This is a genomic window from Pseudomonas sp. Sample_11, assembly GCF_004307505.1.
Taxonomy (GTDB): domain Bacteria; phylum Pseudomonadota; class Gammaproteobacteria; order Pseudomonadales; family Pseudomonadaceae; genus Aquipseudomonas; species Aquipseudomonas atacamensis.
This window is the reverse complement of the sequence record NZ_RCOD01000005.1, coordinates 1-48,903: the sequence shown is the minus strand read 5'-3', so window position 1 is coordinate 48,903 and position 48,903 is coordinate 1. Positions and strand designations below refer to the sequence as shown.

The following is a 48,903-nucleotide window of genomic DNA, read 5'->3' as shown; positions in this document are numbered from 1 at the left end:
GAACAAGTCGGGGCGTTTGCTGGAACCACCATCAGTGCGTTTTCACACAGTCTGGGATCCGGCGGGTTTTTTTATGCCTGCAGAACGGTTGCCGCACTACATATGTACCGCCACCGACCCTGCCCTGCCTTTGATACTCGGTGCTCGATGCTTATCAGCCGCCAGGGAGGCGCAGATGAACGACACACCGGTACATGAACAGACGCTGATCCACAATCTCATCGCAGAATTGACCGCCGTACCGGTGGTCACCGCCGCCACGCCGGCGCGCACGCTGGAGGTTCCTCGTCCATGCCTGCTGCGCGAATGGATGGAGCTTTACTGGACCGCCCTCGAACGCCCTGAGTTTCTCGACTGGGCCAGTCGCTTTCACATCGACCTGGATACCTTGCAAATCAAAGGCGACATTCTGCAAGCGCGCACACCAGCGAATGGCACCTCCGACGTACGCACCTTCACCCTGGAGGACGACTCTGGCTGGTGGCAGGTGGCGCCGATGCTGCAATCGATTTCCCAACGCATCGACCCTGCCGGGTTGGGCCTGCCTTATATTGGCGGCAAGTCCGCCAACCCGCTGTATCGCTTTCCACGGCAAGTGGTGCTGGCGTTCTACGGTTACCCGGAACCGCAAAACCAGATTCAGGCCCGCGTCATCCTCACCGAACTGAAGAAAAGCGGGCTGGCTGCCATCGATGAAAACGGCCACAGCACGTCGGCTGTGGTGAAGGAACGCAACGCGCAACTGGAGGATTTCAGGGCGATCGCCGATCGAATCGATGCGGTGTTGCTGGTGAGCGATCCGTTCGAGCAACGAGGCTTTCTCGATACGCCGGTAACGCTTGCTTCGGCCTCTGTTTCCGCTCCTGTCAGAGGCCCGCGCCTGAAATTGGGCGAGCTGCTGCGTCGCTATGAATTTGCGCTGCCGGAAGATGCGGGACAAGCCAAAGCGCTTGCGCAACGCCTGCGACATCACAGTTGGCCTGAGCTGCCCTACGTCAGTGACTACGTGCAGACCGGCACCCCTATCCGCAGCTATCGCGAAGACTTCGGCGATCTGGAGGACGTCCGGCATATTGTGCGACGCCTGGAAGTTTTGAGCTGGAACAAGGCACCCAAAGCCAGAATCGATTACGAGGAATTCAGCGAGCCCCATCCGGATTCCACGCTCGCGGTGCAGATGGCGCTGGGCCAGGAGCGCTTGCAGATATTCAGCTCCAATGCGGATTTTCAAGCCATCTTGCAACAGCACGGGTTACCCGCCGACAGTCAATTGCTGGTGACCGAGTCCGGTCATGTCGGCACGGCCAGCGCCAAAGGCTGGGTCAACCTGGCGACTGAGGTGGAAAAGCATTCCGATCTGAAACTTCATCGCGACCAGCTTAAAGCTCAGGCAGGCGAAGCCGGCGGCGCCCTGCGCTCGAGCGGTAAAGTCACCCTCGGGCAAATGTTGCGTTTCTACGAGCTACCGTCGCCAAAAACTGTCGAGCAAGCCCTCTCCCTGGCGAAATGGGACAAGATCAACCTGCACATGCGTCCCGGACACATGAATCAGTGGTATCTGCTGGGTCAACCCTGGACGAAGACCGAGCGGTTCACCGCGCAGCAACGTCAGAGCATCATCGACACCACCCAGGCTTTTTTGCCAGAAGACTCGCCGCCACTGATCGACTACCTCAGTGAAGGGGTCGACACCGATCTGCCGCTCAATACCCTCAAGGCAAAAGCCGACTACCTGATCAGTCGTATCCTGATCACGTCGCGCGCACGGACGCTGGGCAACCAGTTGGTGAAGAACCTCGGAGCGCCGTCTCACAAAAAACGCCTTCTGGCCACCAACCGCGAACGGCTGTTGCTCGCTGCATTGATTCTCAACCTGGAACCGAGCGCCGGTGAGGATATAAACCGAATCGTCGCCCAGCGCCTGGAGGGCAGTGATTTCTGGGGCGACAGTTATGACGAAGTGCGCCGGTTCATCGACCGGCAACCCCAACTCGCACTGGTCAAGAACAAGACATTGGCGACCCACCTGTTATTGTCCGGCATCTCGCCGGAGTTTCTCATCCGGGGCATTCCTCGATCACTGCCTTATATGAGTTGCCTGCGCTGGGTGAGGCTCAAACAGGTCGTGCTGTATATCGAAAGACGCCTGCCGGGCGCGGCGCGCTTGATGACCTACGAGCAATTGCGCGAGCTGACGAAAGGCCCGGCGCCGGCTGATTTCTACAAGTTTCTGCGCGAGGAGCCGTGTGCCTCGGTCGTAGTGGACTGGGCGGTTGCACGAGGGCTGATCCAGCGCGATGCCGACTTTCAAGTCACGGTCTATGACGCCGCCACGCTCAAGCAAGCCGATCTGCTCTTTCGCAACCACAATCGTCTGATTTACGATTTTTACCGCCGGGCCTTCCAGTCGTCACCACCCACCCCCGCCACTATTGCCCTCGCCGATCTGCGCAAGATCTTCGCTGATTCCCCTCACCTGACAGAGAAGGCGCTGTTTGTTCCAGCCTCGGACGCTGATACAACCGGGCCACATTATTCCCTGAGCCAATTACACATCGCCGGCAAGCTAACGGGTGACATGCAGGGATGGCAATCGAGCAATGCACAATTGCAACTGCCATCGATGATTGCCTCGCTGCCCAGACTGAACAACGTGGCAAGCGCTTTTCATGCAGCGCTGGCGGCGCGCCTCAAGCATATGAAGGACGCGCATGTCGCGATTCTCAAGGAGGCGTTCTGCCGGTTGCCGTTGGCGCAACGGCTCGACCTCGAAGACAACACGCTGGAATTGCTCGCCCTGCGGCCAGTATCGGCAGCCACGGACAAACTTGCCAAGGCCGGCACGGCGCCGTTTGGCATATTGGCACTGCTGCATGGGTGGCCAACCAGAGTCTTCGAGATTTTCACCAGCAGAGATGAAGTGGTGCTGCGTCGCGATATCGACATCGCATTACTCAAACCATCGGTGGCGAAAGAAGCGGCGAAAACGCTGCCCCTCGACGCCGAAGCCTATAAAAACGGCTCCCAGCCTCGCTTGAACGCCACCTGCAAGGCGTTCATTACTCGCCTCGATATTAAGGGCGCACCACTGGCGCAACAGGCACGCACCGCCGTGCCCGATACCTTCGCCTCCAACAGAGTCAACGCCATTGCCAGCACCGCCGTCCGGCATCTGTTCGATGCTTATGAAGCGAAAGCCTTGCAAGACGCGTTGCGCATGCCCGAACTCGAGGATGCCGCGGCCAGTCACGAGAAATGGCTGGCGTTTTACCAGAAGCTGAGCCCGCCCAAGCGCTGAGCACTGGCGAATCCGGCGATGAATCGGCTGACGCCTTCGCGAGCAGGCTCGCTCCCACAGAGATGGTCCTGAACTGAAAAATCCTCCGCGCCATCGAAACCTGTGGGAGCGAGCCTGCTCGCGAAGACATTCGACCAGCCAGCGTCAAATTTCCTGACCCACCGCCATCGCGGGCAAGCCCGCTCCCACGGTATTCAAGGGAGTCTGTGGGAACTGGCTCGCCAGCGATGGTGGCGGTGCTAGCAGCCTTTCAGAGCTTGCTTGTGCGCATACATTGCGCCATCCGCATCGGCGAGCAGCCGATCAACGGTTTCGTGGCGTGTGGGGTCGTATTCGATCTGGCCGACGCTGAAGCGAATCGCGTAACCGCGGTGCAGCGTGGCGTTGCGCTCTTCGAGGATTTCCTTGAGCCGGGCCATGATCCGCGTGGTTTCAACGTGGCTGGAGCCGGTCAGCAACGCGACAAACTCATCGCCGCCCAGGCGTCCGACCACGTCGCTTTCGCGAAAGGCAATGCGCAGCACATCGGCGAAGGTCTTCAGCGCGCTGTCGCCTTCGGCATGGCCGTACAGATCGTTGATCTGCTTGAAGTCGTTGAGGTCAAAAAACAGCAGCGTCGCCGGCCGGTTCAGGCGCGCGCAGGCATCCAGTGCATGCTGGGCCAGTTGCTTGAAACCACGGCGATTGGACAACAGCGTCAACTCATCCATGCTCGCCATCTGCACCGCCATCAACTCTTGCTCGGCCATCTCCGCGAGGTCACGCAGCAGCGCGCGCTCTTCGTCATCGAGATGGCGAGGTTTGGTATCAATCAGGCACAAGGTGCCCATTTTGTTACCGTCCGGCACGGTCAGTGGGTACCCGGCGTAAAAGCGAATATTCGGCGCACCGGTAACCAGCGGATTGTCATGGAAGCGCAGATCTTCCAGCGCATCGGGGACCAGCATCAGCTCGTTCTGCAAAATCGCATGGCCGCAGAAAGAGACATCGCGGGATGTCTCGCTGACATCCAGACCCACACAGGACTTGAACCACTGGCGATCCGTGTCGACCAGCGTGACCAGGGCGATCGGCACGTTGAACAGGCGCTTGGCCAGGCGCGTCAGGCGATCGAAGCGCTCTTCAGGGGCCGAGTCGAGATTGAGGCCATGCAGCGCGTCGATACGTGCAGCTTCATTGGCAGGCTTTCCGGGCACCAGCATGCGCACACTCCGTAGACAGTCATGCGTTGAGCGTAGCGCTAAATCGCCGAGGCTTCACATTTGCGCCACCGGACACGGCCCGCCGGCATCGGCCCAGAGTTTGAATTGCGCGACGAAAATATCGTGCGGCACCGGCACCGGTGCGCGCCCTGCCCCGGGATTCCAGCCCCAGAGCACCAGTTTGTCTTCGCTGACGTGTTTTAACAGTGCGGCAAAATCCCGATCGCCGTTGCTCGCGCGGTCCTTGATCATCGCGCAGAGCTTGTCCGAGGGCAGGCCGATCCAGGCCATTTTGTGCGCCGCTGGCGGCAGGCTCCAGTGTGGCGCACCCGGCGGCGCATGAGGGCCGTAACTGGCCGGCGGATTGCTTTCAGCGTGGCAGGTCGCGCAGGGCAAACCGGCGGCGCCCTTGCCGTCCATGCCGCGCACCACATTCATCGCGTGGGGGATGCCGGCGTCGAACTGCAACGGCGAATCGCCGGGAATGTGGCAGTTCTGGCAGCGCGGGCTCTGAAAGACTTTCTGCACCGTGGCAAAGGCTTTCAGAGCTTCCTGATCCTCGGCAAACAGGTCCGAGGCGTAGCCACCGAGACCGAGCAACACGACGGTGCCCAACACAAGATGTCGTTTCATCTCACACCCCCGACAGTTGCAGTGGCAGTTCGCGCAGGCGTTGCCCGGTCAAGGCGAACACGGCGTTGGCCACGGCCGGCGCGGTCGGTGGCACACCGGGCTCACCGATGCCGCCGGGTTTCTCGCTGCTGGGGACGATATGCACTTCCACCACCGGCATTTCGTTGAGCCGCAACACCTGATAATCGTGATAGTTGGACTGCACGACGCCGCCGTCCTTGACGGTGAGTTTGCTGTGCAACGCCATGCCGAGACCGAAGGTGATGCACGATTCCATCTGCGCGGCGATGCTCTGCGGATTCACTGCAATGCCGCAGTCCACCGCGCAGACTACCCGATGCACGCGGATCGCCAGATTGTCCTGCGACACCTCCGCCACTTGCGCCACGTAGCTGCCGAACGACTCGTGCACCGCCACGCCCAGAGCATGCCCGTCCGGCAACGGCGCGCCCCAGTTGGCCTTCTCCACCGCCAGATTGAGCACGCCAAGGTGGCGCGGGTGCGCCTTTAGCAACGTTCGCCGGTACTCCACCGGATCCTTGCCCGCCGCCGTCGCCAGTTCATCGATCAGCGATTCCATGACGAAACCCGTGTGGGTATGGCCCACCGAACGCAGCCACAACACATTGATGCCGGTCTGCGGCGAATGCAGGTCGACCTGATGATGAGGCAGATCCTTGATGTACGGACTGTCAGCCACGCCCTCGACCGAGGTGGCATCGATGCCGTTCTTGACCATCGTCGCCTCAAGCATCGTCCCGGCCATGATCGACTGGCCGACCAGCACATGCTGCCAGCTCATCGGCAAACCATCGGCGCCCAGCCCGACCTGCGCCTTGTGCAGATACATCGAGCGGTAGTAGCCGCCGCGAATGTCATCTTCGCGCGCCCACACGGTTTTCACCGGCAGGCCCGCCGCTTTCGCCACTTGCACGGCTTCGGCGACGAAATCCGAAGTCGGATTGGCGCGGCGACCAAAACCACCGCCGAGGAATTCGGTGTGTATCTCGACCTGTTCGGGCTTGAGCCCGGTAATCTTGCTGGCGACCATTTGGTCCAGCGTCTGAAATTGCGTACCGGTCCAGATCTCGCATTTGCCGGCGCTGATTTTCACCGCGCAATTGAGCGGTTCCATCGGCGCATGGGCCAGATACGGCACGCTGTATTCGACCTCGATTTTCTTCGCGGCTTTGCCGAAATTGGCCTTGGCGTCCCCGGCCTGCGTGGCGGAAGTGCCCGGCGTCGCCGCCAGTTTGCGGAAACTCTCCAGCAGTTTTTCACTGCTCATGTCGGCCAGCGCCCCGAGATCCCAGTCAACCTTGAGCGCATCACGGCCCAGCTTCGCCGCCCAGAAATGCTCGGCCACCACCGCCACGCCGCTGGGCACCTGCAGCACCTTGTGCACGCCGGGAATCGCCAGCGCTGCGGCTCCTTCGAAGGATTTCACCGTGGCACCGAACACCGGCGCGCGGGCGACCATCGCGGTCTTCAGGCCTTCGAACTGCACGTCCATGCCGAACTTGGCGCGGCCGGTGATTTTCTCCGGGGTGTCGAGGCGCTTGGTCGGTTTGCCGATGACTTTCCAGTCCTTGGCTTCCTTGAAAGTGATGGTTTTCGGATCCGGCACCGGCAGTTGCCCGGCGGCATCGGCCAGTTCGCCGTAGGTCGCGCGTTGGTCCCCGGCGATCACCACGCCGGACTCCGTGCGAATCGTCGATGGCGCGACGTCGAAGCGTTTCGCTGCGGCTTCCACCAGCATCTGCCGCGCCGTCGCCCCGGCCAGTCGGTAGCGGTCGAATTCCATCCAGGTCGACGTCGAGCCGCCGGTGATCTGCATGCCGCCAAACGCCGGCAAGCCGTAATCGGCCGCCGAGGCTGGCGAGTGTTGCACGCTGATTTTCGACCAGTCGGCGTCCAGTTCTTCGGCGATCAGCATGGTCAGGCCGGTCCAGATGCCCTGGCCCATTTCCGAATGGCCGAGCAGCACGGTGACGCTGTTGTCCGCCGCGATGCGCAGGAACGCGTTGGGCGCGAAGGTCTTGTTCTGATTTTCTGCCGCCCGGGCAAAGCGATTGGCCCCGGGCACCACGAACGCCACCATCAAGCCGCCGCCCAGCACGGCGCTGCCCTTGAGAAACCCGCGACGCGATACGGGACTGTTCATCGTTCCTCTCCCAGAGAATGACTCAGCCGATTTCGGCGGCGCGTTTGACCGCGGCGCGTATGCGCGGATAGGTGCCGCAGCGGCAGATATTGCCGGAGAGCGCCTGATCGATATCGCTGTCGGTGGGCTTGGGAATTTTCGCCAGCAACGCGGCGGCAGACATGATCTGCCCGGACTGACAGTAACCGCACTGCACCACGTCCAGCTCGGCCCAGGCCTGCTGCACCGGGTGGGAGCCATCGGTGGAAAGGCCCTCGATGGTGAGGATTTTCTGCCCGTGGGCGACGGCAGTGGCCGGAGTGATACAGGAACGTAATGGCGCGCCGTCGACGTGCACGGTGCAGGCACCGCACTGGGCCATGCCGCAACCGAACTTGGTCCCGGTCAGGTGCGCGACATCGCGCAGAACCCAGAGCAGCGGCATGTCGGCGGGGACATCGAGCTCCTGATCCTTGCCATTGATATTCAGGGTCAGCATCGGATGGTTTCCTCAGACTCACGTGTTGCGAAGGGGCGTCGCTGTGGTCGGAAAAACCTACGGAAGCCCGCGCTTATCCCTTTCAGCAAAGCCTAATTTGCGCTTGAAGCCAGACGTTGTGACCAGCGGTCATGCAGACCCCGGCATTGCTCCTACAGTTGATAACGGCTCGCACTGAGTCGTCGTACCTCTGCGCAAACGGTCCGCGTACATCGCGGTTGTCCATCACAGGTCAGGAGTAACGAATATGGGCTTTGTCACCACTCGAGACGGCGTCGATATCTTCTACAAGGACTGGGGCCCGCGCGACGCGCCGGTGATCCACTTCCACCACGGCTGGCCGCTCAGTTCCGACGACTGGGATGCGCAGATGCTGTTCTTTCTCGCGCAGGGCTTTCGGGTGATTGCCCATGATCGACGTGGACACGGGCGCTCCAGCCAGGTCTGGGATGGCCACGACATGGATCACTACGCCGACGATGTGCTGGCCGTGGTCAATCATCTGGGTACGAGCAACGTGGTGCACGTCGGCCATTCCACCGGCGGCGGCGAAGTGATCCATTACATCGCCCGGCATGGTCAGGACAAGGTCAGCAAAGCGGTGTTGATCAGCGCCGTGCCACCGCTGATGGTGCAGACCGAAAGCAACCCGGGCGGTTTGCCGAAATCGGTGTTCGATGGCTTTCAGGCGCAATTGGCGGCGAATCGCGCGCAGTTTTATCGCGATGTGCCGAGCGGACCTTTCTACGGCTACAACCGCCCGGGCGCCGAGCCGGCTGAAGGAATCATCGCCAACTGGTGGCGCCAGGGCATGATCGGCGGCGCCAAGGCGCACTACGACGGCATCGTCGCGTTCTCGCAGACCGACTTCACCGAGGACCTGAAAAAAGTCACCGTGCCGGTGCTGGTCATGCACGGCGAGGATGACCAGATCGTGCCCTACGCCAACTCCGCACCGTTATCGGCGAAACTGCTGCCCAACGGCACACTGAAGTCGTATCCCGGCTTCCCGCATGGCATGCCGACGACGCAGGCTGAAACCATCAATGCGGATTTGTTGGCGTTTATTCGCGAGTAACAGAACTGAGGGTGTACCCATAGCAGCGGATACCACAAAAGAAATTGTGGGAGCGAGCCTGCTCGCGAAAGCGTTCGTTCAGCCACTTGCATGTTGACTGACCCAACGCCTTCGCGAGCAGGCTCGCTCCCACAGAAATCGCAAGCGTGCTGAAGGCTGAATCAATCCCCTACCCCTCTGCCCGCCCTTTGCCTTCACGATCACCACGGTAATGCCTGGCCAGCGGAAAATCCGGCAGCCACGATTCACGCCGCACAATCCAGCTCTCATAGGTCGGCTTCAACTGATCCGGCGCATCCAGCGCGCCGAGGTTCACCTCGACCTCATCACCACTGCGATTGAACACCGACGAACCACAGCGCGGGCAAAAGTGCCGCCCTTGATACTCATGGGTTTCACCGCTGATGGTCACCGCGTCCTCAGGAAAAATCGCCGAGGCATGAAACAGCGCACCGTGGATCTTGCGACAGTCCAGGCAATGGCACAATCCAACCCGGTAAGGCTCGCCAGAGGCTTGAAAACGCACATCGCCGCACAGGCATCCGCCGGTAAATGCAGTCATGGTTCAGCTCCATCGCGCTCGTAGTGTCACGCCCCCAGAGCCTATAACAGTCGGTGCTGCAATGCAGGCGATGTTTCAGATGAAAAAGCTTGATGTGGCGACACTGCAACGGGCATTCGCCGGCCAGAGCTAATACACTCAGACGCTGACCTGCCGGGACGATCACGATGAAACACCCCAGAGCGAAAAACCCCGAGAAAGCCCCGCGCTTCTGGCGCGACGACGCCCTGCCCTTCATCGAAGCGCGGGCCATCGCGGATGGGCGTGAAGTCTGTTATGCGCGGCATTCCCATGCGCATTTTTCCATCGGCGCGATCACCGCCGGGCGCAGTACCTATGTGCATGAGCAGGCGCAATTTGAGGTGGCGGCTGGCACCGTGGTGCTGATGAATCCCGGCGATGTGCATGCCTGCAATCCGATCGATGATCAGCCTTGGTCGTATGTGATGTTGTATGTCGAAACGCCGTGGCTGACGGATTTGCAGCATCAATTGGGGTTTGCCGGGGAGCTGGAATTTCGCCGATTTTCCGACACGCATCTGACTGATGCCGAGCTGTTTGGCAAATTGATGGGGTTGTATGAGGTTCTGCTCGACGACCAGGTGGAGGCGCTGGCGAAACACAGCGCAGCGGTTGAGTTTTTCAGTGATTTGCAGGTCCGCCTGAATCCAGCGGACGAGCCCGTTGCCGAGCCGAATTTCAAGCTGGAGCGCGCCGCTGATTTCATCCGTGGACATTGCACCGAAGTGCTGAGCCTCGAGGCAATTTGCGCGGCGGCGCAACTATCGCCGTCATACCTGATTCGTGCGTTCAAACAGCGCTACGGGATGACGCCGCATGCCTTCCTGGTCAACCAGCGCATCCAGTTCGCCCGCGAGCGCTTGCGCAGCGGCCAGTTGATTGCCGATGTCGCGCTCCAGGCCGGGTTTGCCGATCAGGCGCATTTTCAGCGAGCGTTCAAACAACATCTGGCGGCGACGCCGGGGCAGTATCGCGGCTGACTTTTATCTCCCGTACATGCAAACCCCTGTAGGAGCTGACGAGTGCAACGAGGCTGCGATCTTTTGACTTTGCTTTTTACGATCAAAAGATCGCAGCCTCGTTGCACTCGTCAGCTCCTACAGCAAATCAGGTGATCAGCAGATAACCCGCACTCACCGCCAGCAACAACGCCATCAACCGATTGAACCAGCGCATCACCGCCGCATTGCTCAGATACCCGCGCAAGAACGTCCCGGCATACGCCCAGCAGCCCACCGACAGATAGCAGATCACCAGATACACCGCCGCAAACTGCCAGACCAGCCGCGCCTCGCCGTCGGCGACAAACGCGCCCATGCCGGCCACGCACGCGAGCCAGGCCTTGGGGTTGAGCCATTGCATCACCGCGCCATAGAGCATCGACGGCGCGCGGCCGGACTCGCTGGCGTGCAACTGGCCGTCATCGCTGGCCAGTTTCCAGGCCATGAACAACAGAAACGCCACCCCGGCCCATTGCACCACGCGGGTCATGAATGGCCACAGTTGCAACACCTCATGCAGGCCCAGGCCCATCAGCACCAGCAACAGCACAAACCCCAGCGTCGCCCCGGCCACATGCCGCTGGCTGGCACGGAAACCGTATTGCGCGCCTGAACTCAAGGCGACGATATTGACCGGCCCGGGGGTGATGGATGCGGCGAGGGCAAACGCCGCCATGGAAAGAATCAGACTCATTGCACACCTGTTTCAATCGAGGAACGAGGTGGCTACGGTAGCGGGCGGGGGATTTGCGGTATTGAAGAAAATGACCCTGAGGCTGCAAATCTGATCGTTCCCACGCTCTGCGTGGGAATGCAGCCCGGGACGCTCTGCGTCCCATTCAGAGCGTGGGAACGATCGAAACCTACAAGGGGCAATCAGGCCAGGCGCGGCACGGTGAAGCGGAATTCGCTGCCCTGCCCCGGCTCGCTCTCGGCGACGATCTGGCCGCCATGGGCTTCGACGATGCCTTGAGTGATGTACAAACCCAGGCCAGTGCCGGTCGGGTTGCCTTCCTTTATCGTCCAGTAGCGATCAAACACATGCGGCAAGTGCTCCTTGGGAATGCCTTCGCCACTGTCACGCACGATAAACACGATCTCGTCGCCCACCGATTTGGCGTGCACGCCCACGGTGCCCATGCGCGGGGTGAATTTGATGGCGTTGCCCACCAGGTTCGACAACACCTGAAACAGCCGCTCAGGGTCGGCGTGGATGCGCAGGTCAGGATCGGCCTGGAAGGAAATGCTGATGTCCTTGTCATGGGCCAGAGGCGACAGCAACGCTTGGGCCTCTTCAAAGATGTGCCCGACCTCCAGCGCCTGCGGGGTGATGGAGTAGCGCCCGGCGTCGATTTTCGAGGTATCGAGCAGGTCTTCCAGCAACGTGTTCATCCGCGCCGTGGCCTGCTGCATGGTGTCGATCGCCGTGGAAATGCGCCGTGAGGTGTGCGCGCCTTCCGAACTGAAGGTTTTTTGCATCATGCCGCAGAGCATGGAAATCACCGTCATCGGGTTGCGCAGGTCGTGCGAAACCACCGCTACCAGATCATCGCGCGCCTGCACAGCCGCCTGCTCGCGACGGACCTGACGGGCCAGATCGTTTTCCAGCGCCGAACGGCGCAGGTCATTGGCGGCGAACCGGTCACCGTGGCTCCACTTGGTGGAGATCCCGGCCATCTCGACCTTCCAGATCTCGAACGAGGTGCGCGGACGCAAGCGCATCCCGGCGTCGGAGTTTTCCAGATCCAGCGGCTTGCGCGGGTCGCCGCTCCAGTTGATGTTTTCCTTCACTTCCGGACGGAACCACAGCACGCCGTTGTCCACCGGTTTCGGCAGGCTCATGGCAAGCACACCACTGGCCACCGACTGATACTGCGCCGCCGGCGGGTAAACGCTGGACAGGTGATGGCTGGCGAACACCGGCTCGCCGCGCGCCTGCAACCACTTGTGCAGCGCGCGAATTTCTTCCGGTTCAGGGCAGTTGCCGTAACGGTGCAACTGCTTGTCTTCGATGATCGCAATGCCGCCGGCATTGACCAGCGCCATCAGCGTCGCTGGCTGCTGGGCGAGGCCGTCGAAAACATTTTGCGGCGAATCGACCATCGCCTGATTGAGCCGCGCCAGCGCTTCGACCTTCTCTTCGCGCTGGCGGGTCAACTCAAGGGTTTCCATGGCGCTGATCTGCAATGACAGAACCTGGCCGATGGTCTGGCAAGCCATGCGCAATTCATGCGGCACGTGCAGCGGCTGGCGGTTGCCGCAGCTGATCAGGCCCCAGAGCTTGTCGCCCTTGAGCAGGGAAATGCTCATCGACGACAGCACGCCCATGTTCTTCATGTACTGGCAGTGAATCGGCGAGACGCTGCGCAGCGTGGCGAAACTGAGGTCCAGCGGCGTCTGCGTGTCCGGGCGCAGCTTCGGCACCAGTGGCACCGGCTGATAATCGGCGTTGGGGATGATCCGCAGCCAATTGGTGCGATACAGCTCGCGCGCCTGCTCGGGAATGTCCGAAGCCGGGAAGAACAGGCCGTTGAACACTTCCATCGATGGATCGGACGCTTCGGCGATGACCTGACCGTGGCCCTCCTCCTCGAAGCGATAGATCAGCACCCGGTCGTAACCGGTCATCGCCTGGATTTCCTTGACGCTGATGTCGTACAGGGCCTGCAGCGTGGTCGCCGCTTGCAGGCGCTGGAGCATGCGGCCCAGGTGGGTATTGACCCCGGCGACGTTGCGCGGCTGGAAATTCTTCACGTGAATTTCCAGTTCGAGAATCAGCACGCCCTGATGGCGGTGCAGCAAACCTTCGAATTCAGTGCCGTTGAGCTCGAATCGCAGCGGCGCCGCCTCGGAGAACGTCGCCTGTTCCAAGGCTTGCAGCACTTGCGCGGTGTGTTCGGCGCCGATCAGGCTGTGCAGCGGCTGGCCGATCAAGGATTCGGGCGCGCGGGCCAGCAGGGTTTCGACGTTGGCGCTGACCTGGATGATCTGCAGCGCAGGCTCGGTCAGGGTCAGCAGCAGGCCATGGGGCTGGATCGCGCCGGGAAAGCGGATCGGCTCGTCGGCACAGTTGGCCAGCAGTTCTTCAAAGGCTTGTGGGTCTTGCGGGTTCATGCCAGTACCTCCTGGCGCTCGAGCCACTGCTCGAAACAGCTGAATGTGGTTTGTGCTGCGCTGACCACGGCCGCGCGTTCGCTGGCCGCCATGGGCCGGTTGCTCAGGTATTCGATGAACTCGCGCCAGCGCCGCCCGGTGGCCGCGCCGTAGACATCGAGGAAGGCAGCGCCATTGTCGGCGTCCAGATTCAGCCGCGCGGCGATCTCCCGACGCAGGATCTGCCCGCCGAGAGTCGCGCCTTCGAGCACGTACAAAACGCCGAGACTGGCGGCGCTGGAATCAATGACTGGCAGATCTTCACACAGCGGCAAATCATCAGCGGTTGCCCCCAGTGCGCGCAGGTCGGCGCGCAGGGTGTCAGCCTTCAGACGAGGCAGCAGATTGAAATCGTCCGGGACCGCGCCACTGGCGAGCAACGCCTGTTCGAGCGGCTGATAGAACCCGTAATAGGCCTGCATCAAGCGCTCGAAAGCGGGGGTATCGAGGGTGTCGGAGAAAAAAGGAAGGCGTTTTTCCAGTGCGATGTGCAGTTCGGCTGTGCCGGCCCGCAGATCTTGCAGCACCGGTGGCACATAAACCTCACGGGCCTTTGCTTGCATGTAGATCGCTCTTGGTGGGACCCGGCAGGGGCCATTCTGGGTGGGCTCGACGTGGGGGGAATTTATCACGCCACGCAGCTTTTTCTGCCTGCCGAAGCGTTTTTTCTGTCGAACTGCGACCCTATGACAGGTTCAGAGTGGCGCCGGATCAGAAAAGTTCGACCGACGCCATTATCCTGCCACCGCTGACCACCTCAATCAGCGCCGTCGTTCTGCACCGATGGATCGCCGTTGGCCGGTACGCTGCTGTCGACAACGGGTTTCGAAGGATTGTTTTTTTCGGCCCCGGGATAACCGGGCAGACCGCGGGTATCGCCCGGCGTCATGACATCCTCGTTATCACGACTAACGTCCCAGTCGGTGGTGGCGTTGGGGTCTTCATCGCGCCCGGCCGTGCCGATGGCGAAGCCGTCGTCGTTGGGATTGACGGTTTGGTTAAGCGCTTTGTCGTTGCTGGATGGGTTGCTCACGTCTGCCTCCAGAACACGTTGATCGGACTTGTTTGGCAACGCCTTGACCGCTCAAGTGCAATGGACAAGACCAACGGTGCATTCGCGGGGCACTGGTCGCCCGGCGTGAACCACCGCAACGGCGGACGGTTCTCAAGAGAAACACTTGCTCGAGCACTGTCATGAGCCACCCGCGATTCGGCATTGAGGAAGAGTACTTTCTCACTGACCTGCAGAGCCTGCGCATGATCGGCAGTCCGCCGCCACAGACCATCGAGGCTTGCCGGGCAGCGCTGGGTGTGTGGTTTGCCACAGAGATGTTCCAAGGCCAGATCGAAGTGGCTTCGCCGGTATTCAGCGATTTCGAACACGCCAGTGATTTTCTGCGTGGCAGCCGTCAGGCCTTGCGCACGGCCCTGGAGCCATTTGCTCTGGGCATGCTCAGCGCCGGCAGTCATCCGCTGGCCGACTGGCGCGAGCAGGTTCCGACCGACGAGGAACACTTCCGGTATCTGTTCGAGCGCTACGGCCATGTCGCCCGCCGCAGCGTGCTGTCGGGCCTGCATGTGCACGTCGAGGTGGCAGAGCCGCTGGATCGCATCGCCGTGATGAACGAAGTGCTGCCGTGGACGCCGCTGCTGTTGGCGCTGAGCTGTTCGTCGCCGATCTGGGATGGCGCCGCCAGCGGTTTCATGAGCTATCGGCAGACCGCGTGTGACGAGTGGCCACGCATGGGCATCCCGCCGCTGTTTGCCGATCAGCGCCATTACGACGAACACTTGGCGTTTCTCACGCGCATCGGCGCGATTAGCCAGCCTGGCGAGTGCTGGTGGGGCGTGCGTCCGGCCGCGCGTTTTCCGACCCTGGAACTGCGCATGACTGACGCTTGCCCTCGGGTCGACGATGCGCTGACCCTGGCGGCGTTTTTCCGCGTATTGGTGGCTCATGCCAGTGCGCAGCGGCGGCCCGGTTTGCTGTACGACCAGACCGAGCGTTCGATGCTGGAGGAAAATCGCTGGCGCGCCAAACATCAGGGGATTCATGCGCGCTTTCTGGTCGAAGGCATCGACGGCGACTGTTCGCTCGCGCAGTGGCTGGAGCTGGCCGAGCAGCGCTTTGCCGAGACGGCGCAGATACTGGGCGCGGCGCAGTTGTTTGAGCGTGCCCGGGCGATCATCGACAGCGGCACCAGCGCCGACCGGCAACTGGCGCTGTTCAATCAGGCTTCTGAACAAGCGCAAAACGGCCGCTCGGCCCTCGGGCAAGTGGCCGAGCAGCTGCTTCAGGAAACCGCTGGCTGATCGCTCTCGGACGGGCCTTTGAGTTCGACCTGATTGCCGTCCGGGTCAAAGCAATACAGCGACAAGCCGTAACCCTCGGCGCCAAAACGCCTGGCCGCTTGTTCAACGGTCAGCCCGAACGATTGCAGGTGAGCGATGAGCGCGGCTTCGTCGAACGGTTCGATGCGCAGGCAGAAGTGGTCGACATTGCGTCGCTGCGCCTGCGCCGCGCCACCGCCCTTGCGCCCGAGTTCGCCGTGCAAGTCGACCAGATCGATCATCGACGTGCCAGCGCGCAAATGCACCAGCCCCAGCGGCTGGTTGTGCCTGACCACTTCGGCGCCGAACACCCTGGCGTAGAAATCGATGCTGCGTTGCAGGTCGGCGACGCGCAGGACGATATGATCGATGCGCTGAATGGAAAATGGATGCATGGGCTGGCTTCCTCGAAAGCGGCGACCCGCTCATTGTGCTGCACAAGGGAAAAAATTCACTGTCGATTTTTCGGTGGAGCCATCGACAAAGCGGATTTACTCTCACGTCATGAACATACCAGCCGCTGTCCTGCCGCCCCACGCCGAAATGGTTCGCGCCATGCTCGAGCGCGACACTGCCTATGAAGGCGTGTTCTTCACCGCCGTGAAAACCACCGGGATCTTTTGCCGTCCCAGTTGCACAGCGCGCAAGCCGAAACCGGAAAACGTCGAATTCTTCGCCCACGCCGACGAGTGCCTGTGCGCCGGTTACCGCGCCTGCCTGCGCTGCAAACCGCTGGACGCAGCGGCCATCGCCCCGGACTGGGTGCAGCGCCTGCTCAATGCGGTGGACGCCGATCCCGAACGGCGCTGGAGCGATGCGCAGTTGCTCGCCGAAGGCATCGAACCGCTGAAATTGCGGCGCTGGTTCAAGCAGCACTTCGGCATGACTTTCCACGCCTGGCTGCGCACACGGCGCCTCGGCATGGCTCTGGGCGGAATCAGGCAAGGCACTTCGATCGATCACGCCGCGTTCGACTCCGGCTATGAATCGCTCAGTGGTTTTCGCGATGCGTTTCAGAAGTCCTTCCATATCACCCCGGGCCGCGCGGCCAATAGTGAACCGTTGCTGTTCACCCGCCTGACCACGCCGCTGGGGCCGATGATCGCCATGGCCGAGCGCCGTGGGCTGGTGTTGTTGGAATTTCTCGATCGCCCGGCGCTGACCCGTGAAGTTGAAGCGCTGCAAAACCGTTACGGCTACGCGATTGCACCGGGGCATAACGCCCACTTGCAGCAGATCGAGGTGCAACTGGCGGATTACTTTGCCGGCAAACTCACTCAGTTCAGCGTGCCGCTGCACCTGCCCGGCAGCGCTTTTGCCCGTGAGGTGTGGGCGGCGCTGCTGCAAATTCCCTATGGCCACACCAGCACGTACGGCGCCATCGCGGCAGGCCTGGGCAAACCCGGCGCCAGCCGTGCCGTTGGCCTGGCCAACGGGCACAATCGCCTGTCGATCGTGGTCCCGTGCCACCGAGTGATCGGCGCAGACGGCTCGCTGACCGGTTATGGTGGCGGACAACCGCGCAAGGCGTTTCTGCTCAGGCTGGAAAACGCTGCGCTGCAAATGACTCAACAATTGGCTTTTTGAGCCATGCAATCCAACACGCAAACAGGGATTTCGATGGGTATGTCCGAATCACCGCAACATGGCTGACATGTATGAGATGGCCAGCGCTTTTCTGGCCGCGATAGACACTGACTGGCAGCGCCATATCAGCGCCGTCGGCCCGTGCCTGCATCAGCCACATCCGGCGCGCGATCCCTATGAATCGCTGGTACGGGCGATTGCCTATCAGCAACTGCATGCCAAGGCCGGCGATGCGATCCTTGGGCGTTTAGTGGGGTTGTTTCCCGGTCAGGTGTTTCCACGCCCGGAGCAGATTCTCGCGACTGAGGTCGAGCAACTGCGCGCTTGCGGATTTTCAGCCAGCAAGATCGCGACGATTCAAGGGATTGCCCAGGCGACGCTGGACGGCGTGGTGCCCGATTACCCGACTGCACGGGCGATGGACGATGAAACCCTGATCGAACGCCTGACCAGCCTGCGCGGGGTCGGCCGCTGGACCGTGGAGATGCTGTTGATCTACAGCCTCGAACGCATGGATATCCTGCCGGCGGATGATTTTGGCGTGCGTGAGGGATATCGGCGCTTGAAGGGACTGGAGGTGCAGCCGACGCGCAAACAGATGATCGAGATTGGCCAGGCGTGGAAGCCTTATCGGACGGTCGCGGCCTGGTATCTGTGGCGCGTGGCCAAGGTTTAGACCGCGTTATCGTTCTTCGCGAGCAGTCTCGCTCCCACACTGAATCAGCGTTCGGCGCTCTGTTTCCGCGCTTCTGGAGTGAGGGGAAAATCGAACTGGCGCTGCAAATCTTCAGCCTTGAGAATCTCGAACAACGCCTGCGCCGCCGCCGACAGTTCATTGCCAGGCTCGGTCAACACGCCAATCGCCCGCTCCACAGAATCATTCAAGGTCAGGCAATGCGCACCGAGCTCGAGCATCTGTCCCGCGCACAATGCCGGCACCGCGCTGACCCCAAGCCCGCTGGCAACCATTCGCCCGACCGTCGCCAATTGATGACTCTCGAACTCCACCGGCAACTTCATTCCGCGCGCCTGCAAATGCTCTTCGAGCATGACCCGCACGGTCGATGGCCGCTGCAGGGTGATGAACGGTTCCTGCAGCAAAGTCTGCCAATCGATGTCGGCGCGACCGGCCAGCGCTGAATCGGCCGGCACCACGGCGACAAAACGATCGACATACAAAGGCGTGAATGTCATCGATGTGCTCTGCATCGGCGCGAACGCCACACCGAGTTCAACCTGACGATCGCGGACCATTTCCAGCACTTGCTCGTTGATCACGTCGTTGACCGTCACGTTGACGTTCGGATAACGCGCGCGGAAGCTCTTGAGAATCGGCGGCAGCAGATTGCCGGCAAATGACGGCATCGCCGCCAGCGTCACGCGTCCGCGTTGCAGGCTGAAACGCTGGCGCATCTCGTCTTCGGCGTTGTCCCAATCGGCGATCAAGCGGCGCGCCAGCGGCAGCAGGGACTCGCCTTCCGGGGTCAACGCCACGTTACGCGTGTTGCGGCTGAACAGGCGCCCGCCCAGGCCCTCTTCCAGCGCTTTGATGGTCAGGCTGAGCGCTGACTGCGACAGGTGCAGACGCTCGCAGGCCACGGCGAAGCTCAGGCTATGGGCCACGGCGAGAAAGGCACGGATCTGTTTGATGGTCATGTCGCTTTGCTCCAGTTGCAAGCTGCAAGCGTCAAGCTGCAAGCCGTGATGCGATGGCCCTGATCGTTCCCACGCTCCTGCGTGGGAATGCAGCCCGTGACGCTCCGCGTCACTGGACGCGGAGCGTCCCTGGAGGCATTCCCACGCGGAGCGTGGGAACGATCATCGCCGAACGCGTATTAGTGAGCTTTATCAATCAATCAACCGCAAAAATCAACTTAACAAATATATTCCGCAGAGAGACACTCCAGTCATTCGGCTAGCCAGCCGCCCGCAAATAATAAAAGAGGTGCCTATGGCAGGTTTCGACAAGCGTGTGTATTCCTACGAGGAAGCGATGGCCGGGCTGGAAGACGGCATGACCGTTATCGCCGGCGGTTTCGGCCTGTGTGGCATTCCGGAAAACCTGATCGCCGAGATCAAGCGCAAGGGCACCCGTGATCTCACTGTCGTTTCCAACAACTGCGGCGTTGATGGTTTCGGCCTTGGCGTGCTGCTCACCGACCGCCAGATCAGCAAAGTCATCGCTTCCTACGTCGGCGAGAACAAGTTGTTTGAAGAGCAACTGCTCAAGGGCGAGATCGAAGTCATCCTTACCCCGCAAGGCACCCTCGCCGAAAAAATGCGCGCGGGCGGCGCCGGCATTCCGGCGTTCTTCACCGCCACTGGCGTTGGCACCCCGGTTGCTGAAGGCAAGGAAGTGCGCGAATTCAAAGGTCGCAAGTACCTGATGGAAGAATCCATCACTGGCGACTTCGCCATCGTCAAAGGCTGGAAGGCCGACCATTTCGGTAACGTCGTTTACCGTCACACCGCGCAGAATTTCAACCCGCTGGCCGCGACCGCCGGCAAGATCACCGTGGTCGAAGTCGAAGAAATCGTCGAGCCCGGCGAACTCGACCCGACGCAGATCCACACCCCGGGCATCTACGTCGATCGGGTCATTTGCGGCACGTTCGAAAAACGCATCGAACAGCGCACCATCCGCAAATAATTCAGGCCTACGGAGAACAACAACATGGCACTTACCCGCGAACAAATGGCTCAGCGCGTCGCCCGCGAAATGCAGGACGGCTACTACGTCAACCTCGGCATCGGCATTCCGACCCTGGTTGCCAACTACATCCCCGAAGGCATGGAGGTCATGCTGCAGTCGGAAAACGGCCTGCTCGGCATGGGCCCGTTCCCGACCGAAGAAACCATCGATGCCGACATGATCAACGCCGGTAAACAAACGGTGACGGCACGGATCGGCGCGTCGATCTTCAATTCCGCCGAATCCTTCGCGATGATCCGTGGCGGCCACGTCGACCTGACCGTGCTTGGCGCCTTTGAAGTGGATGTTGAAGGCAACATCGCTTCGTGGATGATCCCCGGCAAACTGGTCAAGGGCATGGGCGGCGCGATGGATCTGGTGGCCGGCGCCGACAACATCATTGTCATCATGACCCACGCGTCCAAGGACGGTGAGTCCAAGCTGCTGGCCAAATGCAGCCTGCCGCTGACCGGTGCCGGCTGCATCAAGCGCGTGCTGACCGACCTCGCCTATCTGGAAATCGAAAATGGCGCTTTTGTCCTCAAGGAACGCGCACCTGGCGTCAGCGTCGAGGAAATCGTCGCCAAAACCGCTGGTAAACTGATCGTCCCGGATCACGTACCGGAAATGCAGTTCGCTGCCCAGTGAGGAATTCGCACATGCAAGACGTCGTCATTGTTGCCGCCACGCGTACCGCGATCGGCAGTTTTCAGGGCTCCCTGGCCAATGTATCCGCAGTAGACCTGGGCGCGGCGGTGATCCGCCAGTTGCTCGAGCAGACCGGCCTCGACGGTGCGCAGGTCGATGAAGTGATCATGGGCCAGGTGCTCACCGCTGGCGCCGGGCAGAACCCGGCACGTCAGGCCGCGATCAGGGCGGGGCTGCCCCATGCCGTACCGGCCATGACCCTGAACAAGGTTTGCGGTTCGGGCCTCAAGGCTCTGCACCTGGGCGCGCAAGCGATCCGTTGCGGCGACGCCGAGGTGATCATCGCCGGCGGTCAGGAAAACATGAGCCTGTCCAACTACATCATGCCGGGCGCGCGCACCGGTCTGCGCATGGGTCACGCGCAAATCGTCGACACCATGATCAGCGATGGCCTGTGGGATGCGTTCAACGATTACCACATGGGCATCACTGCCGAGAATCTGGTCGACAAATACCAGATCAGCCGCGAACAGCAGGACGCCTTTGCTGCCGCGTCCCAGCAGAAAGCCGCCGCTGCGATTGAGGCCGGGCGCTTCGTTGATGAAATCACGCCGATCCTGATCCCGCAGCGCAAAGGCGATCCTGTCGCGTTCAAGGTCGACGAGCAACCACGCGGCGATACCAGCGCAGAATCTCTGGCGAAACTGCGTCCGGCGTTCAAAAAGGACGGCAGCGTCACCGCTGGCAACGCCTCGTCGCTGAACGACGGTGCCGCCGCCGTGATTCTGATGAGTGCCGAGAAAGCCAAAGCGCTGGGCCTGCCGGTTCTGGCCAGGATTGCCGCCTACGCCAACGCTGGCGTCGACCCGGCGATCATGGGCATCGGCCCGGTATCGGCGACCCGCCGCTGCCTGGACAAGGCCGGCTGGAACATCGACCAGCTCGACCTGATCGAAGCCAACGAGGCGTTCGCTGCACAATCGCTGGCCGTGGCCAAAGATCTGCAATGGGATCTGGACAAGGTCAACGTCAACGGCGGCGCCATCGCCCTCGGCCACCCGATCGGCGCATCAGGCTGCCGGGTACTGGTGACATTGCTGCACGAAATGCTCAAGCGCGATGCCAAGAAAGGTCTCGCGACCTTGTGCATCGGCGGCGGTCAGGGCGTGGCTTTGGCGCTGGAACGCGCCTGATACGGAGTTCAAGGTTGACGGCGGATCCACGACATCCGCTGTTGGCTGGCAACAAAAAACCCGGTGCGATTTGCGTTGCACCGGGTTTCTTTTTGCCTGTCCCAAATCGGCGGTGAATGTTCTGGTCCCTTCGCGAGCAGGCTCGCTCCCACATTCTGCAACGCATTTCCCTGTGGGAGCGAGCCTTCTCGCGAAAGCGATTGTTCAGGCGCCAACCACTCAAGGCTTGCGTAACAGATAGGTATCCATAATCCAGCCATGCTCCGCTCGCGCCGCTTTGCGCACCCGTTCGATCTCATCGGCGACATCCGCCAGCCGACCGCTGAGCAGAATCTCATCCGGCGTGCCCAGGTAAGCGCCCCAGAAAATCTCGGTCTGCCGATCCGCCACCCGCTGGTACGAATCCTCGGCATCGAGCATCACCACCAGACTGTCCGCTTCACTCACCTGCCCCGCCGCCAATCGCCGGCCTGTGGTGATTTCTACCGAGCGACCAATCGAGTTCAAGGGTATTTTGTGCTGCGCAGCCAGGGCCTGAACGCTGGTGATCCCCGGTATCACTTCGTATTCAAACTGACAGCGGCCTGTTGCCTGAATCGCCTGAAGAATCCGCAATGTGCTGTCGTATAACGCCGGATCGCCCCAGATCAGAAATCCGCCGCACTGGCCGTCGGACAATTCATCATTGATCAGCCGCTCGAAGGTTTGCTGCTTGGCGCGATTGAGTGCATCGACGCTCGCCGTGTAGTCGACATCGCCGCGCTCGCGCTCCGGACTGCTGGCTTCGACAAAGCGATGAGCGTGGTCGGTGATGTAGCGCCCGCAGATCTCCCGGCGCAGATCGATCAGCGTCTGCTTGCTCTGGCCTTTATCCAGCAGAAAGAACACATCGACCCGATTCAGCGCTTTCACTGCCTGCATCGTGATGTAGTCCGGATTGCCGGCGCCAATGCCGATGACCAGCAGCTGTTTCATCAGAATTCCTCGTCAAGGGCCATGCCCGGCAAGCGTAGTCGCCAGATGCCATTGAAGCGCAAGTCGATCATCGCCAGCGGTTCGATGTCGATTGCGTGGAACGCCGCGCCTTGCAGCACCTGCATCAGCGCCGCGCGCATGACGAACGGATGGGTGACTGCCACTACATGTCCTGGGGTTTCGGCGATGGAGTCGAGCCACATTGAGACCCGCTGCGTCAGTTGCCTGACTGATTCGCCGCCATGGGGTGCCGCTTCAGGATCGGCCAGCCAGGCTTGCAAAGCCTGGTTTTCGTTGGCTTGCAGATCCTTGATCGATTGGCCGTGCCAGCGTCCCCAATCGCAATCGCGCAGGGTTTGATCAATCTGCGCATCGACGCCAAACCATGCCGCCGTTTGCTGAGTTCTCAACTCCGGGGCACACACCAGCTGCCGCGTTACCGCCAATCGCGCCCTGAACGCGTCGGACGGAACGGCCAGATTTTCAACAGGCTCGTCCGTAGGAAAACGCGCCAGTTTCTGTGCGACGGTTCGCGCATGGCAAATCAGTGTCAAACGGCTACTTGGCACAAGCAGGTTCTCGGTCGAAAGATAAACAAACAATGGCACATAGCTGATACGCGTCGCATTGTGCCGTAAAACCTCGGCGTTCAGGGTTGTCACCGGCCAGTCGCTGAGCTTGGGATAGGCAATGTCTGACACAGCAATCGGCAAAGGACTACAACAGTGCGCTACTTCGACGTAGCCCTTATTACACGGGCACCTTGCACACTTTTGGTGCTCGAAAAACCTGTACAAAAATTAGCTAGACATGTAACACCCATTACATAAATACTCGTTTAACGGATTGTGAAACGAATTCGACACCCCATCCAGCAGGAGCCCGGATGCCCCCTCTCAGAGACCTGATCACCGATCCCGGCCTGGACCTGACGCCATCGGAGCGCAAAGTCGTTCGCGCCCTGCTCGATCAGTATCCACGCAACGGTCTCGGGCCTATGGCGCGACTGGCCGAACATGCCGGTGTCAGCGATCCGACCATCGTGCGTCTGGTGAAAAAGCTCGGTTTCGGCGGTTATGCCGAATTCCAGGAAGCCCTGCTCAGCGACATGGACCATCGCCTGCGCTCACCGCGCACGCTGTTGCAGCCGCGCTCGCAGCAGAACAAGGACGATGCCTGGGCGCATTACCTGGCGGACAGCCAGCGCTTGCTGGTCGACACCCAAGCCCTGACCCAGCCTGAAGATGTGCGCATCCTCGTGGAATGGCTGCTCGACAGCCGCCATCAGGTCCACTGTTTCGGTGGCCGCTTCAGCATTCTGCTGGCCAATTACCTGCTCAACCACCTGCGTCTGCTGCGCCCCGGCTGCTTCGCCCTGGAAGACAACGCCCTGCTGCCCGACCGTTTGTACGATCTGCAACGTCAGGACGTGGTGCTGGTGTTCGACTACCGGCGCTACCAGACCCAAGCCCTGCGCGTTGCGCAGGCGGCGAAAAACAACAACGCGCGAGTGGTGTTGTTCACCGATGTCTACGCCTCGCCGCTGCGCGAATTGGCCGACCTGATCATCAGCGCGCCGGTGGAATCGGCGTCGCCGTTCGACACCATGGTGCCGGCGCTGGCGCAGGTCGAGGCGTTGATCGCCTGCCTGACCTTGCGCGTGCCGGACCCGGCCGATCGCCTGGAAGGCATCGATGCCCTGCGCAACGACTTTGCGACTCACCTGCTGGAGGACAAATAAGGATGTTCAGCCTTCCCCACCGCTCGCCTCGGGACCTGCCGTTTGCGACCGACCACACCGCTTTGCTGCTGGTGGACATGCAGCGCGCCTGGCTCGAACCGCAATTCGACCCACACCTGAGCGAGCCGGATGCCGAGTATTTTCTCCAGCGCACGCGCAAACAAGTGGTGCCCAATCAACAACGTCTGCTTGGCGCCTTTCGCCGGGTGCAGCAGAACGTGCTGCACACGATTATCGAAAGCCTGACCGCCGACGGTCGCGACCGCTCGCTCGATCACAAACTGTCGGACATGCACCTGCCCAAGGGCAGCGTGCAAGCGCAGGTCATCGCTGAACTGACCCCGACCGAAAACGAAATCGTGCTGCCGAAGACCTCCTCCGGGGTGTTCAACTCGACCAACATCGATTACGTGCTGCGCAATCTGCAAACCCGGCATCTGATCATCGCCGGCATCGTCACCGACCAATGCGTCGACATGGCCGTGCGCGACGCCGCCGACCGCGGCTATCTGGTCACGCTGGTGGAGGACGCCTGCGCCACTTACACAGCTGAACGCCATCACGCCTGCCTCAACGCGATCAAGGGTTACTGCTGGATCACCGACACCGACACCGTGCTCGGCCGTTTGCAGGAGATGCAGCCATGAGCCCGCGCCTGACGCCTTTACCGATGACCACGCTGGTGACAACCGATCTGATCGGCATCACCCGGGGCCGCTCGTTTCCCAGCGATGAGCTGGAGCACTACCAGGCAGTGGGTTGCGGTTGGGTACCGGCCAACAGCGCGTTGACGCCGCAAGACATCATCGCTTCGAGCAATCCCTGGGGCGCGTATGGCGACCTGCGGCTGATTCCCGATCTGAGCAGCCGCGTCACTGTCGGCAGCGGTCCGGATGCCAATGCGCCGGTGCTGGATTTCATCCACGCCGATATTCGCGAGACCGACGGCCAGGCATGGGGCGCCTGCCCGCGCACATTGCTGCGCGATGAAATCGAGCGCTATCACGATGAGCTGGGGTTGCAGGTCAACGCCGCCTTCGAACATGAGTTCAACCTGCACGCTGGCGTGGCCGAACACGCGGCGTTCTCTCTCGAAGCGCAGCGCCAGGGCGCCGAATTCGGCGGCTGGCTGCTCAGTGCGCTGCGCGCGGGCGGGGTCGAGCCGGAAATGTTCCTGCCGGAATACGGCAAGCACCAATACGAAATCACCTGTCGACCGACTCTTGGCGTAGCCGCAGCGGATCGCGCAATCAACGTGCGCGAAATCACCCGGGAAATCGCCCGACAAATGGGCCTGGATCTGAGTTTTGCGCCGAAGACCGCCGCCGAGGCGGTGTGCAACGGTGTCCACCTGCACGTCAGCCTGCTCGATCTGGCCGGCCAGCCGATGCTCTACGACGCTGGCACCAGCAACGGCCTGTCGAGCATCGGTCAGCACTGGGCTGCCGGAGTACTGCATTTTCTACCGGCGCTGTGCGCGTTCACCGCGCCGACGCCGCTCTCCTACCAGCGTTTGCAGCCGCACCACTGGAGCGCTTCGTATGCGTGTCTGGGGCAGCAGAACCGTGAAGCGGCGCTGCGCATCTGCCCGACTGTGACCTTGGGCGGCAAGTCTGCCGCGCAGCAGTTCAACCTGGAATTCCGCGCCATGGACGCTACCGCCTCGCCGCATCTGGCCATGGCTGCGCTGCTGATTGCCGGGCGGCTGGGCATCGAACAGCGTCTGGCGCTGAACGCGGTTACCGATGAAATTCCCGATTCACTCAACGACGAGCAACGCAAGGCCCGGGGCATCGTCGCCCTGCCCGCCTCGCTGGCCCAGGCGCTGGATTGCCTGCGTGACAGTGCAGCCTTCAACGAATGGCTGCCCAAGCCGTTGCTCGACACTTATTACGCCCTGAAAACCGAGGAACTGGCGCTGACGGAACAGCTCTCGCCCGCTGACCTGTGTGAGCACTATGCACGCCTGTACTGAATCCGCCGAGCTTGGGTTGTACACCCGCCCGGTCTACAACCTGAGCCGCGAGGACTCGACGAACCCGTTGATCCTCGTGTGCGAACACGCCAGTCGCTACATTCCCGAAGCCCTGAACAATCTGGGCCTGGACGAGGCGGCCGCGCGCGAACATATCGCTTGGGACATCGGCGCGCTGCAACTGGCTGAACAGTTGTCGGAACAACTCGGCGCCACGTTGCTCAGCGCCAATTACTCACGGCTGCTGATCGACCTCAACCGCCCGCGCCATGCGCCGGACAGCATCCCGCTGCAGAGCGAGATCTACCCGATACCTGGCAATCGCGAGCTGGATGAGGCGACCCGCGAGTACCGGCGCCAGACGTTGTTCAAACCTTTTCATGCGCGCTTGCAGATGTTGATCGACGAGCGCATTGCCAAAGGTCTGCCGGTGCGGGTGGTCGGCATTCACAGTTTTACCCCGGTGTATTACGGCCAGCCGCGACCACTGGAAGTCGGCGTGTTGTTCGGCCAGGCCCAGGACTATGCTCAGCGCCTGCTCGACGGACTGCAAGCGCAGCCGCTGAAAGTCGCGGGCAACCAGCCGTACAAAATTGACCCGCTGGGCGACATGACCGTGCCCGTGCACGGTGATGCCAGGGGCCTTGAGGCGGTGCTGATCGAGGTGCGCAATGATCTGCTGCGCAGTCCCGAAGCGGTTTCGCGCTGGGCAGGTTACCTCGCACCTTTGCTGTAAACGATGGACCGATAAAACATAAACCGACCGATGGCTGACAAGGAGTTGCGCTTCATGGAAATTGAAGAATTCGGCTACAAGCAAGAGTTGAAACGTAGCCTGACGCTGACCGATCTGGTGGTGTACGGGATGATCTTCATGATCCCCATCGCCCCGTTCGGTGTGTATGGCTACGTCAACGCCGAAGCACCGGGGATGGTGCCGCTGGCGTACATCATCGGCATGGTGGCAATGCTGTTCACCGCGCTGAGTTACGGCAGCATGGCCAAGGCCTTTCCGGTTGCCGGCTCCGTATATTCCTACGCGCAACGCGGGCTTAATCAACACGTCGGCTTCATCGCTGGCTGGCTGATGCTGCTCGATTACCTGCTGATTCCGCCGCTGCTGTACCTGTATTCGGCGATGGCGCTCAACCATTTGTACCCGGACATTCCCAAGGTCGGCTTCATCCTGGCGTTTCTGGTCAGCGCGACGTTCGTCAACCTGCGCGGCATCACCTTCACCGCGCGGATGAACATGCTGTTCCTGCTGGCACAACTGATCGTGCTGGGCATCTTCCTGTTCTACGCCTGGAACGCCCTGCACAACGGTGGCGGTAACGGTGAGCTGACGCTGGCGCCGCTGTATCACCCGGAAACCTTCAACTTCGCCCTGCTGATGCAAGCCGTGTCGATCGCCGTGCTGTCGTTCCTCGGCTTCGACGCGATCTCCACCCTCGCCGAGGAAATCAAGGAAGATCCGGGCCGCAGTGTCGGCAAGGCAGCGCTGATCACTCTGGCAGTGATGGGCACGATTTTCGTCGTACAAACGTGGATCGCCACCGATCTGGCAGCGGGCATGGGCTTCAAATCCGCCGACACCGCGTTCTATGAAATCGCTGAAATCGCCGCCGGCAGCTGGCTGGCGACCCTGACCGCCGTCGCCACGGCGCTGGCCTGGGGCGTCGCGGTGGCGATCACCTCGCAGGCCGCCGTCTCGCGTCTGCTGTTCGGCATGGCCCGCGACGGCAAGCTGCCGAAGGTGCTGGCCAAGGTCCACCCGAAACACAACACGCCGTACCTGAGCATTTATCTGGTGGCGGTGTTGTCGCTGCTGATCTGCTACCTGTTCATCGACGCGGTCGACATTCTCACCTCGCTGATCAACTTCGGCGCCCTCAGCGGTTTCATGCTGCTGCACCTGACGGTGATCAACCACTACTGGCGTCGGCAGAAGTCGGGTCAGTTTGTGCGCCATCTGCTCTGCCCGGTGATCGGCTTCATCATCGTCGCCGCCATCATGTACAACATGGGCGTCGATGCGCAGAAACTCGGCCTGATCTGGATTGCCCTGGGCCTGGTGTACCTGTTCTTCCTCAACAAGCTCGGCGCCAGCACAGCGCTGCCCGATCCGAGCAAAGGCTGACAAGAAAAAGAGCGGCGTCTGACAACAAATCAGGCGACCGCCGATTCAACGCGTGGAAACCGACAGTGATAGTCAGGTTCGGCGAATGGGCCGAACCTTTTGATACAGGAGTACATCCATGCTGGTCTTACGCCCAGTCGAGCAGAATGATCTGCCCCAGCTACAACGCCTGGCCCGCGAGAGCCTGATCGGCGTGACCTCGCTGCCGGATGACAGCGAACACCTGCGCGAGAAAATCGCCGCGTCGTGCGCGTCCTTCGATAGCGCCGCCCAGGCGCAGGGGCCGGAGAACTACTTCTTCGTGCTGGAAGATCTCGAACGCCGGCAATTGGTCGGCTGCTCGGAAATCCTTGCCACCGCCGGCTTCAAGGAGCCGTTCTACAGCCTGCGCAACCGCCATTTCACCAGTGCTTCGCGGGAATTGAACATCGAGCACGGCGTACCGGCGTTGTCGCTGTGCCATGACCTCAGCGGGCATACCTTGCTGCGCGGATTCCACATTGACGCCGCGTTGGTGCGCACGCCGTTTTCTGAACTGCTGTCGCGGGCGCGCCTGCTGTTCATTGCTGCGCATGCACAACGCTTCTCCGAGGCGGTGATCACCGAAATCGTCGGCTATAGCGACGAGCAGGGTCATTCGCCATTCTGGGATGCACTGGGCAAGCATTTCTTCGACCTGCCCTACGCCGAAGCCGAGCGGCTCTGCGGTTTGCAGAGCCGCACGTTCCTCGCCGAACTGATGCCGCAATACCCGATCTACGTACCGATGCTGCCGCCAGCGGCGCAGGACTGCATCGGCCGCGTGCACCCGGACGGCCAGGAAGCGTTCGACATCCTCGCGCGGGAAGGCTTCGAAACCAACAGCTACATCGACCTGTTCGACGCCGGCCCGACCCTGTATGCGCGCACCGCGAACATTCGCTCGATCGCCGACAGCCAGACCGCCATCGTCCGCCAACAAGCATCGACCGACGCCCGTGGCCGTTACCTGCTGAGCAACGACGCCCTGCATGACTACCGCGCGATGGTCACCGAACTCGACTATCACCCCGGTCAGCCGCTGCCCCTGACACCCGCCATCTGCGCGGCGCTGAAGGTCAGCGATGGCAGCTCGATACGGCTGGTCGCTCTGTGAGCCGCGTTAGCCATCCGCGCCTGAATCGGTCCGCCAAAGGAGTTGGAGCATGATTGTCCGTCCGGTAAAAGTCAGCGACCTGCCTGCCTTGATGACCCTCGTCGAACAGGCAGGGCCGGGCTTCACCACCCTTCCGGCGAACGAAGACCGCCTCGCGCATCGAGTGCGTTGGGCGCAGCGTGCATTCGCCGAACAGGTGGAGCGCGCCGATGCCGATTATCTGTTTGTCCTCGAGGATGATGAGCAGCGCGTGGTCGGTGTCAGCGCGATGGCCGGCGCCGTTGGCTTGCGCGAGCCCTGGTATAACTACCGGCTCGGGGTGACCGTCAGTTCGGCACCGGACCTGGGCATTCAGCGGCAGATCCCGACGTTGTTCCTGAATAACGAGCTGACCGGCCAATCAGAGCTGTGCTCGCTGTTTCTGCGCCATGACCAGCGCAACGGCAGCAATGGCCGCCTGTTGTCGCTGGGTCGCCTGTTGTTCGTCGCCGAATTTCCGCACCTGTTTGGCGAGAAGATGATCGCCGAACTGCGCGGCAGTGCCGATGAAAACGGTTGCTCGCCGTTCTGGGACAGCCTGGGCCGACACTTTTTCCAGATGGATTTCACCCACGCCGATCACTTGTCCGGCCTGGGCAACAAAGCCTTTATCGCCGAACTGATGCCGCGCCAGCCGCTGTACACTTGCCTGCTCACCGAACAGGCGCAGGCGGCGATCGGCCAGACGCATCCGAACACTCAACCAGCGTTGAAAATTCTTCAAGCTGAAGGCTTTGCGCACAAAGGCTATATCGACATTTTCGACGGTGGCCCGGTCATCGAGGCGCCGATCCGCAGCATCCGCACGGTGCGCGACAGCCTCGAACTGACCCTGAGCCTCGGCACCCCCGACGAGCAGGCGCCGCTGTGGCTGATTCACAACCGCCGGCTGGAAAACTGCCGCATCACCGCGGCCCACGGTCGACTTGTCGGCAACAGCCTGGTGGTCGACCGACTCACCGCCAAGCGCCTGCAACTTCAGCCGGGAAATTCGGTGCGCGCGGTGCTCCTGCCCCATCAACAGCAACATGCCGTGGCGGCCTGATATTTCCGGCACGGGAGATTAAACCTTTCAGCCGCCAGTCCTGCCGCGCAAATTCGTCATGATTCTTGACCCATTCGCGTGATAGCCTTTTCATTCTTCGGCGTTGACACCTTTGCTCAAGCCTTTCCATTCCTTATGTATTGGTGGAACTCGTATGACCAGGCTTTCCCATCAAGATTTGCGCCGCAATTTCCGTCAGCTGCTGGCCTCCGACACCTGCTACCACACGGCTTCGGTGTTCGACCCGATGTCGGCCCGCATCGCCGCTGACCTGGGTTTTGAAGTAGGTATCCTCGGCGGTTCCGTGGCCTCGCTGCAGGTGCTCGGCGCACCGGACTTCGCCCTGATCACCCTCAGCGAATTCGCCGAACAGGCCACGCGCATCGGTCGCGTCGCCCAATTGCCAGTGATCGCCGACGCCGATCACGGCTACGGTAACGCTCTTAACGTGATGCGCACCATCGTCGAACTGGAACGCGCCGGCGTCGCTGCACTGACCATCGAAGACACCCTGCTGCCCGCGCAATTCGGGCGCAAATCCACCGACCTGATCACCGTGGCCGAAGGCGTCGGCAAGATCCGCGCGGCGCTGGAAGCCCGGGTCGACACGGAAATGGCCATCATCGCCCGCACCAATGCCGGCATTCTGCCGAACCAGGAAATCATCAGCCGCACCCGCCAATATCAGGCGGCGGGCGCTGACGGTATCTGCATGGTCGGCGTGCAAGACTTCGATCAACTGGAACAAATCGCCGAGCACCTCACAGTGCCGCTAATGCTGGTCACCTACGGCAACCCGGCCCTGCGCGACGACAAACGCCTGGCCGAACTGGGCGTGCGCGTGACCATCGACGGCCACGGCGCCTACTTCGCCGCGATCAAGGCCACCTACGACAGCCTGCGCGAACAGCGACAGATCTTCACCCAGGCCGCCGATTTGAGCGCGACCGAGTTGACCCACACCTATACCCAGCCGGAGGAATACATTCTCTGGGCCAAGGAATACATGAGCGTCAAGGAATGACGGTGTGCCCGGGCTGACGCCATCGCTGGCAAGCCAGCTCCCACAGGGTTTTGTGTTGCACAAATAATCCATGTTTGGTCGCATAACCTGTGGGAGCCTGGCTTGCCAGCGATGAGGCCAGCCGCGACACCGCTAAACCGGCGTCTTGTAAGCCTCTTCCCGCTGCGCCGCCCGCGCCTGAATCACATTCAAAATCGCGCAGCCCTCGCGCATCAGCAGATGAACCGCGCTGGTCACCCGCGTCAGATCACAATCGGAGATGCCCTTGAGGTTGAGGCTGGCGAAAGTGTCAGCCAGATCACGCACGACCACAAACCGGTACATCGCACAGGCGGCCATGTCGCTGAGTTCAGTGTGGGTATTGATGAAGAGCACCGGGGATTCGGCGTCGTAGGTGTCGATGGGGAGATAGCGCGGCATTACTTGGTCGGTCATAGAGTTCACTCCAGAAAGGTCAGGTTCTGTATTCGACCGGCCAAGATCGTCGCAGAGTTATCTGCGAACCGAGACTATAAGAGCCGCGCCCGACGGCCGCAACGAGAGCTTCTGTCGGACTTTTCGGTATTTTTTGTGCGCCGTCCTCGACTTCCACACTTCCCACAAAAAGCCCCTCACCCTAGCCCTCTCCCAGAGGGAGAGGGGACTGATTGGGGGATGCTCGGGAGCTACTAATGATCGTTCCCACGCTCCGCGTGGGAATGCAGCCCGGGACGCTCTGCGTCCCACACAAAGCCGAACGCGGAGCGTCCGTTGAGGCATTCCCACGCAGAGCGTGGGAACGATCGCTCCTTCACCGCGGCTTCGCCAACTCCATGATCATCCGCGACAACAAGTAAATCCGCGGTGCCACGCTCGCCACTTCGGCATATTCCTCCGGCGTGTGAATATTGCCGCCGACGATCCCGAAGCCATCCAGCGTCGGCGTCCCTACGCCTGCGGACAAACTGGCATCCGCCGCGCCACCACTGCCCTCCTCGGTCAGCTGGCGGCCAATTTCGCCGTAAATTCCCTGGGCCATGGCCATCAAGCGATCCGACTCAGCGGTCTGCGGCATCGGCGGCAATCCGCGCTGCAAGGAGGTTTTCACTTCGGTATCGGCAATCAACTTGTCCTGCGATACCCGCGCCAGATCCTTCTCGATGCGATCAAATTCCTCCGGCACTGCCGCGCGCACATCCGCCTTGGCCGTGGCCTGATCAGGAATCACGTTGGTGCGATCACCGGCCTTGAGCACGGTAAAGTTGATGGTGGTCTTCTTCGCCTCATCACCGAGCTTGCCCAGTTGCAGAATCTGGTGCGCCGCTTCCATCGCCGCGTTCCGTCCCAACTCTGGCGCGACGCCAGCGTGGGCGGCCTTGCCTTTGACTTCTACCAGCGCCGTCGCACTGCCCTTGCGCCACACCACCAGGCCATCGGCCGGGCGCCCCGGTTCGAGGTTGAGGGTGACGTCGTGCTGTTTGGCGGTTTTCTTGATCAGGTCGGTGGCGACGTCCGAGCCGGTTTCTTCGCTGGCGTCGAGCAGGAAAGTGATCTGCGCGTAGTCTTTGAAGTCGAGGTTCTTCAGCACTTTCAGCGCATAGATCCCGGCGACGATGCCGCCCTTGTCGTCCATCACCCCCGGCCCGTAGGCACGCCCGTCCTTGATGTGGAATGGCCGTTCGGCAGCCGAGCCTTCCTTGAACACCGTGTCCATGTGCGCCATCAGCAGGATCTTCGCCTTGCCGGTGCCTTTGAGCGTGGCCAGCACGTGGTTGGATTTTTCCGGGGTGTTCGGCACCAGTTCGATAGTTGCGCCGAGTTTTTTCAGCTCATCAATGACGATGTCGCTGACCTGTTTCAGACCCGGTTCATAACCGGAACCGGAGTCGATATTGACCAGCCGTTCCAGTAACTTCAGGGCTTCGGGCTGATACTGCTCGGCATTGGCGAGCACTTGTTTATGTGGTTCGGCGCGAGCGTTTACCGCCGAGAACGCAAGGGACAGACCGAGGCTGGCGGCCATCAGAGAGCGGGGAAATGAGAACGTCATGAAGCAGTCCTTGTTTCGTGTCGGAGGGATTCAACCGTAACCGACATCGGCGCAAGGCTCTATAGCGGATGCGACACTTGCCCGACTGACACCGAACAAACTGTAGGAGCTGCCGAAGGCTGCGATCTTTTGATTTTGATCGTTCCCACGCGCAGCAAAGGAACGCAGTCCGGGACGCAGAGCGTCCCAAAAGATCGCAGCCTTCGGCAGCTCCTACATGGGATCTCCGATCACTCTTCAAACCGAATCCAGCAGCGCCTGCCTCGGTTTGTTGTCACTGTTGCAGATCACCCGATTGCGCCCACTGGCCTTGGCTTCGTACAACGCCTGATCGGCCTCATCCAGCCAACGCGTGGCGTCGGCATGGCTCGGGTCGTAGGCGGCCAGGCCAATGCTCAGACTGACCTTCAACGCCGGGTTCTGCTCGTAGCCCATCACCGCAAAACGCTCGCGCAAGGCTTCCATGGCCTGAGCGGCATTGAACAGCGGCAGCTCCGGCAGGATCACGCAGAATTCATCTCCGCCATAGCGCCCGGCCACGTCCGTGGCGCGCAGATTCTGTTTGAGCAGTTTGCTCAACTGGCGCAGGACGATATCGCCAGCGACATGCCCATAGGTGTCATTGATCGCTTTGAAGTGGTCGATGTCGATCAGCGCAATCGCCGCGCCCTGCTGCTGGCGTTTGCAGCGCTGGAACGCGAGGTTCAGTTGATCCTTCCACGCGCCGTGATTGAGCAGGCCGGTCAGGCTGTCGGTGCGACTCAACGCCAACAGCTCACGCTTGTGCCGACCGAGGGTCGAGGCCTGGCGAAAGCAGATCCAGCCCAGCGCCAGCGGATACAGCAACAGCAATGGCAAACAGGCGTAGAGCTGCAGCGGCGTTGTTGGCGGGATGAACGCCGGCGCAAACACCACCAGCCCGACGCCGATGCCCAATAGCTGCGCCGCCGACCCGGCGAGCAAAAAACGCCCACCGCCAATGGCGACGTTGTTCATCGCCATCATCGAAATCGTGGTCGCGCTGGGCAAGGGATTGAACTGCATGGCGGCGACCCAGAAGCCGCCCATGAATGCGTCGATCAGCAAATTGCGGTGTTCGGCGCGAAACGGCACGCTTGAGCGGCGCGCCCATTGAAACGCCAGATGCGGCCAGATCAGGCCATTGACCAGCATCAGGCCCCACACCCACAGCGGCGGATCGAGGGCATACATCGCCACGCTGACACACATCAGCCCGAGCAGCAGCCCGAACACCCGCGACCTGTAAAGCCTCCTGGCCAGTGAAAGTCCCTTTCCTCGCGTATTTCCCATAAGGGCCTCGACCGCGCGATGCATGGTTACATCCCGACAAGGATGTGTCCGGAGTCTATCAGGGCGCCGTTAAATAGCCATCACCGGCCAGCGGCCTGAATAGAGCGCTATCAGCGCCGCACACACGGCGCAGAGTTGGCTATAAATGAAAGAGGGGAAATGGAAAAACAACTATAAAAAGGGGGCACATGCATACCTACGCTGTGTTGATCATCGGCAGCGGTTTCGGCGGCCAGTGCGCGGCGGTCAACCTGCTCAAGGCCGGGATCGACGACTTTCGCATTCTCGAGCGACGCGATTTCTTCGGCGGCACCTGGTGCCAGAACACCTACCCCGGCGCAGCGGTGGACGTGCCCTCGCCGCTGTATTCGCTGTCATTCGCGCCCTACCGCTGGTCGCAGATGTTCGCCGAACAGGCGGAACTGCGTCGCTACACCGAACAGCTGATCGAGCAGTTCGGTTTACGCGAGCGCGTGGAACTGGGGGCCGATGTCGAGCGCGTCGAATGGGACGAAGCGGAAAAGCATTGGTTGGTGCACACCCGCGCCAGAGGTACTTTCCGAACCCAATTCCTGATCAATGCTTCAGGGCCGTTGAGTCAGCCGGTCATCCCCAACTTTCCCGGGATGGATCGCTTTCAAGGCAAGACTTTTCACACAAATAATTGGGATCACAGCTACGACTATCGCGGTAAACGCGTGGCGATCGTCGGCAGCGGTGCCAGCGCAGCCCAAGTGATCCCGGCGATTGCACCCCAGGTCGAACATCTGCATGTGTTCCAACGCACGCCGCATTGGGTGCTGCCGCGTGCCGATCGCAAATTCGGTCGTTTTCAGCGCTGGCTGCTCGGTCTGAAGCCGGCGTACAAGCTGCTGCGCTGGCTGATCTACTGGCAATTCGAAACCCGGGTGATCGCTTTCAAATACTCGAGACCGGCGATTCATCTGGTCCAGCGACATGCGCTGCGGTTCCTCAAGCGTCAGGTTCCAGACCCGGTACTGCGGCAGAAACTCACCCCGGACTTCACCATCGGCTGCAAACGCGTTTTGGTGTCCAGCACGTACTACCCGGCGCTGAGCCGCGCCAACGTCACGTTGCACAGTCGCGAGCACGGCATCGCTTCGATCGACGATAGCGGGATCAACACCGTGGACGGCGAGCATCTCGATGTTGATCTGATCGTTTGGTCCACCGGTTACGACGCCACCGACGGGGTGATTTCCTACCCGGTCAGCGGCAAAAACGCGGTGCAACTCAGAGATGTCTGGGCCGAATACCCGCGCGCCTACCTCGGCACCAGCCTGCCGGACTTCCCCAACCTGTTCATCGTCACCGGGCCGAACACCGGCATTGGCCACACTTCGGCGCTGTTCATCATCGAATCGCAGATGAACTACATCCTCGACTGCATCCGCACCGTACGGGCCAAAGGCCTGCGCAGCATCGAAGTGCGCCGTGACGCAGAACGTACCTACACTGCAATGATCCACCGGGAAATGCAGCGCACGGTGTGGAAGTCCGGTGGTTGCCACAGTTGGTACCAGAGCAAGAGCGGTCATGTGATCGCGATGTTTCCCGGCTTCAGTTTCAGCTATCACCTGCTGACCCGGGCGCTGAAACCGGCCGACCATATTTTGTCCTGAACACGTATAAGGAAGACGTCGATGCTTTTGCTGTTTGTCGCACTCGCGGTTTTCGTGGCCTGGAGCTGGTTGAGTTACCCGGCGGTCGGCCATTGGTTGTACAACCTGGCCATGGCCAGCGAGGCCAGGTTGTACAAATTGCACAAGATCGAAGTGCCGATCGCCGAGATGACCGTGTCGACCTGGCAAGGCGGGCCGTACGAGGCGTCCAGCGCGATCCTGATGCTGCACGGCTTCAGCGCCGATAAAAACCTCTGGCTGCGCTGCGCCCGGCACTTCATCCGTCAGTATCGGGTGATCATTCCGGATCTGGCCGGCCACGGTGAGACTGGCTTCAAGGCTGGCGGCGGTTACGACATTGCGGTTCAGGCCAAACGCATGATTCAGCTGCTCGATGTCTGCGGCGTAGAGAAAGTCCACGTCATTGGCAACTCCATGGGCGGCTACATTGCCGCGTGGCTGGCGGCGACCTATCCGGAGCGAATCGCCTCGCTGGCATTGATCGACCCGGCCGGCGTCACCGCACCGGAGCCAAGCGACATGGAGCGCCACCTGGCGCGCGGGCACAACCCGTTTCTGATCAATTCCCGCGAAGAATTTCAGCGTTTCTACGCGATGACCATGGAGTCGCCGCCGTGGGTGCCGAAGCTGGTGCTGGACGCCGTCGCCCAGCGCTACGAGCAACAACGTGACGAGCTCGAAGAAATCTTCCGCGACTTCCGCGCCAGCCCGCCGATGGAGCCGAAACTGGCCGAGATCAAATGCCCGGCGCTGTTGCTGTGGGGGCGCAAGGATCGCCTGATCGACGTCAGCAGCGTGCCGGTGTGGAGCAAAGGCATCGCCAATCTCGAAGTGGATGTGTGGGATCACGTCGGGCACATGCCGATGGTCGAACAGCCGGGAAATACCGCGCGGCTGTACGGGGAGTTTCTGGAACGACAGCGATGAACATGGATATTCGCAATGCCTCAGGTGGCGCAACTGATCGTTCCCATGCTCTGCGTGGGAATGCCTCAGGGGACGCTCTGCGTCCAGTGACGCAGAGCGTCACGGGCTACATTCCCACGCAGAGCGTGGGAACGATCAACGGAGACAGAAGGTTGGCGTTCCCATGAACATTCTTTACGACGAACGCCTCGACGGTCCGTTGCCCGAGGTGAACAAGGGCGAATTGCTCAAGGCTCTGCAACAAGCCCTGCCGGACCTGGACATCCTCTGGCGCGAAGATGAACTCAAACCCTACGAATGCGACGGCCTCTCCGCCTACCGCACCACGCCAATGCTGGTCGCCCTGCCCCGGCGTCTGGAGCAAGTGCAAACCCTGCTGAAACTCTGCCATCAGAACAACGTGCCCGTGGTCGCGCGGGGTTCTGGCACTGGATTGTCCGGCGGCGCGCTGCCACTGGAAAAGGGCCTGTTGCTAGTGATGGCGCGGTTCAACAACATCCTGCACATCGACCCCGCTGCACGTATCGCGCGGGTTCAGCCGGGGGTGCGCAATCTTGCTATCTCCCAGGCGGCGGCCCCATTTGGCTTGTATTACGCACCGGATCCGTCGTCGCAAATCGCCTGTTCAATCGGCGGCAACGTCGCGGAAAACGCTGGTGGCGTGCATTGCCTCAAGTACGGCCTGACCGTGCACAACGTGCTGAAAATCGAAGTGCTGACCATCGAGGGCGAACGTCTGACGCTGGGCTCCGAGGCGCTCGATTCAGCCGGTTTCGACCTGCTCGCCTTGTTCACCGGCTCCGAAGGCCTGCTGGGGATCATCACCGAAGTCACGGTGAAACTGCTGCCCAAACCGCAAGTTGCCAAGGTCCTGCTCGGCAGTTTCGACTCAGTGGAAAAGGCCGGCCGCGCGGTTGCCGAAATCATCGCTGCCGGGATCATTCCGGGTGGTCTGGAAATGATGGACAACCTGGCCATCCGCGCCGCCGAAGACTTCATCCACGCCGGCTATCCGGTCGACGCCGAGGCGATTCTGCTGTGCGAACTCGACGGTGTCGAAGCCGACGTGCACGACGATTGCCAGCGCGTACGGGAAGTCATGACAGCGGCCGGCGCCACTGAAGTGCGCCAGGCCCAGGACGAAGCCGAGCGCGTGCGTTTCTGGGCCGCGCGCAAAAACGCGTTTCCGGCGATTGGTCGATTGTCGCCCGATTATTACTGCATGGACGGCACTATCCCGCGCCGCGAATTGCCCGCTGTGCTGCAAGGTATCGCCAGCCTCGGCGAGGAATATGGCTTGCGCGTCGCCAACGTGTTCCATGCCGGCGACGGCAACATGCATCCGCTGATCCTGTTCGATGCCAACCAGCCGGGGGAGCTGCATCGCGCCGAGGCACTGGGCGGCAAGATCCTCGAATTGTGCGTGAAAGTCGGCGGCAGCATCACCGGCGAGCACGGCGTCGGTCGCGAGAAAATCAATCAGATGTGCGCGCAGTTCAATAGCGACGAGTTACTGCTGTTTCATGCGGTGAAAGCCGCGTTCGATCCGCAGGGCTTGCTCAATCCTGGCAAGAACATTCCGACCCTGCATCGCTGCGCCGAATTCGGCGCGATGCACATTCACGCCGGGCAACTGCCCTTCCCCGAGCTGGAGCGATTCTGATGGCTGATTTCGATGCCGCCGCGGCCCTGCTCGACCAGGTCAATGCCGCGCGGACCAATGCCACGCCGCTGAAGATTCAGGGCGGCAACAGCAAGGCCTTTCTAGGCCGCGAGGTGGCCGGCGAAGTGCTCGACACCCGCGCCCATCGCGGCATCGTTCAGTACGACCCGACCGAACTGGTGGTCACGGTGCGCGCCGGCACGCCGTTGTCCGAGCTGCTCGCGGCGCTGGATGACGCCGGGCAAATGTTGCCCTGCGAACCGCCATCCTTTGCCGACAGCGCCACGGTCGGCGGCATGGTCGCCACGGGACTGTCCGGACCTCGCCGGCCGTGGTCCGGCTCGGTACGCGACTTCGTTCTCGGCACGCGGGTGATCACCGGCCTCGGTCAGCATCTGCGCTTCGGTGGCGAAGTGATGAAAAACGTCGCCGGTTATGACCTGTCGCGGCTGATGGCCGGCAGTTTCGGTTGCCTCGGCGTGCTCACCGAAGTGTCGCTGAAAGTCCTGCCGAAACCGCGCCAGTGCCTGAGCATTCGCCTCGATATCGACTGCGCTCGGGCCTTGAGCAAACTTGCCGAATGGGGCCAGCAACCGCTGCCGATCAGCGCCGCGTGCCACGATGGCCGGAGCCTGTACCTGCGTCTGGAAGGTGGCGAAGGTTCGGTGACGGCGGCGCATCAACGCCTCGGCGGCGAGCCGCTGGATTCGGTTTTCTGGCGCGACCTCAACGAACAGCGCCTGAGTTTTTTCGACGAAGGTTTGCCGCTGTGGCGCCTGTCATTGCCGAACAACCTCGGCCCGCTCGAGCTGCCCGGCGAGCAACTGATCGACTGGGCCGGTGCGCAACGCTGGGTGAAATCCGAAAGCCCTGAGATTCACGCACTCGCCCATTCCTTGGGCGGCCATGCAACGTGCTTTACCCACGGTGCCACCGATTCGCCGTTTCAACCCTTGGCGCCAACCCTGCTGCGCTACCACCGGCAACTCAAGGCGCAACTCGACCCGCAAGGGCTGTTCAACCCCGGACGAATGTACGCGGAGGTTTAGCCATGCAAACCACCCTCAGCGAGCAATCGCGGCAATTGCCCCGCGCTGGCGAAGCGGAAAAGATCCTGCGCACCTGCGTGCATTGCGGCTTTTGCAACGCGACGTGCCCGACGTATCAATTGCTCGGCGATGAACTCGATGGGCCGCGCGGGCGCATTTACCTGATCAAGCAAGTGCTCGAAGGCGCACCGGCCACCGAGCAGACGCAGCTGCATCTGGACCGTTGCCTGTCGTGCCGCAACTGCGAAACCACCTGCCCATCCGGCGTCGATTATCACAACCTGCTCGACATCGGCCGCGCGGTGGTCGACAGCGCGGTGCCGCGCCCCGCCGCCCAGCGCTTGCTGCGCGAAGGCTTGCGCGCGTTGGCGCCGAATCCGGCTGTGTTCAAAGGCTTGCTGCGCATGGGCGCGACCTTTCGGCCGCTGCTACCGCGCCTGCTGGAAAGCAAACTGCCGCAGCGCTTGGGTGTTATGGGGTCGCGCCCTGCTCCTCGGCATGCGCGCCGGGTGTTGTTGCTCGAAGGCTGCGTGCAACCGGGCCTGTCGCCGAACACCAATGACGCGACCGCGCGGGTGCTCGATCGTCTGGGCATCAGCGTCACTCCGGTGAGCGAGGCCGGTTGCTGCGGTGCGCTCGACTATCACCTCGACGCTCAGGGCAAAGGTCTCGACCGCGCTCGGCAGAACATCGACGCCTGGTGGCCGCATCTGCAGAACGGCGCCGAAGCCATTGTGCAGACGGCCAGTGGTTGCGGCGCGTTCATCAAGGATTACGGGCATTTGCTTGCGGACGATCCGATCTACGCGTTGAAAGCCCGGCGGATCAGCGAAATGACTCGGGATCTGGTGCAAATAATCGCTGAGGAACCACTGGAGCAAGTATGCGCCGCCAGCGAACGGCGCATCGCCGTGCATTGCCCGTGCACCTTGCAGCACGCACTGAAACTCGGCGGCGCCGTGGAAACAGTGCTGACCCGACTTGGCTTCAACCTCACATCAGTGCCGGACGGCCATTTGTGCTGCGGCTCGGCGGGCACTTACTCACTGACCCAACCGGTGCTGGCGCGGCAACTGCGCGATCAGCGCCTCAACGCCCTGGAAAGCGGCCGGCCTGAGTTGATCGTCACTTCCAATGTGGGCTGTCAGAGCCATCTGGCGAGCGCCGGGCGCACGCCGGTCAGACACTGGATCGAGCTGGTGGATCAGTCGTTGGCAGAATGAAGTTCGTAGGATTCTTCGTTTGCCCGCGTGGGCGAAGGCTGCGATCTTTTCCGGCATCTATTTCGTCACCGTGGCAGGAATTTTTTTCATGACCGTGCAGCCGTTCGTCAGCCCCGACCTGATCCGCCAACGTTTCTCCCGAGCGATGTCCGACATGTACCGCGAAGAGGTGCCGCTGTACGGCGCGCTGATGGAACTGGTGGAGAAAACCAATCGCGAAGTGCTGGCACGTCAGCCTGACATCGCCGGACAGCTCAAGCGCACCGGCGAAATCGAACGCCTGGACATGGAACGCCACGGCGCCATCCGGGTAGGCACCGCGACCGAACTGGCCACCCTCGCCCGCCTGTTCGCGGTGATGGGTATGCAACCGGTGGGTTATTACGACCTGACCCCGGCCGGTGTGCCGGTGCATTCAACGGCGTTTCGTGCGGTGCATGAAGAAGCGTTGCAGGTCAGCCCGTTTCGCGTGTTCACCTCGTTGCTGCGCCTGGAGCTGATTGAAGATCCTGAATTGCGTTCGTTTGCCGAGTCGGTACTGGCCCGTCGTTCGATTTTTATTGAAGAGGCGTTGCGCCTGATTGAACAGGCGGAAACGGCAGGCGGACTGAATGACGACGAAGCCGCAGAATTCGTCCGACAGGCACTGGAGACTTTTCGCTGGCACCACAGCGCCACGGTCAGCGCCGCGCAATACCAGAAACTCAGCGCCCAGCACCGCTTGATCGCCGATGTCGTTGCGTTCAAAGGCCCGCACATCAACCACCTGACCCCGCGCACGCTGGACATCGACACCGTGCAGGAGCAGATGCCTGCCCATGGCATCACACCCAAAGCGGTGATCGAAGGCCCACCGCGCCGCGACTGCCCGATCCTGCTGCGCCAGACCAGCTTCAAAGCGCTGGACGAGCCGATCGCCTTCACCGATCAGCCCAAAACCCGTGGCAGCCACAGCGCGCGTTTCGGCGAAATCGAACAACGCGGCGCCGCCCTCACGCCCAAGGGTCGCGCGCTGTATGACCACTTGTTGAATGCCGCTCGCGATGAATTGGGCGACTTCCCTAACGAAGCCAATGCCGCACGCTACAACGCGCTGATGACGCAGCACTTTGCCGAATTTCCTGACAGCATCGAGGGCATGCGCGAACAGGGGCTGGCGTACTTTCGTTATTTCGCTACGGAAAAGGGCTTGGCCGCTGAAGGACTTGGTGAGTCGTCCCTGGAGGACTTGCTGCGCGATGGCTATGTGAAAGCGGAGCCGCTGGTGTACGAAGATTTCCTGCCGGTGAGCGCAGCGGGGATTTTTCAGTCGAACCTGGGGGATGCCGCACAGGCGCATTACGCCGAACACTCCAATCGACAGGCTTTCGAACAGGCGCTGGGGCGTTCGACTATTGATGAGTTGGGGTTGTATGCCGAGACGCAACGGCGGTCGATTGAGGAGTGTTTGACCCGACTCGCGCGTTAAAACATTAAAAGATCGCAGCCTACGGCTGCTCCAGGGGAAACGCATTCCAAATGTAGGAGCTGCCGCAGGCTGCGATCTTTTGATCTGAAGCTATGAGGCAATCTTTGCCTCTGGACGACTTGCAAAAAATGGATGGAGTCCAGCGTCTGGGGGAACAAAACTAAGAATCGCAGCATGCAGGACGAATGGAACGAACTGGCAAAGGTCGTGCAAAAACCTACTTGTGAAATGATTCGGGATGCCAAGCAGACCTATCTGAAGCTTATAATTCCAGGCGTTAGCACGCAGGAAATGGATACTCGAAAATTGCAATTGAAAGCGTACCAGCAATATCGCGATGTTCCAAAGAAAGGGGGTTACGCGCCCGGCCCTTTTCCCTTGAGATGGCGGGAGTGCACGACAACCTGGATTAGTCGATTAGTCGTAGCCAGTAAAGGCAACGAAGCGTTGACAATTCATTTGCCGATCAGTGACTCATTGCAGACCACAGATTTTTCCTTGGCATTGACCATCGCTTATCAATTGGAAGCTGAACGTGACGTAATGCACGAAACCTGCTTTGTGCTCCGTGACCTGCATATTATTAGCTCACCTTATAGGCGCGATCCAACGCGCGGTGTCTTTAAGCTTGATTCTGCTGACTCGTTGCCGATTGGCACAAGTAAATCCCAATTCATATTGTTCAAAAAAGAAGATTTGGGGACCATCGATGCTTAAAAGCCTTTTCAAGCGCGGCGCTAAATTCACTACTTCTGAAGCCGCAGCGGACATCCGTAGCGAGAGGCCAAGGGCTGGAGAAGTCCGCGTCCGTGGAATGAATGAAACTCTGTTTCTATCGCCATTACCGGTCTATACAGGGCAAACTCAATCCTCTCGCCGGAATTTTTCAGGGATGAACGAAGTATTCCTGGAACTCGGCGGAAGTAATTGGGGAATGGTTGAACAAGGAAAAATACTTGCCGCTGGAATTTGGATGGCATTGACGACAGCATTCATTGCTCCGGTGCTTATCTGTGCTTGGCTCGCACTTTTCAGCCCTCACGGAATAGATCGAAGGTTCGTCGACCTAATTGGTGACTCGTTACTGGTTTTTGCTAGCGGCTCTCTACTGTTTATTCTCCCTCTTGGTGCGTACTTATACGGAATGCTCTCCGGCGTCTTTAAAGCAGCAAAAACCTACCCCGTCCGCTTCAACCGCCAACGCCGCGAAGTCTGCTACGTCGACAGCAAAACCCGCCGCGTCCTCATCGTACCTTGGGAAAGCGTAGTCGCCTGGGTCTCCAACACTCAGGGCGTCACCAGTTATGGCGCTACTCGCCAGTACACGTTCGGCATGGGTCTGGAGGATGAGGAGCAGGACAAAGTGCAATTCCTCCTGCTACCACAACCCAGCGATGCACATGCTTTAGGGATGTGGACGTCAATTCGTAATTACATGGAAGACGGTCAGTTGGTAGATGCTCCAAACCCGATGCTCAAGGCACTGGGTTTGACTCCATCCGGTGATCGGCTCAAACCGTACGAAGGCCTACACACTTTTGAAATCGAACGCGAAGACGCGCGCGCGATGGGGTCGCTGGACGAGGGTGGCGACGAACTGACGCCCGAGCAGCGCGAGCATTACGGTTACTCGAAAAAATCCTACTGGCCATTGCGCCGCTGGTACATGTGGCGCGTGCTGAGCTTCTGGAAGATGCCTTATATGCTAGCCGAATGGGCGCATCGCAAAGGGCGGCCTACCCTTCCGGAACAAGTGCAAACATGGTCTCAGCCGTTGCCACCAGAGCAATGGGCCAAGCCCAGCGGTGCATTGGTGAAAGCCAATCAAATGGTCAAGACTGCCATGGACAAAAAAGGCGCCACGTTCGTCGAAGCGTGCAAAGCGGCGGGTTTGCATGGATGAAATGTGAGCAACCAAGGTCGTCTATTTCTTTGAATTTTTAACATCTGTTAAAACGTAAAGCCGATTTGATCCGGTTTATCCGACACCATAAGTCGGAAATCTCGAGTCTGAAAAGCCAATGAATACCCGTCAAATAACGCTTGCCAATCGATGGACCGCAACCTTTCAAAAAATCGGCGAGTTTCGCATGGGCGTCGAGGGCTGGGGCTTGCTTCTACAGGGTCCGGATAACCAGACGATCAAATACTTCGCAGACCAGATTGTTCTAGCGAACGACGAGGACGGCAACCAAGCCAACACCTGCATCCTGCTCTCGGTCGATGGTGTTTACGGCTGTTTGCATACGGCCGTAGACGGCGACTGGGTGATCGATTTTGCGCGAGGGATGATTGCCCCTCATCGAGTAACGATTCGCCACCATCACGACGCTTACGACGAAAGCCTCGCACTATACGAACAGCCGGCCTTCAAACGTGCGCGCCAGTACGTCAGTGTTGTCGGAAAACACATCTACCTGACTTTTCCGCTAACCAGAGATGAGGACTTTCCCAAGGTATGGGACGAATACTTGGCAATCCGCAAGCGCCAACTGGATGAGCTTTACTTCGGAACCTGACAATCGCATGGAGAGGTCCGGCAGTCGTCTCCAACCATATACGTCGTCATATTCCCGCAGGTGGCTCCCTCCCAAATTAAGCTTCACCTAAGCTTCCCCCGCTAGCATCCCGGCTCATCAACCTGTCGTCTTGAGCCGTGGATGAGTCCCTCCGACATGAAAGCCTTTGATTTACCTACCCGACCGCATCCCAACTTCAGTCTTGTTCTGGTCAATTACAAAACCCCGGACATCACCCGCATGTGTCTGGAACTGTTGCGCGAGCATGTTCAGGCGCAGGGCATTGCAGTGTGGGTGGTGGACAACGATTCGGCGGATGCCAGCCTCGATTATTTGCGTTCGCTGGACTGGATAAATCTGATCGAGCGGCCGTCGCCGGGCAAGGAAATGGGGCATATTGCCCATGGCAAGGCGCTGGATCTGGCCTTGGCGAAAGTTGAGACCGATTATTTGTTTCTGCTGCACACCGACACCTTTGTCTACGACATGGAGGTGTTCGCGATGATGATGCGCGAATGCACGAAAAGTGCGGACATGGCGGCGGTGGGTTGTGTTGAGCAACTTGATCGTGGGTGGCTGCGAGATACCTGGCGGTTAACTTCGCGATTCTGCAAACATCATGTTCGTCGGCTCAAAGTTCATCTTGGCCTGCGTTCGAAACCGCCACGCCCGTATAAAGAAACCCATTTGAAAAGTTTCTGTACGCTGTGGAATGCGCGTTTGATGAAGTCGCTGGGGTTGCACTTCTGTATGGATGAGGAGGTGCCTGGTTACACGCTTCAGGATCGAATGGTCGGGTTGGGCTATGGCGTCAGCTTTCTCTCGCCGCAGAAGATTTTCCGCTATCTGGATCACATTCAGGCCGGCACCGTCGCGGCGGCGGGCACGTATGGCAAGGATCATCGCCGGACAAAAATGTACCAGCAGACACTCAAGCGCTTGCAGGGGCAGTATGGCAAAGCCGGCATGCAAGCTTCGACTTGATCGAAAACAATAAAAAAGGGCGACTGAAAAGTCGCCCTTTTTGTTTGCAGATTCTGTATACACTTTTGCAAGTAGTGGAGTTCGCCCAGTGTAATGGCCTGGCAATCCATGCACCGGTAAAGAGCCCTGACACTGGGCGAACGCCGAGGATTTTAATTCAAACAAGTGGGCATGTCGTCATGGGCAAACATGAAATTTTTGAACTGAAAAGTTAAAAACTGTGTTTTACCGATTTTCCCCGGGAATTGTCTTACAAAAAACTTTATATGATTGCTCTCATACATAAAGTTGTACAAGAGCAATAAACTTGTAGAGCTAATACTCAACTATCGTGCTGACTGGTCACTTTCAAGATATCGGTATAAGTGACAATAACGCTCTGCCCTACTTTCAGATCCTTCAACTTGGCCTGAATCTCCGGCTTCTTCACATCGAGCGTCTTCGATTGTCCGGACGGATCTTGGAGGGTGACCTGATTGGTCTTCAAATCGATTTTGCTGATTTTCAGCTGCACCTGAACCTGACGATAAGCCTCGCCACCAGGGTTATCGCTGCCCGGGGCCTTGCGCAGTTCGCCGGTACGTTCGGTGGTGCCTGGCAGACCTTTATCCACGTCTGTATCGAGATAAGCGGCGACAGATCGCTGCACTTCGATCTTCACCAGGTCCCCTACTTTGAGATTGGCGAGATTTTTCGCTTTGTCGCTGAGCTGAACGTGGACCTGACGTCCTTCGGGGCCTTCCAGCACGACCTGGTGATTGGCCGGGTCGACGGCGAGCACTTTGGTGGTAACGGAATCGGCCTCAACGACGGCGGATAACGGAATGTCGGCAGCCAGAGCGCCGAAACTCGTGACAGAAAGCAGCGTTGCGAGAGTGATGGCCTTGGCCAGAGCGTCGAGCTTCATATGCATTACTTTCCCTGTGATGAAATGGCGACACCCGCCACCGAAAACACTTCAGCGGCGGGCGTGCCAGTGAGCATAGACGCTGTTCAGGGCTTGACTTGGGTTTGTGGGCCTCGGGTGTGTGGCTTGGCGGTCTCCTGCGCAGTGGATTCGCCACTCGGCGTGCCTTTGCCGCTGTCCTGCCGCTGCTTGGGATCGGTCGGGCGCAGCGCATCGTTATCGCGTTCGGTTTCGCCGGCCGGGCGCGGTTCGTCGGGATTGTCGTTCTGGTTGCTGGTCTTGTTCATGGCAGAAGTCCTCAGGCTTCGGGATCGTCGAGTTCGCGGGCGACGTTGACCTCGGGTGACTGCTTGTGCAGATCATCGGCTTTGGCGCGCAACAACTGCCATTGCTCAAGATCAATCGCGCCTTGGCCGAGCAGGTCATCGGCGATGCGCTGCAGATCGAAATAGTGAGCGTCGGGCGATTGCTGCCAAAGCGTCTGATCGTCGAACAGGCGTTGCCAGGTGTTGAGGTCTGGGAGTTGCACGTCGTCGCTCATGGGTGAGTCCGAAAATGGCGGGTTTCTGGGTAGAGCCTTTTGGCGAAGGGAGAGTTCCGAGCGGTTTGATTAGTGGCGACCTTGCTGACGCCATCGCTGGCAAGCCAGCTCCCACAGGGATTGGGGTTAAGCTGTAATTCATCGGTGTTTTTGAGATAGCTATCGCGAGCAGGCTCACTCCTACAAGAGCAAGAGCAAGAGCAAGAGCAAAAGCAAAAGATCGCAGCCTTCGGCAGCTCCTACAGTCCCACGTTCACCTATAGGCCGAGTGTCAGCTCGCCTGCTCTTGATCTTGATCTTGATCCACCGGCGACGTCGGAAGGCTGAGTGGAGGGATTGATCCGGGCGTGGGAGCGCAGCGACCGTCTGGCGCAGCCAGACACAGCGGAAGGAGGTGCAGCGAAGCAAACCGTAGCCGCTGCGCCCGGATCGATCCCGCAGCGAAGGAACCCGAGCCTGCGAGGGCCGAACGTAGGAGCTAGCGTTTTTTGCTTACTTTTTTT

46 protein-coding genes and 1 pseudogene are annotated in these 48,903 nt (G+C 60.5%); 28 read left to right on the top strand and 19 right to left on the bottom strand.

Going from position 1 to position 48,903, the window contains the following annotated elements:
- Positions 1–175: 175 nt before the first annotated feature.
- Positions 176–3,298: a hypothetical protein gene (locus tag D8U60_RS01260; protein WP_130899309.1), complete on the top strand. Its 3,123-nt coding sequence runs from the start codon at positions 176–178 to the stop codon at positions 3,296–3,298.
- Between the two features lie 239 nt (positions 3,299–3,537).
- On the opposite strand, the gene D8U60_RS01255 is transcribed toward D8U60_RS01260, so the two are convergent.
- Genes D8U60_RS01255 through D8U60_RS01240 form a run of 4 tightly spaced genes read right to left on the bottom strand, consistent with a single transcriptional unit; the run spans position 3,538 to position 7,775 of the window.
- The gene (locus tag D8U60_RS01255) at positions 3,538–4,500 is read right to left on the bottom strand and encodes a sensor domain-containing diguanylate cyclase (RefSeq protein ID WP_071171843.1); all 963 of its coding nucleotides are present in this window, start codon (positions 4,498–4,500) and stop codon (positions 3,538–3,540) included.
- A gap of 54 nt (positions 4,501–4,554) precedes the next feature.
- Entirely contained in the window at positions 4,555–5,133 is a 579-nt protein-coding gene (locus tag D8U60_RS01250; protein ID WP_122506902.1) for a hypothetical protein, read from the bottom strand.
- A 1-nt stretch (position 5,134) separates the two neighbouring features.
- Positions 5,135–7,297 carry a xanthine dehydrogenase family protein molybdopterin-binding subunit gene (locus D8U60_RS01245; protein ID WP_130899308.1) on the bottom strand — a complete coding sequence of 721 codons (2,163 nt, stop codon included), beginning with the start codon at positions 7,295–7,297 and terminating at the stop codon, positions 5,135–5,137.
- 22 nt (positions 7,298–7,319) lie between these two features.
- A complete protein-coding gene (locus D8U60_RS01240) occupies positions 7,320–7,775 on the bottom strand; it encodes a (2Fe-2S)-binding protein (protein WP_010459764.1) in 456 nt (151 codons plus the stop codon).
- A gap of 247 nt (positions 7,776–8,022) precedes the next feature.
- Here D8U60_RS01240 and D8U60_RS01235 point away from each other — a divergent pair, with 247 nt between their 5' ends.
- Positions 8,023–8,853 (top strand): alpha/beta hydrolase, encoded by an 831-nt coding sequence (locus tag D8U60_RS01235; protein WP_130899307.1) that lies wholly within the window; start codon positions 8,023–8,025, stop codon positions 8,851–8,853.
- Positions 8,854–9,022: 169 nt separating this feature from the next.
- Here D8U60_RS01235 and D8U60_RS01230 read toward each other — a convergent pair whose 3' ends face one another.
- Positions 9,023–9,415, bottom strand: a complete 393-nt coding sequence (locus D8U60_RS01230) for a GFA family protein (protein WP_122880104.1) — start codon at positions 9,413–9,415, stop codon at positions 9,023–9,025.
- Between the two features lie 58 nt (positions 9,416–9,473).
- Between D8U60_RS01230 and D8U60_RS01225 the strand changes: the two are divergent.
- Together D8U60_RS01225 and D8U60_RS01220 are read left to right on the top strand one after the other, a co-directional pair.
- A pseudogene (locus D8U60_RS01225) lies at positions 9,474–9,548 on the top strand (VOC family protein); the annotation flags it as partial.
- A gap of 34 nt (positions 9,549–9,582) precedes the next feature.
- Complete coding sequence (locus D8U60_RS01220; RefSeq protein ID WP_130899306.1) at positions 9,583–10,416, top strand: AraC family transcriptional regulator; 834 nt, start codon at positions 9,583–9,585, stop codon at positions 10,414–10,416.
- A 127-nt stretch (positions 10,417–10,543) separates the two neighbouring features.
- On the opposite strand, the gene D8U60_RS01215 is transcribed toward D8U60_RS01220, so the two are convergent.
- The 4 genes from D8U60_RS01215 to D8U60_RS01200 all read right to left on the bottom strand — a co-directional run bounded on the left by D8U60_RS01215 (position 10,544) and on the right by D8U60_RS01200 (position 14,623).
- On the bottom strand, positions 10,544–11,131 hold the full coding sequence (locus tag D8U60_RS01215; RefSeq protein ID WP_130899305.1) for a LysE family translocator: 588 nt from the start codon (positions 11,129–11,131) through the stop codon (positions 10,544–10,546).
- Between the two features lie 182 nt (positions 11,132–11,313).
- A complete protein-coding gene (locus tag D8U60_RS01210; protein ID WP_130899304.1) occupies positions 11,314–13,551 on the bottom strand; it encodes an ATP-binding protein in 2,238 nt (745 codons plus the stop codon).
- Positions 13,548–14,153, bottom strand: a complete 606-nt coding sequence (locus D8U60_RS01205; RefSeq protein WP_071171835.1) for a biliverdin-producing heme oxygenase — start codon at positions 14,151–14,153, stop codon at positions 13,548–13,550. The genes D8U60_RS01210 and D8U60_RS01205 overlap by 4 nt, the downstream gene beginning before the upstream one ends.
- A 194-nt stretch (positions 14,154–14,347) precedes the next feature.
- A complete protein-coding gene (locus tag D8U60_RS01200; protein ID WP_122610201.1) occupies positions 14,348–14,623 on the bottom strand; it encodes a hypothetical protein in 276 nt (91 codons plus the stop codon).
- Positions 14,624–14,784: 161 nt separating this feature from the next.
- Between D8U60_RS01200 and D8U60_RS01195 the strand changes: the two genes are divergently transcribed.
- Positions 14,785–15,903 (top strand): carboxylate-amine ligase, encoded by a 1,119-nt coding sequence (locus tag D8U60_RS01195; RefSeq protein ID WP_130899303.1) that lies wholly within the window; start codon positions 14,785–14,787, stop codon positions 15,901–15,903.
- Here the strand turns inward: D8U60_RS01195 and D8U60_RS01190 are convergent.
- A complete protein-coding gene (locus tag D8U60_RS01190; protein ID WP_122880107.1) occupies positions 15,885–16,316 on the bottom strand; it encodes a VOC family protein in 432 nt (143 codons plus the stop codon). The two genes, D8U60_RS01195 and D8U60_RS01190, sit on opposite strands and share 19 nt — an antisense overlap.
- A 109-nt stretch (positions 16,317–16,425) precedes the next feature.
- Between D8U60_RS01190 and D8U60_RS01185 the strand changes: the two genes are divergently transcribed.
- Together D8U60_RS01185 and D8U60_RS01180 are read left to right on the top strand one after the other, a co-directional pair.
- Entirely contained in the window at positions 16,426–17,508 is a 1,083-nt protein-coding gene (locus D8U60_RS01185) for a bifunctional transcriptional activator/DNA repair protein Ada (RefSeq protein ID WP_073475332.1), read from the top strand.
- A gap of 58 nt (positions 17,509–17,566) precedes the next feature.
- Positions 17,567–18,184 carry a DNA-3-methyladenine glycosylase gene (locus D8U60_RS01180; RefSeq protein WP_130899302.1) on the top strand — a complete coding sequence of 206 codons (618 nt, stop codon included), beginning with the start codon at positions 17,567–17,569 and terminating at the stop codon, positions 18,182–18,184.
- 44 nt (positions 18,185–18,228) lie between these two features.
- On the opposite strand, the gene D8U60_RS01175 is transcribed toward D8U60_RS01180, so the two are convergent.
- Positions 18,229–19,164 carry a LysR family transcriptional regulator gene (locus D8U60_RS01175; RefSeq protein ID WP_122610206.1) on the bottom strand — a complete coding sequence of 312 codons (936 nt, stop codon included), beginning with the start codon at positions 19,162–19,164 and terminating at the stop codon, positions 18,229–18,231.
- A gap of 295 nt (positions 19,165–19,459) precedes the next feature.
- Here D8U60_RS01175 and D8U60_RS01170 point away from each other — a divergent pair, with 295 nt between their 5' ends.
- Genes D8U60_RS01170 through D8U60_RS01160 form a run of 3 tightly spaced genes read left to right on the top strand, consistent with a single transcriptional unit; the run spans position 19,460 to position 22,041 of the window.
- Entirely contained in the window at positions 19,460–20,158 is a 699-nt protein-coding gene (locus tag D8U60_RS01170) for a CoA transferase subunit A (RefSeq protein WP_016774135.1), read from the top strand.
- Between the two features lie 24 nt (positions 20,159–20,182).
- Entirely contained in the window at positions 20,183–20,848 is a 666-nt protein-coding gene (locus D8U60_RS01165) for a CoA transferase subunit B (protein WP_016774134.1), read from the top strand.
- Positions 20,849–20,859: 11 nt separating this feature from the next.
- Positions 20,860–22,041, top strand: coding sequence for an acetyl-CoA C-acetyltransferase (locus tag D8U60_RS01160; protein ID WP_130899301.1), 1,182 nt, complete (start codon positions 20,860–20,862; stop codon positions 22,039–22,041).
- 219 nt (positions 22,042–22,260) lie between these two features.
- Here D8U60_RS01160 and cobF read toward each other — a convergent pair whose 3' ends face one another.
- Together cobF and D8U60_RS01150 are read right to left on the bottom strand one after the other, a co-directional pair.
- Positions 22,261–23,016, bottom strand: a complete 756-nt coding sequence (cobF, locus tag D8U60_RS01155) for a precorrin-6A synthase (deacetylating) (RefSeq protein WP_130899300.1) — start codon at positions 23,014–23,016, stop codon at positions 22,261–22,263.
- Positions 23,016–23,585 (bottom strand): histidine phosphatase family protein, encoded by a 570-nt coding sequence (locus D8U60_RS01150; RefSeq protein ID WP_130899312.1) that lies wholly within the window; start codon positions 23,583–23,585, stop codon positions 23,016–23,018. Before D8U60_RS01150 ends, cobF begins: the two co-directional genes overlap by 1 nt.
- A 317-nt stretch (positions 23,586–23,902) precedes the next feature.
- On the opposite strand from D8U60_RS01150, the gene D8U60_RS01145 reads away from it, so the two are divergent.
- The 8 genes from D8U60_RS01145 to D8U60_RS01110 all read left to right on the top strand — a co-directional run bounded on the left by D8U60_RS01145 (position 23,903) and on the right by D8U60_RS01110 (position 32,115).
- Positions 23,903–24,757 carry a MurR/RpiR family transcriptional regulator gene (locus D8U60_RS01145; protein WP_122750628.1) on the top strand — a complete coding sequence of 285 codons (855 nt, stop codon included), beginning with the start codon at positions 23,903–23,905 and terminating at the stop codon, positions 24,755–24,757.
- 2 nt (positions 24,758–24,759) lie between these two features.
- The gene (locus D8U60_RS01140) at positions 24,760–25,404 is read left to right on the top strand and encodes an isochorismatase family cysteine hydrolase (protein WP_130899299.1); all 645 of its coding nucleotides are present in this window, start codon (positions 24,760–24,762) and stop codon (positions 25,402–25,404) included.
- Positions 25,401–26,732: a glutamine synthetase gene (locus D8U60_RS01135; protein WP_130899298.1), complete on the top strand. Its 1,332-nt coding sequence runs from the start codon at positions 25,401–25,403 to the stop codon at positions 26,730–26,732. Before D8U60_RS01140 ends, D8U60_RS01135 begins: the two co-directional genes overlap by 4 nt.
- On the top strand, positions 26,716–27,468 hold the full coding sequence (locus tag D8U60_RS01130) for an N-formylglutamate amidohydrolase (RefSeq protein ID WP_122610211.1): 753 nt from the start codon (positions 26,716–26,718) through the stop codon (positions 27,466–27,468). The genes D8U60_RS01135 and D8U60_RS01130 overlap by 17 nt, the downstream gene beginning before the upstream one ends.
- Positions 27,469–27,522: 54 nt before the next feature.
- Entirely contained in the window at positions 27,523–28,872 is a 1,350-nt protein-coding gene (locus tag D8U60_RS01125) for an APC family permease (protein WP_130899297.1), read from the top strand.
- Positions 28,873–28,990: 118 nt separating this feature from the next.
- Positions 28,991–30,007, top strand: coding sequence for an arginine N-succinyltransferase (locus D8U60_RS01120; protein WP_130899296.1), 1,017 nt, complete (start codon positions 28,991–28,993; stop codon positions 30,005–30,007).
- A gap of 49 nt (positions 30,008–30,056) precedes the next feature.
- On the top strand, positions 30,057–31,091 hold the full coding sequence (gene astA, locus D8U60_RS01115) for an arginine N-succinyltransferase (RefSeq protein ID WP_016774124.1): 1,035 nt from the start codon (positions 30,057–30,059) through the stop codon (positions 31,089–31,091).
- A 154-nt stretch (positions 31,092–31,245) separates the two neighbouring features.
- Positions 31,246–32,115 (top strand): oxaloacetate decarboxylase, encoded by an 870-nt coding sequence (locus tag D8U60_RS01110; protein ID WP_024012471.1) that lies wholly within the window; start codon positions 31,246–31,248, stop codon positions 32,113–32,115.
- Between the two features lie 132 nt (positions 32,116–32,247).
- Here D8U60_RS01110 and D8U60_RS01105 read toward each other — a convergent pair whose 3' ends face one another.
- From D8U60_RS01105 to D8U60_RS01095, 3 genes are all read right to left on the bottom strand, one after another.
- Entirely contained in the window at positions 32,248–32,550 is a 303-nt protein-coding gene (locus tag D8U60_RS01105) for a hypothetical protein (protein ID WP_130899295.1), read from the bottom strand.
- A gap of 355 nt (positions 32,551–32,905) precedes the next feature.
- A complete protein-coding gene (locus D8U60_RS01100) occupies positions 32,906–34,144 on the bottom strand; it encodes a M20/M25/M40 family metallo-hydrolase (protein WP_130899294.1) in 1,239 nt (412 codons plus the stop codon).
- A 237-nt stretch (positions 34,145–34,381) separates the two neighbouring features.
- Positions 34,382–35,455 (bottom strand): diguanylate cyclase, encoded by a 1,074-nt coding sequence (locus D8U60_RS01095; RefSeq protein ID WP_130899311.1) that lies wholly within the window; start codon positions 35,453–35,455, stop codon positions 34,382–34,384.
- A gap of 188 nt (positions 35,456–35,643) precedes the next feature.
- On the opposite strand from D8U60_RS01095, the gene D8U60_RS01090 reads away from it, so the two are divergent.
- From D8U60_RS01090 to D8U60_RS01045, 10 genes are all read left to right on the top strand, one after another.
- Positions 35,644–37,098, top strand: a complete 1,455-nt coding sequence (locus D8U60_RS01090) for an NAD(P)/FAD-dependent oxidoreductase (protein ID WP_130899293.1) — start codon at positions 35,644–35,646, stop codon at positions 37,096–37,098.
- A gap of 21 nt (positions 37,099–37,119) precedes the next feature.
- Positions 37,120–38,046: an alpha/beta fold hydrolase gene (locus D8U60_RS01085; protein WP_130899292.1), complete on the top strand. Its 927-nt coding sequence runs from the start codon at positions 37,120–37,122 to the stop codon at positions 38,044–38,046.
- A gap of 163 nt (positions 38,047–38,209) precedes the next feature.
- Complete coding sequence (glcD, locus tag D8U60_RS01080; protein WP_130899291.1) at positions 38,210–39,709, top strand: glycolate oxidase subunit GlcD; 1,500 nt, start codon at positions 38,210–38,212, stop codon at positions 39,707–39,709.
- Complete coding sequence (gene glcE / locus D8U60_RS01075; protein WP_130899290.1) at positions 39,709–40,758, top strand: glycolate oxidase subunit GlcE; 1,050 nt, start codon at positions 39,709–39,711, stop codon at positions 40,756–40,758. Before glcD ends, glcE begins: the two co-directional genes overlap by 1 nt.
- 2 nt (positions 40,759–40,760) lie before the next feature.
- Entirely contained in the window at positions 40,761–41,981 is a 1,221-nt protein-coding gene (gene glcF, locus D8U60_RS01070; protein ID WP_125926005.1) for a glycolate oxidase subunit GlcF, read from the top strand.
- 88 nt (positions 41,982–42,069) lie between these two features.
- Positions 42,070–43,449, top strand: coding sequence for a VOC family protein (locus D8U60_RS01065; RefSeq protein WP_130899289.1), 1,380 nt, complete (start codon positions 42,070–42,072; stop codon positions 43,447–43,449).
- Positions 43,450–43,623: 174 nt separating this feature from the next.
- Positions 43,624–44,166: a hypothetical protein gene (locus D8U60_RS01060; protein WP_130899288.1), complete on the top strand. Its 543-nt coding sequence runs from the start codon at positions 43,624–43,626 to the stop codon at positions 44,164–44,166.
- A gap of 175 nt (positions 44,167–44,341) precedes the next feature.
- Positions 44,342–45,352 (top strand): DUF6708 domain-containing protein, encoded by a 1,011-nt coding sequence (locus D8U60_RS01055; protein ID WP_232245609.1) that lies wholly within the window; start codon positions 44,342–44,344, stop codon positions 45,350–45,352.
- Between the two features lie 118 nt (positions 45,353–45,470).
- A complete protein-coding gene (locus tag D8U60_RS01050) occupies positions 45,471–45,968 on the top strand; it encodes a hypothetical protein (RefSeq protein ID WP_130899287.1) in 498 nt (165 codons plus the stop codon).
- A gap of 156 nt (positions 45,969–46,124) precedes the next feature.
- Positions 46,125–46,952 (top strand): glycosyltransferase, encoded by an 828-nt coding sequence (locus D8U60_RS01045; RefSeq protein ID WP_130899310.1) that lies wholly within the window; start codon positions 46,125–46,127, stop codon positions 46,950–46,952.
- A gap of 322 nt (positions 46,953–47,274) precedes the next feature.
- On the opposite strand, the gene D8U60_RS01040 is transcribed toward D8U60_RS01045, so the two are convergent.
- The 3 genes from D8U60_RS01040 to D8U60_RS01030 form a co-directional block, all read right to left on the bottom strand.
- Positions 47,275–47,859 (bottom strand): hypothetical protein, encoded by a 585-nt coding sequence (locus D8U60_RS01040; RefSeq protein WP_073474317.1) that lies wholly within the window; start codon positions 47,857–47,859, stop codon positions 47,275–47,277.
- A gap of 86 nt (positions 47,860–47,945) precedes the next feature.
- Complete coding sequence (locus D8U60_RS01035; protein WP_122610224.1) at positions 47,946–48,146, bottom strand: hypothetical protein; 201 nt, start codon at positions 48,144–48,146, stop codon at positions 47,946–47,948.
- 11 nt (positions 48,147–48,157) lie between these two features.
- On the bottom strand, positions 48,158–48,400 hold the full coding sequence (locus D8U60_RS01030) for a hypothetical protein (protein ID WP_016774112.1): 243 nt from the start codon (positions 48,398–48,400) through the stop codon (positions 48,158–48,160).
- Positions 48,401–48,903 lie beyond the last annotated feature (503 nt).

What these genes read in the sequence shown, in the direction of transcription:
- D8U60_RS01135 (WP_130899298.1), top strand. Translation starts at nt 25,401, where the DNA reads ATGAGCCCGCGCCTGACGCCTTTACCGATGACCACGCTGGTGACAACC.
- D8U60_RS01250 (WP_122506902.1), bottom strand. Translation starts at nt 5,133, where the DNA reads ATGAAACGACATCTTGTGTTGGGCACCGTCGTGTTGCTCGGTCTCGGT.
- glcE (WP_130899290.1), top strand. Translation starts at nt 39,709, where the DNA reads ATGGCTGATTTCGATGCCGCCGCGGCCCTGCTCGACCAGGTCAATGCC.
- D8U60_RS01095 (WP_130899311.1), bottom strand. Translation starts at nt 35,455, where the DNA reads ATGGGAAATACGCGAGGAAAGGGACTTTCACTGGCCAGGAGGCTTTAC.
- D8U60_RS01085 (WP_130899292.1), top strand. Translation starts at nt 37,120, where the DNA reads ATGCTTTTGCTGTTTGTCGCACTCGCGGTTTTCGTGGCCTGGAGCTGG.
- glcF (WP_125926005.1), top strand. Translation starts at nt 40,761, where the DNA reads ATGCAAACCACCCTCAGCGAGCAATCGCGGCAATTGCCCCGCGCTGGC.
- D8U60_RS01045 (WP_130899310.1), top strand. Translation starts at nt 46,125, where the DNA reads ATGAAAGCCTTTGATTTACCTACCCGACCGCATCCCAACTTCAGTCTT.
- D8U60_RS01035 (WP_122610224.1), bottom strand. Translation starts at nt 48,146, where the DNA reads ATGAACAAGACCAGCAACCAGAACGACAATCCCGACGAACCGCGCCCG.
- D8U60_RS01175 (WP_122610206.1), bottom strand. Translation starts at nt 19,164, where the DNA reads ATGACCATCAAACAGATCCGTGCCTTTCTCGCCGTGGCCCATAGCCTG.
- D8U60_RS01240 (WP_010459764.1), bottom strand. Translation starts at nt 7,775, where the DNA reads ATGCTGACCCTGAATATCAATGGCAAGGATCAGGAGCTCGATGTCCCC.
- D8U60_RS01125 (WP_130899297.1), top strand. Translation starts at nt 27,523, where the DNA reads ATGGAAATTGAAGAATTCGGCTACAAGCAAGAGTTGAAACGTAGCCTG.
- D8U60_RS01110 (WP_024012471.1), top strand. Translation starts at nt 31,246, where the DNA reads ATGACCAGGCTTTCCCATCAAGATTTGCGCCGCAATTTCCGTCAGCTG.
- D8U60_RS01090 (WP_130899293.1), top strand. Translation starts at nt 35,644, where the DNA reads ATGCATACCTACGCTGTGTTGATCATCGGCAGCGGTTTCGGCGGCCAG.
- D8U60_RS01215 (WP_130899305.1), bottom strand. Translation starts at nt 11,131, where the DNA reads ATGAGTCTGATTCTTTCCATGGCGGCGTTTGCCCTCGCCGCATCCATC.
- D8U60_RS01185 (WP_073475332.1), top strand. Translation starts at nt 16,426, where the DNA reads ATGAACATACCAGCCGCTGTCCTGCCGCCCCACGCCGAAATGGTTCGC.
- D8U60_RS01260 (WP_130899309.1), top strand. Translation starts at nt 176, where the DNA reads ATGAACGACACACCGGTACATGAACAGACGCTGATCCACAATCTCATC.
- D8U60_RS01050 (WP_130899287.1), top strand. Translation starts at nt 45,471, where the DNA reads ATGAATACCCGTCAAATAACGCTTGCCAATCGATGGACCGCAACCTTT.
- D8U60_RS01255 (WP_071171843.1), bottom strand. Translation starts at nt 4,500, where the DNA reads ATGCTGGTGCCCGGAAAGCCTGCCAATGAAGCTGCACGTATCGACGCG.
- D8U60_RS01065 (WP_130899289.1), top strand. Translation starts at nt 42,070, where the DNA reads ATGACCGTGCAGCCGTTCGTCAGCCCCGACCTGATCCGCCAACGTTTC.
- D8U60_RS01130 (WP_122610211.1), top strand. Translation starts at nt 26,716, where the DNA reads ATGCACGCCTGTACTGAATCCGCCGAGCTTGGGTTGTACACCCGCCCG.
- D8U60_RS01100 (WP_130899294.1), bottom strand. Translation starts at nt 34,144, where the DNA reads ATGACGTTCTCATTTCCCCGCTCTCTGATGGCCGCCAGCCTCGGTCTG.
- D8U60_RS01140 (WP_130899299.1), top strand. Translation starts at nt 24,760, where the DNA reads ATGTTCAGCCTTCCCCACCGCTCGCCTCGGGACCTGCCGTTTGCGACC.
- D8U60_RS01245 (WP_130899308.1), bottom strand. Translation starts at nt 7,297, where the DNA reads ATGAACAGTCCCGTATCGCGTCGCGGGTTTCTCAAGGGCAGCGCCGTG.
- D8U60_RS01210 (WP_130899304.1), bottom strand. Translation starts at nt 13,551, where the DNA reads ATGAACCCGCAAGACCCACAAGCCTTTGAAGAACTGCTGGCCAACTGT.
- astA (WP_016774124.1), top strand. Translation starts at nt 30,057, where the DNA reads ATGATTGTCCGTCCGGTAAAAGTCAGCGACCTGCCTGCCTTGATGACC.
- D8U60_RS01040 (WP_073474317.1), bottom strand. Translation starts at nt 47,859, where the DNA reads ATGAAGCTCGACGCTCTGGCCAAGGCCATCACTCTCGCAACGCTGCTT.
- D8U60_RS01230 (WP_122880104.1), bottom strand. Translation starts at nt 9,415, where the DNA reads ATGACTGCATTTACCGGCGGATGCCTGTGCGGCGATGTGCGTTTTCAA.
- cobF (WP_130899300.1), bottom strand. Translation starts at nt 23,016, where the DNA reads ATGAAACAGCTGCTGGTCATCGGCATTGGCGCCGGCAATCCGGACTAC.
- D8U60_RS01180 (WP_130899302.1), top strand. Translation starts at nt 17,567, where the DNA reads ATGGCTGACATGTATGAGATGGCCAGCGCTTTTCTGGCCGCGATAGAC.
- glcD (WP_130899291.1), top strand. Translation starts at nt 38,210, where the DNA reads ATGAACATTCTTTACGACGAACGCCTCGACGGTCCGTTGCCCGAGGTG.
- D8U60_RS01195 (WP_130899303.1), top strand. Translation starts at nt 14,785, where the DNA reads ATGAGCCACCCGCGATTCGGCATTGAGGAAGAGTACTTTCTCACTGAC.
- D8U60_RS01105 (WP_130899295.1), bottom strand. Translation starts at nt 32,550, where the DNA reads ATGACCGACCAAGTAATGCCGCGCTATCTCCCCATCGACACCTACGAC.
- D8U60_RS01220 (WP_130899306.1), top strand. Translation starts at nt 9,583, where the DNA reads ATGAAACACCCCAGAGCGAAAAACCCCGAGAAAGCCCCGCGCTTCTGG.
- D8U60_RS01055 (WP_232245609.1), top strand. Translation starts at nt 44,342, where the DNA reads ATGAACGAAGTATTCCTGGAACTCGGCGGAAGTAATTGGGGAATGGTT.
- D8U60_RS01170 (WP_016774135.1), top strand. Translation starts at nt 19,460, where the DNA reads ATGGCAGGTTTCGACAAGCGTGTGTATTCCTACGAGGAAGCGATGGCC.
- D8U60_RS01160 (WP_130899301.1), top strand. Translation starts at nt 20,860, where the DNA reads ATGCAAGACGTCGTCATTGTTGCCGCCACGCGTACCGCGATCGGCAGT.
- D8U60_RS01165 (WP_016774134.1), top strand. Translation starts at nt 20,183, where the DNA reads ATGGCACTTACCCGCGAACAAATGGCTCAGCGCGTCGCCCGCGAAATG.
- D8U60_RS01145 (WP_122750628.1), top strand. Translation starts at nt 23,903, where the DNA reads ATGCCCCCTCTCAGAGACCTGATCACCGATCCCGGCCTGGACCTGACG.
- D8U60_RS01060 (WP_130899288.1), top strand. Translation starts at nt 43,624, where the DNA reads ATGCAGGACGAATGGAACGAACTGGCAAAGGTCGTGCAAAAACCTACT.
- D8U60_RS01235 (WP_130899307.1), top strand. Translation starts at nt 8,023, where the DNA reads ATGGGCTTTGTCACCACTCGAGACGGCGTCGATATCTTCTACAAGGAC.
- D8U60_RS01205 (WP_071171835.1), bottom strand. Translation starts at nt 14,153, where the DNA reads ATGCAAGCAAAGGCCCGTGAGGTTTATGTGCCACCGGTGCTGCAAGAT.
- D8U60_RS01030 (WP_016774112.1), bottom strand. Translation starts at nt 48,400, where the DNA reads ATGAGCGACGACGTGCAACTCCCAGACCTCAACACCTGGCAACGCCTG.
- D8U60_RS01190 (WP_122880107.1), bottom strand. Translation starts at nt 16,316, where the DNA reads ATGCATCCATTTTCCATTCAGCGCATCGATCATATCGTCCTGCGCGTC.
- D8U60_RS01120 (WP_130899296.1), top strand. Translation starts at nt 28,991, where the DNA reads ATGCTGGTCTTACGCCCAGTCGAGCAGAATGATCTGCCCCAGCTACAA.